This window comes from Colwellia sp. BRX8-4 (assembly GCF_014077345.1).
Taxonomy (GTDB): Bacteria; Pseudomonadota; Gammaproteobacteria; order Enterobacterales; family Alteromonadaceae; genus Colwellia_A.
This window is the reverse complement of the sequence record NZ_JACGVS010000015.1, coordinates 57,672-115,342: the sequence shown is the minus strand read 5'-3', so window position 1 is coordinate 115,342 and position 57,671 is coordinate 57,672. Positions and strand designations below refer to the sequence as shown.

Genomic DNA, 57,671 nt, shown 5'->3' with positions numbered 1-57,671 from the left:
TAAGTAACCCGTTGTTCCACTTCAAGCGGTGTATATCCTGGGGCTTCTGTGTTGATCATTACCTGAATGTTGGTGATATCAGGGACGGCATCGATCGGTAGCTTGGTAAAATTCCAAAGACCCAATCCTGCGAAGGCGAGTACCGCCAACATAATAATTGAGTTTCTACGAATAGAAAATCTGAGTAAATATTCGAGCATTATTTTTCCTTTAAAAGTAAGTCTTTTAGGCGTAAACTTTTTTTACTAACCGTTGTAATTAAAAGGGAAACCTTTAGTGGTCATGTGATGCGCCAGATTTTTCAACATCGGCTTTGAGAATATAACTATTCTCAGTGACATATTCAGTGCCTAGGGATATACCGCCTAAGACTTCAATTTCATCCCCCACTATGCGGCCTAATTCAAGCATTCTTACTTCATATTCATTGCCAACTTTGGCATAAACCACGGTAAAATCACGAAAGCTCTGCAATGCGTTACGCTTTACCGCCATCGCTACCTCAAATGAGCCAATTTCAATTCTTGCACTTACAAAAGAGCCTTCAGATAATAAGGAATCACTATTGTTTACTAAGACACGAAATAGCTTCGCCTGATCATTCCTAACTTTTAATACTCGGCTATCAATTTTACTTGTGTACTGTTCTTCAACACCATTAATGTTAAGCGTTGTTTTTGCGCCAATATTAATTTTGGCTAAATCCAAAGGAAAAACAGCTAGCTCCGCAACTAAGGTTTCATCATTAGTCACCGTAAGTAATATTCGGCCTTTAGATTGCTCACCAGAAGTAACGTTAACCGCACTCACAATGCCTTTTTGAGTTGATATCACCTGATAAGATTGCAAACTTTCATTACTTTCCAGAGTGAGTAACAATTGACCTTTCTTAATTGCATCACCTAGCTTGACGTGAACTTTTTTAACCAGTCCATCGAATCGAGCGTAAACATTACTGCTAGCATCGGCTGGTAATGTTAAGTTTCCAAACACCTCAATGCTTTCATGGAATGTTGATGGCCCGACAACTTCAGTACTAATTTCCATTGCCTCTGCAATTTTGTCATCAATACTTGTTCGACCTTCAAAATTATCATATTGCCAACTGTAAGTTTTTCCCTGATATTTAGCCGTTAGAGAGACAATAAATGAGTGAGGTTCGTAGATAACCATATCACCACGAAGATACTGGCCTTCTTGAAAAAAATTAATGTTATCGACACCATCACCTAATCGGGTCAATTTTACATTTAGCTCTACTTTCGCAGGGTCGATAGTTTTTCCATTCTCAGTTGCCCACACACGAAACTCAGGGGGCACTCCCGTTTCAAAAATGGATAGTTCAATGGCAAAATTATCTTTTTTCAACAGTCGTCCACGATTCGGCCCTTTCTCTGGCTCCGCTTCTTCTACCTTTTGCTCTGAAACGGCAAGGCTAGAGAAACTTGTACTTAAGCTAACAAAGCACAGTGTGCTGATTAGAGTTAATATTTTAAATGTTGATTTCATGATTATTTCTCGTTATTTTTTTCAATAGATTGAGCGTTAAAAGGTGCATTAGCGTTTTTATTAATGGCAATTAGAGACGTACCCGTTAATCGCTCTATTTCAATATTGTTTAAATGTGCATTTTGATAAGCAGCAATCAAGTCTGACTGCGCATCTAATAATTCTTTTTGAGTATTCGTCCACTCGGTATAGCTATATCGGCCAATTTTGTAAGCTTTTTCAGCTTCAACAAAAGCTTGTTCAAGCACAGGTATAAGGTTTTCAGTCATAGCATGAATGACATGTTGGCTGTGTTTCATTTGTTCAATAAGCACAAACAACTGGGTATTCAATTGATGAACGAGTGCTTGTGACGCTGTTTCTAATTCAGTTTTAGACGCGTGTAACGCATTTATTTTCCCTTGATTTTGATTGCTATCACCAAAAGGAATTGAAATTCCAGCGACTAAACCAAAATCATCGGTTGTTTCGTAACGTCTTAATCCTGTTGTAAATTTCCATAGTGGTTTAGTTTCAATACGAGCAAGTTCAATCTCAGACTGTGCAATTCGCTGTTTTGTAGCGAAAAGACTGACCGAAGGCAATTGTTTTAGATGAGTAAATAGTGAATCAACATCGGTGCTATTGGTTAAAGGTAAGTGGGGTAACGATAATAATGACCCAATGATGTTAGTTTCTTTATGTTGCTCGCTTTGCCCCTGTCCTTGCCACTGAGCCAATAACTGATATTTACTGGCATCTACTTCATGAGTTAAGTCTTCAACAACTAATTCTCGTTTAGCGACTTCAGCTTGTGATTTTAGTTTATCAACTAAAGAAGACTTTCCTGTATTTACACGTTTAGTCACTGCTTCAAATGATTTAACCGCTTGCTTCAAGCTCATTTTTGACAGTTTTAATCGCTCTTCATTGACCAATACTTGGATAAAATATTTTGCTGTTTGTGCGGCTAAATCTAGCGCTTTAATTTCTCGCGCGAATGCAACGGTTGATCCCTGAATCTTAGCATTTGCCACTCTGTTTTTTACTAGAGCGTTATCTAAAATCCATGAGATAGATAGTGTGGATTGCGCACTTTTAAAGCCACTATGATCACCCGTACCCATTGCATCCTCAATGGTAAGTCCAATTTCTGGTCTAACCTGAATACCAGCTTGTTGAGCATACCCCTTATAAATATCAGCTTGATTAGCAAATACTTTTAGCTCTGGGTGCATATGCATTGTTTGAGATATTGCCGTAGATAAGTCAACCGATTTCAGGGGGCTGTCTTCTGAGTATGCATAACCTGAGTATGTATAAGCTGAAAGTGTTGAAGTGATCATCAGTACCACAGCGCTAAATTTTACATAATGCCTTGACAAAAACCGATTGGCGGTCGGTTTTTTATTTGTGAATGATTGAGTAAATAGTTTCATTTTTAATACCTTAGAGTGAGCCTTGGAGTAAGCCTTAAATTATTATTTTAATGATCGAATAGCGTTTCAATAGCGTGATGGAGGCTATCTACTGATGTCATTGATATGACGGCTAATAGTATTATTGTGAGTAAAACCACTTTCATTGGAAAAGGTTTGAGTTGAGTATCATTGAGCAATTCTAATACTCTTTGCTCAATGGATTGACGACAAAAGTGAACGAGTAATTCGCTTTTGAACTGTTCATGTATGGAATATTTAGCCGCTAACTTAGTAAATCTCACTAACGTACTAGCAACATTGTGCGCCTGTTGTTGAGTTTTTACGAAGAAAGAATCAGCCGCTTGCTCCATGGTAATTGCCATCATCGATTTCAATATTTTCTTAACATTAGGTGAAAAATAAGAAGACAATAATGAAAATACCCACTTTTGTAGCGGGTCAGCATAGTGTAAATGAGCAAGTTCATGTTGAATGATGATTTCAATGTCATCTGAATCTAGTTGCTCCATCAAGCCTGTAGATATAAAGCACGATGGTTTAATTAACCCACCTGTGAATGCTGTCGGGATCGATGAATTGATTATAAAGACGTTCTCACTCTTCTTTGTCGCTAAAGTGCGCAACAAAATTATCTGATAGTGATTTTTGTAGGCTACAACTAGACTTCGAACAGCAATAGTGAGACTGAAGCCGATGAAGAGAATTAAACTAATACTATGCCAGCTTAAAAAATAATAAATATTAGGATGATGCCAGTGAGCTAATTCAGTTAACCATACAAACATTGCCCCTGATTGAAAAAGAGGGCTAAATAACAGCGTTACAAATAATGCAATAATCCAAGGTGAAAGCACACATAACCAGAGTAACGATTTACGGGTAGGCACAGTGTAACTTTGAATTTTATTTTTTACCGACCAATATGCAAGCGAAATAAAGCCATTGGCAACGATAAAAGCTAATACGGCAATCGTGAGTAAATTAAATGCTAACGCCCAATGACCATAAATCATTTTTCGGCCTTTGTTTTTAATTTTTTGCGCTGTTGCTCAATCATAGCTTCAAGTTTATCCAACTGATCCTCATCTAGATCAGATGAAATTGAAGAAAAAGCCGCAACAACGCTATTTTCATCTTTAACAACAAAATCATGAGTAACACTTTTAATGAGTTGGCCTATCAATTCTTGACGAGCAACTTTAGGGAAGTATAGATATGCGTGGCCGTTCTTTACCCGACTTAATAGATCTTTTTTAAATAAGCGATCTAACGTGCTTTGAATGGTATTAAGAGAGCCGCCTCGATTTTTCTCGAAATAGCTATGTACCTGCTTAGCGTCAGCAGGCTGTGCCTTCCAAAGGTATTCCAATACTTGTTTTTCTAGTTCACCGAGTTGCATAGACTTTTCACTACCCTATTTAAGTATTGTGATATTGTCACATTAAAAACCGAGTGGCAATCGGTTTTTAGATTTATTCCACTAAATCTTCTACTTTAGATAATGATTACTCATTACAGCATAGGCACACACGTCAATCGCAAAGACTTCGATAAGAAAGTGTAACTTCTCTTCTACCCACTCTCTGCGGTGATCAAAGCTTTGACCTGACAAGGCATCTTCGCCACATAAAAAAGCGCCTCGAACACAACGCACAACACAATGATAATAAGGGGTATCTACTAAACTGATTTGTTGTTTCCTTGGCGTAGCCATAAATCACCTGTGATTATGTCGCTTGGTTATTTCAGTGTAGTGCATCAGTAGGGATGATCAATTCTATTAAAATTACTAGGCTGGGTGTCCTATTAATATTCCTGGGTGTCATATTAATATCCCCCTGTTAATATCTTATTAAAATTACTAGGCTGGGTGTCCTGTTAATATCTTTTGCTGTTAATATATTAAAGTCGCATAAGTCTATTTGTTTTTCTATGTTGGCCAAACGAAGGGAGCGGGCTTGTTGGAAGTCGTTTTTGCTACTGCTGTATTTTGGGCGAGTATCCCCCTTATTAATTTCCCCGTTTCTTTATGCTTACTACAAAATGTTTTCAAGTATAAAATTTCAACTCTACTGCGTGCCCAAGGGGTTGTACGCAGAAATTTCAAACTTGATTTGAGGCGCGGTTTATTGGTGAAACAACGAATATTAAGTAACTCACCCATCTTATCCCAGCCAATTTTCTTCTCTAGATCGGTTAGGATTTGTTCAAGTTTCACGCCGTGGAGTGGATCATTACTTTTATTCATAGTCTACTTAAATTTAAAAATAGCATTGTAACAAGTTTACTAAATATTGACAGAATTATGCGCTTAACTCAGGTAAAAGTGCAGAAAGAACTTTAAGGAAAAGTTAATATTGTCAATGAGCAGACATAGATATTATTCACGACCTAAGTCACCACCCCTTCAAATTAACGCGTTTAGTAATTCAGTTATTTAGCGCAATAAAAAAGGCTTACATTGCTGTAAGCCTTTTCTATAGTATTGGTGCAGATGGAGAGACTCGAACTCTCACGACCTAAGTCACCACCTCCTTCAAATTAACGCGTCTAGTAATTCAGATATTTAGCGCAATAAAAAAGGCTTACATTGCTGTAAGCCTTTTTCATAGTATTGGTGCAGATGGAGAGACTCGAACTCTCACGACCTAAGTCACCACCCCTTCAAATTAACGCTTCTAGTAATTCAGTTATTTAGCGCAATAAAAAAGGCTTACATTGCTGTAAGCCTTTTTTATAGTATTGGTGCAGATGGAGAGACTCGAACTCTCACGACCTAAGTCACCACCCCCTCAAGGTGGCGCGTCTACCAATTCCGCCACATCTGCATTTTTAAAACTTTACTTTGGAATGTCGTTATCACTCGCTTTTTTAGTCGCTGCAGGAATATCGCTATTCTCTGATGACTGACCTGGCTCTACACTTTCGCTAGGGATTGATGAATCGCCTGGTATAGTTTGCTCTACAGGAGTGTTTAAGTTGTTCCACTCATCGGTAGATTTAATTCTATTTGCCGTCAAGTTACCTAACACTAAGCTGATAACAAAGAACGCGATAGCTAACCATGTAGTCGCTTTAGTTAAAAAGTTACCTGAGCCACTTGAACCAAATATTGTTGCTGAAGAGCCGGCACCAAAAGATGCGCCCATATCTGCGCCTTTACCTTGTTGGATTAGAACTAAACCAATTAAACAAATTGAAACAATTAAATAAGCAATAATTAACGATTGATACAACATTTTAAGATCCTTTGGCTGACGAGCAAATTATTTTGAATTCGTCGACTTTTAAACTAGCACCACCAATAAGACCACCGTCAATATCAGTTTGTGCAAATAATTCTTCACAGTTAGCAGCATTTACGCTACCACCGTATAATAATGGCACTTTATTCGCGATAGTATCATCAGCATTAGCTAAAAATTGACGAATAAATAAGTGTGTTGCTTGTGCCATTTCTGGAGATGCTGTTTTGCCAGTACCAATAGCCCAAACAGGCTCGTAAGCAATAACAACATCTGTAAATTTTTCTATACCTATTTCGTCAATTACTGGCTGTAATTGTGAAGCGAGTACTGTCTCTGTTTGTTCAGCAGTTCGTTCATCTTCACTTTCACCAATACACAATATAGGTGTTAAACCAGCATTCAATGTTGCTTTAACTTTATGAGCAACTTGTGTACTTGTTTCTTTGTAAATGCATCTTCGTTCAGAGTGCCCTACAATAACATAATTTACAGAAACTTCCTTGAGCATATCAGTGGATATTTCACCGGTATATGCTCCACTTTGATGCTCGCTTACATTTTGCGCACCTAAATGGATGTTTGCTTGTAAATTTTCACTTTTAGCACTTATTGTAAATGCTGATAGAAAAGGAGCAGGAGGACAAACAACAACGTCGACATTTTTAGCTAGCTTGACACTATTTAATCCTGAAATCATTTCTTTTATCAGCGAGAAACTTCCATTCATTTTCCAGTTTGCGGCTACTATTGCTTGTCTTTTCATTTATCTTTCCTAATTAAAGCGGCGAGATATTAACTAACCTACGAACAAGATACAAGTGTTTAACTTAATATCTTGTTCATTTGCTTATTATTCAACCGTCTGACGTCTATTTTGTTAACAAGCGGCTTTAACAGCATCAGCAATTACATTTGCTAGCTCAGTAACTTCTATTAATTCTGGTCCTTCAACCATAACGCGTATTAAAGGCTCAGTACCTGATTTACGTAATAACACGCGACCACGCCCTGAGAGTTGCTCATTGACCGTATGTACAGCAGCGACGACATTCTGCGCCGTTAACGGGTCATTGTCACCGGTAAACCTAACATTAACTAACACTTGTGGTAATTTAGTCATTCCTTGGCGGAGTTCATGTAAGGTTTTATCACCACTGCAAACAGCGGTTAATACATTTAACGCGGCGATAATACCATCACCCGTAGAAGTATTTTTTAAATTGATCACATGGCCAGAGTTTTCAGCGCCCAACTGCCAACCTTTTTTGTTGAGCATTTCGGTAACATATCGATCGCCTACTTTGCTGCGAGCAAAAGGTATACCCATATCTGCAAGCGCAATTTCAAGACCCATATTACTCATCAGTGTACCAACAACACCACCACTAATAACGCCGCTTTGTAAATCGTTTGAAGCGATAACGTAGACACATTCATCACCATCAAGCACATAGCCGGTATGATCAACCATCATCAAGCGATCGCCATCACCATCGAGTGCAATACCTAAATCAGCCTGATGTTCAACAACAGCCTTACTGATAGCGTCCATTGATGTTGCACCACATTGGTCGTTAATATTGGTACCATTAGGCGATGTACCAATTTCAATCACTTGTGCACCTAATTCACGAAACACGTTAGGTGCAATGTGGTAAGTTGCACCGTGTGCGCAATCAACAACAATTTTAAAATCTTTTAAGGAATATTGGCTAGGGAAATTACTTTTACAAAACTCAATATAGCGCCCAGCAGCGTCTTCAATTCTTGTTGCTTTACCTAATTTAGCCGATTCAACACAGCCCATTTCTTTATCTAATTGAGCTTCAATAGCCAGTTCTACATCATCGGGTAACTTCTCACCATTTTGTGAGAAAAACTTAATGCCGTTGTCATAAAATGGGTTATGTGATGCACTAATAACGATACCCGCTTCAGCGCGAAAAGTTTTAGTAAGGTAAGCAATTCCTGGCGTCGGCATTGGTCCCAATAAGCCAATATCGATACCTGCAGCAGAAAAACCAGCTTCCAGGGCTGACTCAAGCATGTAGCCTGAAATTCGGGTATCTTTACCGATAAGTACTTTTTTTGTGCCTTGGGCAGCTAGTACGCGGCCAGCGGCATAACCTAATTTCATCACAAACTCAGCGGTGATTGGGTATTGTCCTACTAGGCCTCTTATGCCATCGGTTCCAAAATATCTTCTTTCTGACATTTTATTTGTCCTTTATATTTACTTTTTTAGTATATTTAATGATGAGTTATTTATTTATGGTGGTAGCTTGTAAAACTTTTAAAGCATCGACTGTTTCTTTTACATCGTGAACACGAATAATTTTTGCCCCTTGCTGAGCGGCTATAATGGCTGTTGCTAAGCTACCCGCTAAGCGTTCATTAACCTCTCGATTAAGAAGATTACCGATCATCGATTTTCTCGACAGTCCTGCCAATATAGGCAAATCTAGGCATTGAAATTTAGCCATATTCGACAATAAACTATAATTTTGTTCTAACGATTTACCAAAGCCAAAGCCAGGGTCTAAAATAAGACGCGAAGTATTAATACCCGCTTGTGCACAGGCTAAAATTCTTTCGTGAAAGAAAGTGGTAATGTCGTCTATTAAATTAACGTAGTGAGGATTATGCTGCATGGTTCGAGGTAAACCTTGCATATGCATTAAACAAATACCAACACGTTGATCTTGTGCTAATACCGGTAAGCAACCTTCATTTTGCAGGGCTCGAACATCATTGATGATACCTGCCCCATGAGTGATGCCCTCAGACATTACCGCGGCTTTACTGGTATCAATAGAGACAATGATATTAAAACGCGCATTAATGGCTTTTAATACGGGAATAACACGCGCTAACTCATCTTTAACAGAAACGTCTTTAGCGCCTGGACGCGTTGATTCGCCCCCGATATCAATAATGGTGGCGCCATCGGCTATCATCTGTTCAGCTTGTCTTAACGCAGAGTCAATACGAGAGAATTGTCCGCCGTCAGAAAATGAGTCTGGGGTTACATTTAAAATCCCCATCACCTGCGGGGTTTCAATATTAAGAAAATGTGTACCGCAAGGTAGATTTTTCAACAAAACTTATGCTCTTTGTGATTATTCTGTATAGAAATTTATTTTATAAAAAACAACTTACTGTCAGTAAAGTAAATTAACTTTTATAAAATAAAGCCTCGTTAATCGAGGCTATATTTAAAGGCTATTAATCAGCAGAGGCGTCACTAGGTTTATCTAGATCTGGCGCTACTTCTTTTTTCTCAGCTTTATCTTCTTTAGTATCAGAAGAGGCATTGTCATCAGCTTTAGGTGGCTTCTTTGAATCAGAGTGATTATCCCACTCAGCCATTGGCGGACGAACTTCTCTGCGTTCCATTAAGTCATCGATTTGTCTAGCATCGATAGTTTCGTAATGCATTAACGCATCTTTCATTGTCTCTAAAATATCACGGTTCTCGTTCAATATCTTTTCTGCACGTTGATAATTACGGTCAACAAATGCTTTGATTTCAATATCAATCGCTTGTGCAGTTTCGTCAGACATGTTCAACGATTTAGATGATGAACGACCTAAAAACACTTCACCTTCTTCTTCAGCAAATAACATTGGACCCAATTTTTGTGAGAAGCCCCACTGAGTAACCATTTTACGAGCAAGTTGAGTCGCACGTTCAATATCGTTAGATGCACCGGTAGAAACTTTCTCAAAACCGTAAATCATTTCTTCAGCGATACGACCACCGTAAAGTGACGAAATATTACTTTCTAAATGCTGTTTACTATGACTAAACCTGTCTTGTTCTGGTAAATACATAGTGACACCTAAAGCGCGGCCACGAGGAATAATACTTACCTTGTAAACGGGGTCATGATCTGGCACTAAACGACCAACAATCGCGTGCCCTGCTTCATGATAAGCTGTCATGGCTTTTTCTTCTTCGCTCATAACCATCGAACGACGTTCAGCACCCATTAATATTTTGTCTTTCGCTTTTTCAAATTCATCCATCGATACAGTGCGGCGAGCCGAACGTGCAGCGAATAATGCGGCTTCATTAACTAAGTTAGCTAAATCTGCACCTGACATGCCCGGTGTACCACGTGCAATAACTGATGCTTTAACATCGTCACCCAAAGGTACTTTGCGCATATGCACTTTAAGAATTTGTTCGCGACCACGAATATCTGGTAGACCAACCGTAACTTGACGGTCAAAACGACCAGGACGAAGTAGTGCTGGATCTAAAACGTCTGGACGGTTAGTTGCGGCAATAACGATAACGCCTTCATTACCTTCAAAACCATCCATTTCAACCAACATTTGGTTAAGTGTTTGTTCACGTTCGTCGTGTCCACCCCCCATACCTGCGCCACGTTGGCGACCTACCGCATCGATTTCATCGATGAAGATGATACAAGGGGCTGATTTTTTAGCTTGCTCAAACATGTCACGCACACGAGATGCACCAACACCAACAAACATTTCAACAAAGTCAGAACCTGATATAGTGAAAAATGGTACTTTAGCTTCACCAGCAATAGCTTTTGCCAGCAAGGTTTTACCTGTACCCGGTTGTCCTACAAGTAAGACACCTGAAGGAATACGGCCACCAAGTTTTTGGAATTTAGTTGGCTCTTTTAAGTAATCAACAAGCTCAGAAACTTCTTCTTTCGCTTCGTCGCAACCAGCAACATCAGCAAAAGTTGTTTTTATCTGATCTTCACTTAAAAGTTTCGCTTTAGACTTACCAAAAGACATCGCTCCTTTTCCACCACCGCCTTGCATCTGACGCATGAAGAATATCCATACACCTATCAACAAAATCATTGGGAACCAAGAGATAAAAATAGTGGTTAGAAAGCTAGTTTCTTCCGGCAATTCACCAGAAGCATTAACGCCTTGTTTAACTAAATCGTTAATTAAATCACGATCGAAACCACCAGGAATAACAGTAACAAAGGCTTCACCACTACGTTTTGTGCCTTTGATAACACCATTACGATCAACATTTGCGTCACGGATCTGTCCTTGACGGACATCTTTAATGAAACGCGTGTAATCAACTTGTTGTTCAGTAGTGGTGCTCGGAGTGAACCCTTGGAATACCGACATTAAAACAACCGCTATTACCAACCATAAAATAAGATTTTTTGCCATATCGCTCAACTTAATGACCTCTTGTACTTTGAATGAACTTTTACTTAACCGTCAACTAGCACAGATAAACGGCTAGTTCTGAAATCAACCTAAACTTTTAAGTTGATGAGTCGTAATTTACTATAATTTAACGCTCGGAGCTATTTAAATCCGGTAGCAACCAAATATACTTCGCGTGAACGTGCACGTGACGAATCTGGTTTACGGGTTTTTACTGTTTTAAATGCTCCTCTTAAGTCTTGCATAAATTGCTCAAATCCTGCTCCTTGAAAGACTTTAACAACAAATGCGCCATTTTTCTTTAATACCTGATTACACATGTCTAATGCTAATTCAACAAGATACATACTTCTTGCGGCATCGGCACCGTCATTACCGGTAAAATTAGCGGCCATGTCAGACATAACAACATCGATATCTTTGCCGCCAATACGGTTTAGTAATGCATTAAGTACCGGTTCTTCTCTGAAGTCGCCTTGTAAAAAGTCAACACCAGCAATAGGGTCCATTGCCAGGATATCACAAGCAATAATTTGCCCGCCACTTCCAACGGCTTTGACCGCATATTCTGACCAACCTCCTGGTGCAGCACCTAGGTCGACCACTTTCATGCCTTTTTTAATCAGCTTATCTTTAACGTTTATTTCTTCAATTTTAAAGTATGCTCTAGAACGCACACCGAGTTTCTGAGCTTTTTTTACATACTCATCATCAAAGTGTTCTTGCATCCAACGGGTACTACTATTACTTAATTTCTTTTTACTCATTAATTTAACTTAATTAATTTGTTAATAATGCAAAACGATTTAACGTTTTATTAGTATTACAGAGTAGATGGAGGTAAAATAGTATTAATTCAAGCTAACTTGTAACGAAAATTGTTAATGAGCCTAAATAAAAAACAAATACAGTATTTAAAAGGTCTTGCGCACCCATTGAAACCAGTGGTTTTATTGGGTAACAACGGCTTAACAGAGGCAGTAGTTGCCGAAATTGATTATTCATTAAATCATCATGAATTAATTAAAATTAAAATCCCAACCGATGATCGTGACAGTAAAGCATTAATTGTTGAAGCTATTTGCCGTGAAACAGCGTCAATTAAAGTTCAAGTAATTGGTAAAACATTAATTATTTATCGTCAGTCACCAGAAAAGAAAATAAGAATTCCAAAAATTTAATTTTTACATTCTTATCTAAAAGAGCTTCGGCTCTTTTTTTATGTCTAAAATTTATGACTACACGCAGACTGACATTTAAAGATTACATTATTGACAACTATATTAGGATATCCTAATGTAGCTGTAATAGAGAAACAATATTGACTCTTTTTAATCATTAAATATTAAGGCCTTTATAAATGTTGAAAACTATCCCGACACTGATAGCTGAAATTAGAAAAAACATTCAAACTACATCGGCTCATGATGCTTACCTAAGTGCGAAAAAAGAGAAAAGCCTCTTTATTGACGTGCGTGAAGCGCAAGAAGTTGTCACTAGCCCAGTGATAAATTCAGTTAATATTCCACGTGGTGTTTTAGAGATGAATATTGGTAGCTGCACGACTGATGAAGACCAGCGTATATATCTTCATTGTGCAACCGGCGGCCGGGCGAGTCTTGCTGCTGAACAATTAAACCGTTTAGGCTATAAAAATGTTTGGGCTATTATATGTCAGCATAATGATGTTTGTTCTGCACAAGAAAAAAGTTAGCATCGCGACAATAACCCTACATTTTACTTAAGAGTAAAATTGAAAAGGCTACACAATTGATTTGTTTAGCCTTTTTTATCTCTTCAAGGAATACTAGATCGTTAGTTTTGATTTATTTAACGCTAATATTTGCCCGCCAATACCTTTAACATTCAACAAGTCTTCGACCGAGATAAACTTACCGTTTTCATTTCGGTATTTGACAATGGCTGCCGCTTTTTTCATGCCTATGCCTTTTAATAAGGATAAGGTCTTAATATCAGCATGGTTTATATCAATACGCTCGTCAATTTGATTAACATTGGCATTGGGCTCATTACCACCGACACTTTCAGCAAAGCTTAATGACGAAAAAGTAAAGGTCAGGCAAATAAGTAAGATTTTTGAAAAATTAATCATGATTATATCCTTTTATTGTAAATTCCATTACGCCTCACAAACAACAAACTGTTAATTTATTATTAATAAGACGTTAATAGGTTTAGGATAAAATTTTACTTTTGTCAATTTATAGCCATTAATAAAATTATGCTAATTGACCTTAATTAAGCGATAAATTAATCGACTGCAAAACTTGCTGTGGGTTTTCAGCTTGAGTAATAGGTCTGCCAATAACTAAATAATCAACACCAACGGCCATTGCCTGCTCTGGCGTCATAATACGTTTTTGATCATCACTGGCGGCACCTGCAGGTCTAATACCTGGCGTGATAAGCTTAAAGTCTTTACCTAAAGCGCTTTTCAGGCTTTGAGCTTCCTGTGCTGAACAAACAACACCATCAAGGCCAGCTTCTTTTGTCAACTTTGCTAGCAGCATCACTTGCTCGGCTGGCGTTCGCGTAATACCTAAGCCCAGTAAATCTTCTTCACTCATACTGGTTAAAACAGTGACGGCAATAAGTAATGGGGCGTTATCACCGTATTTTTCTAATGCCTGTTTAGCTTTAACCATCATTTCATGTCCACCACTGGCATGAACATTAACCATCCACACCCCCATCTCTGCAGCAGCGGTTACCGCTTTTGCTACGGTGTTAGGAATATCGTGGAACTTTAAATCTAAAAAGACATCGAAGCCGCGACCCGTCAATTCTTTAACAAACGCAGGTCCAAAATGAGTAAACATTTCTTTACCCACTTTTAAACGACAATCCTTTGGTTGAATCTTATCAACGAATGCAAGCGCATCCGCTTTTTTATCGAAATCTAGGGCAACAACTACTTTTGCATCATTCATACTCAATCCTCAATTCTTAATTCTTAATTCTTAATTCTTTAATAATTTTTGAGTTCAAAGTCCTAAGGTTCAAGAGCAAAGAAAAAGCACGGAGCTGACGAAAGTCAATGAGTACTTTTGAAGACGCTATTGAGTCTTAGGGCGAAGAAATCGGTAATTATTCTCCTTCAAGGCCCCGCACTGGTTTCAATTGTTCCCAGTCATGGCATGAAGGACACGCCCAATAATGTTTACTGCTATTAAAACCACAGGTTCGACAACTATAACGCGGTTTTAGATTCAAATAAGCGCCAATCAATTCTTTGATCATATCTAAATTTTCGGTGTTGTCATGCTCGGTAGAGTTAACCATTTGCATCTTAATAAAATGCTTAAAGCCTTTAATGGTTGGACGCTTTTTCAAAGCAAGTAAAATAAATTCTTTCGCTTTTTCGTTGCCATATTTAGCTTCAAGGTGACTTAAGTATTTTATCAGTGCGCTCGAACCACCGGTTTCATCATAAACTTTTCTAATAAATTTAAAATATTCATCGTCGGCATCTAACTGATGATAACAATTTTGCATTTCATCAATAACATCAGGAAAGAATTCTTTATCCTGAAGATAGATGTCTTGATAGCATCCGCAGGCTTCATTGAACTGTTGATGCTTTTCATAAATTTGAGCTAATAACCAATTAGCACGACAAGAATTAGCATCATAAATCAACGCCAACTCTAATAACTCTATGACTTCAATAAAGTTATCTTCTGCTAAGGCTGTTGTCGCTAATTCACAATAAAAATTAGCTAAGTTATGAAGAAGTTTTTTATCTTTAGTTTTAACAATGGCTTTTTTATGACTGATGCCTTTTGACCAATCTTTAGTAGACTGGTAAATACGCATTAAATAATCAAGGGATTTTAAGCCATAGTGTTTTGATTTAAGTAGCTTTTCAAACATGGTTTCAGCGCGGTCGTATAAGCCGGCACTAAAAAAATCTTTACCTAGCTCAAAAGCAGCTTGTTGCTTATCTTTAGCGGGTAGATGTTTCTGTCTAACTAAGTGCTCATGCACTTTTAATGCGCGGTCGAGCTCACCACGGCGACGAAATAAATTAGCCATGGCAAAATGTGCTTCAACAGTATCATCTTCAACTTTAAGGGCTTCTAGTAAGTAGTCGATCGCTTTATCTTGTTGATTTGATAGGAGGTAATTTAAGCCTGTTGAATATTTTATCGACAAGGCTTGTTTAGCTGAGTGATCATTTTGTTTAACACTATTACGACCCATGAACCAGCCATAGCCCATTGCAACAGGGAGTAATAAGAACAATAGTTCTAACATATAATTTACACTGATTCTTTAGAGGATGATTTTTTAGGTTTTATCATTCGAACAAACTTCCACAATAATGCAAAGAGTAAGCCCAGTACAAAGCCCAAAGTGGTAAATAAACTGACAGCCGCAGCAACTGATAATTCAGTTCGGGCGATGAGATAATTCAATGTTAAGGTCTGCTCATTTTGACTACCAAAAATAAAAGCGATGACTAGTAAGCTGAACAGGAAAAACGCTGTAATATAAATACGCAAAATAAGTTACCTATGATGAAAATTAAGTTAAAAAAAACGGCATACCATTATAGCATGCCGTTTTATTGATAATTTATCAATTACGCTATTGAAAGATTTACTCTTTCACGTAACTCTTTTCCAGGTTTAAAATGAGGAACGTATTTACCTGCCAACTCAACGGATTCGCCAGTCTTAGGGTTACGTCCAACACGAGGAGCACGAAAATGTAATGAAAAACTACCAAAACCACGAATTTCAATACGCTCACCTTTTGACAAGGTTTGTGCCATCATTTCTAAGATTTCTTTAATAGACTGTTCAACATCTCTCGCTGATAAATGACTTAATTTATCGGCTAATCTTTCAATAAGTTCAGATTTGGTCATTTGACCTCCTGTGTTCACTAGTTTGAAGTTAATAGTACCTTCTCGCCAATGGATTTTAAACGAAGAGAAGCGTTATATTTCAAACACTTCTCACCTTCAAGTGTCTAAATTAGTTTTTAGCGTTTTTAAACGCTGCAGCCATTGCACTTAAACCAGTTTCTTCAACTTGGTTTAGGTTATCCATAGCTTCACGTTCTTCAGCTTGGTCTTTAGCTTTGATTGATAAGCTGATAGCACGGTTCTTACGATCCACACCCATAAACTTAGTCTCAACACTATCACCAACAGATAATTCAGTTGACGCATCTTCGATACGCTCACTAGAAATATCAGATACGCGTAGGTATCCTTCAACGCCTTCGGCTAATTCAATTTTAGCGCCTTTAGCATCTACTTCGATAACCTTACCTGTAACAATAGCACCTTTCTTAGTATCTGCAAGGTACTGATTAAACGGATCATCTTCAGTTTGCTTAACACCTAAAGAAATACGTTCGCGCTCAGGGTCAACTTGTAGAACTACAGCTGATATTTCATCACCTTTCTTGTATTCACGAACAGCTTCTTCACCGCCAGCCCATGAAATATCAGATAAGTGAACAAGACCATCAATGCCGCCGTCAAGACCAATAAAGATACCAAAGTCAGTAATTGACTTGATCTTACCTGATACTTTGTCGCCTTTGTTGAAGTTCTTAGCGAACTCTTCCCAAGGGTTAGCGATACACTGTTTAAGGCCTAAAGAAATACGACGACGTTCTTCGTCAATTTCTAATACCATAACTTCAACCGTGTCACCTAAGTTAACAACTTTAGACGGGTGGATGTTCTTGTTAGTCCAATCCATTTCAGAAACGTGAACTAAACCTTCAACGCCTTCTTGGATTTCAACAAAACAACCGTAGTCAGTTAAGTTAGTTACACGACCAGTAAGTTTAGCGCCTTCAGGGTAACGCTTAGCAATTGCTACCCATGGATCTTCACCTAACTGCTTCATACCTAGAGATACACGAGTGCGCTCACGGTCAAACTTCAATACTTTAACTTGTATTTCGTCACCAACATTTACGATTTCACTTGGGTGCTTAACGCGCTTCCAAGCCATATCTGTAATGTGTAGTAAGCCGTCAATGCCGCCTAAGTCTACGAATGCGCCGTAGTCAGTAAGGTTCTTAACGATACCTTTAACTTCTAGGCCTTCTGCTAATGACTCTAACAATGCATCACGTTCTACGCTGCTTTCAGATTCGATAACGGCACGACGAGAAACAACAACGTTATTACGCTTTTGATCAAGCTTAATAACTTTAAATTCTAATTCTTTGCCTTCAAGGTGAGTTGTATCGCGAATTGGGCGAACATCTACTAATGAACCCGGTAAGAAAGCACGAATATCGCTAACTTCAACCGTGAAACCACCTTTAACTTTACCGTTGATAACACCGATAACAGTTTCTTTTTCTTCATATGCTTTCTCAAGCACTTGCCACGCTTCATGACGTTTAGCGTCATCACGTGAAAGAATAGTTTCACCAAAACCGTCATCTGTAGCTTTAAGAGATACGTCGACTTCATCGCCAACGCTTACATCAACTTCACCAGCGTTGTTTTTAAACTGGTTAATGTCAATAACACTTTCAGATTTAAGGCCAGCATCAACGATAACATTGTCTTTAGTAATAGCGACAATCGTACCTTTGATAATTGAACCAGGGCGTGTTTCGATTTCTTTTAAACTTTCTTCAAATAGTTGTGCGAAATTTTCAGTCATAACTTGCATATAAACTCAGTTATTAATCCAGTCAACATCAATGTTTCATGGGGTTATTTAATAGTGCCCAGTGCATCCGTACAGTAGGCTATAGGTTGATTTTTGAAGCTATATAGCTTCGTTTACGTTAACTTGCCATTGGCAAATGTTAAAATCTTAGCGACCACTTCATCAATAGAAAGATCAGTAGAATCAACAATTAACGCACCTTCTGCTGGGATAAGGGGAGCGACCGTACGGGTCTGATCTCGCTCATCTCGCTGACGTATGTCATCCAAAAGGCGCCCGATTTTAACATCAAAACCTTTCTCTTTCAACTGATTAAATCGACGTTGTGCTCGTTCTTCTGCAGAAGCGGTTAAAAATACTTTAACCGGTGCGTTACTAAAAACGATTGTTCCCATGTCTCTTCCATCAGCGACAAGCCCAGGAGCGACTTTAAAAGCACGTTGGCGACGTAAAAGCGCTTCACGCACTCGAGGGAAGGCTGCTATTTTAGAAGCGATAGCACCGACTTCTTCTGTGCGTATGCTATTACTAACATCTTCGCCTTCTAAAATAACTTTTCCTTCACCTTGACTGGTTATTTCAAATTGCACGTCTAAATGAGCAGCAATGGGGATCAAGGATTCTTCATCTTCGATAGTTAAATGGTGATGCAATGTCGCCACTGCAAGCACACGATAAATAGCTCCGCTGTCAAGCAAGTGCCAGCCAAGTTGCTCTGCAACTAAACGTGCGGCTGTGCCCTTACCTGCTCCACTAGGTCCATCTATAGTTATTACCGGTATTTGTTCTATCATATTTTTATCTACACTAAAGCTAGTTAAACTAAGTTAGTCACTTAATTTAAGCTTGATTGAGTGTTAGTCCCACTTGGTTTGCTAAGGTGACAAAATTAGGGAACGAAGTCGCTACATTGTCACACTCTAAAATTTGAATTTCGCCAGTAGCTCGTAATGAGCTAATCGCAAAAGACATGGCAATACGGTGGTCATCATGACTATGAATAGTCCCTGATGTTAATTGCCCACCAACAATATCTATACCGTCATCATAAACAGTACAGTCAATATCTAATTCTTTTAAGCCATCAGCCATTGCTTGGATGCGATCGCTTTCTTTCACTCTTAATTCTTCTGCACCACGTAACCGTGTTGTACCTTCAGCACAAGCAGCCGCAATAAATATCGCCGGGAACTCATCAATGGCAAGCGGTACATCACGTTCGTTAATATCAATACCTTTTAATGGTGATGATTTAACCACAACATCAGCAACAGGCTCTCCGCCCGCCATACGCTCGTTAATGATGCTCAAATCGCCATTCATCTGCTGTAAAATATTAATAGCGCCAATACGCGTTGGGTTCATACCCACATTACGAATAGTCAACTGCCCTTCTTTAGCAATTAAACCCGCAACCATAAAAAATGTTGCTGATGAAATATCGCCAGGTACTTGAATGTCGCAAGCCGTTAATTGATGGCCGCCTTCAATGGAAACCTTTTTACCCATCGGGGTATCTTCAACCTTTACCGGATAACCAAAAGCGGTCAACATGCGTTCAGTGTGATCGCGAGTAATACCGGGTTCGGTTACCGAGGTAATGCCGTCGGCATAAATTCCCGCAAGTAATACACAAGATTTTACTTGCGCACTGGCCATTGGCAAGTCGTAATGAATCGCGGTTAAGGTTTGACCTTCATCAATACCTTGTGAAATAACCGGTGGCGTACCGTTTTCGGCAGCAGAGATATTTGCACCCATTAATTTTAATGGGTCAACAACGCGTGCCATAGGACGTTTATTTAAAGAACTGTCACCAGCCATTTGCCAAGCAAAATTTTGTCCGGCGAGTAATCCCGACATTAATCGGATAGTTGTTCCTGAATTACCAATATTTAAAGCTTCTTGAGGTGCGGTCAAACCACGCAAACCTTTGCCATGAATAACAACATTTTGTTGCTTGTCAGGGCCTTCTATTTTTATGCCCATCGCCTTAAATGCATTCATTGTTGCTAAACAATCGTCTCCAGGTAAGAAACCCGAAACATGCGTGGTACCTTCAGCTAAAGAGCCAAACATAATAGAGCGATGCGAACATGACTTGTCACCTGGTACAATGATATCTCCGGATACTTTTCCGGCAAGGCCTGTGGTGATAGTTAATGTTTTATTTACTTGAGACATTTTTTTTCCATTAAATTAATGTTGTTTTATGACAATTTTTCAATCACTTTTACTAAATATAATTACTTATGTTGCTCGCCAGCACTATAAACGAGCGATGAAACAAAGATAAAACGATTACTTTGCCTGTTATTACTTGCTGTTATTACTTGCTGTTTTTAGCGGAAAATTCTTTCATAAAAGCAACCAACGCAGTTATACCTGCTAATGGCATAGCATTATAGATACTGGCACGCATACCACCCACCATACGATGACCCTTTAAAGCCATTAATCCCTGCGCTTCTGCTTGTTTTAAAAACTCATCATTCAAGCTTTCATCTGTTAACCAAAAGGGAACATTCATTAGACTACGATACTTTGCTTCAATATGATTTTGATAAAACGCGCTTTCATCAATATAACCATATAAAACCTCAGCTTTTTGTTTGTTTATCTTTGAAATTTCTTTAACACCGCCACGCTCTTTTAACCATTCAAACACTAAGCCGGCTAAATACCATGCATAGGTTGGCGGCGTATTGTACATTGAATCGTTCTTTGCTAACACCTGATAATTCATGATTGACGGGGTTGTTAATTGAGCATTGCCTAATAAGTCATTACGTACAATAACAATAGTTAGACCAGAGGGACCAATATTTTTTTGCGCACCGGCATAGATAAGACCGAATTTTTTAACATCAATTTCATGAGACAAAATGGTTGACGACATATCAGCAACCAGTGGCACCCCATGAGTTTCTGGAATATCAAACATCTCGATACCGTCAACGGTCTCATTCGGGCAGTAATGTACAAAGGCAGCGTTAGGGTTTAAGCCCCACTCGTTACTTGATAATACGTGAGTTTCGCCTTCAACCTTACTGACAACATTGATCGCCTTTATTTCACCATAATGCTCAGCTTCTGCAGCGGCAGCTTTTGACCAAGAGCCAGAAATAATATAATCGGCTGATTTGCCTTTTGGTAGTAAATTTAAAGGGACCGCAGAAAATTGACCTCGACCACCACCATGACAAAACAAGACACTGTAATTTTCTGGTATTGCCATCAAATCACGTAAATCCGCTTCGGCTTTTGCTGCTACTACCAAAAACTCTTTACTGCGGTGACTCAGCTCCATCACTGAACTACCGGTATCTTGCCAATTGACAAATTCCACTTGTGCTTTTTTCATTACCTCTACAGGTAACATCGCAGGACCGGCACAAAAGTTAAATACTTGAGACATATAACACAACACCTTCTATAAAGTTTTAAATACGTTTGTCGATGCACTTGGTCAAACTGTTTTAATTATTTTTATTATAAACATCAATTTGGTCAACATTCTCTTGGGTAAAATAAGACTGCTCATCAAATGGAGATATGCTCCTGCATTTGCTTAATACCGTTCGTCCTGAACATCGTCACTCATTCACATCCATGTGATCGTGACATACCGTTCGTCCTGAACATAAAAAGGGCGGTGATTAGCCGCCCTTTAAACTGAATTTTTAGCGGTAACTATTCGTTATCACTTTCGATGAGTTGTTCTTCATCACTATCAGCTTCTGGCAATACCTCTGTTGAAGTACTGTCAGTTGTCGAATCTATTAACTGCTCAGAAGTTTCTTCCGCTCCTTCGAGAACGTCTTCTTCTTCTATTTCGTCAATACGTTGCAATGCAACAACATGTTCGCCTTCAACCGTTCTAATAATACGAACACCTTGAGTATTACGACCAATAACACTGACTTCATTAACACGAGTACGCACTAAAGTACCGTTATCAGTGATAAGCATTATTTCATCTAAATCTTCAACCTGAACAGCGCCAACTACTGGGCCATTTCGGTCGCTGACTTTAATAGAAACAACACCTTTAGTCGCACGACTTTTCGCTGGGTATTCCGTTAACGCGGTACGTTTACCAAAGCCATTTTCGGTTATTGTTAATATTGGGCCATCATTAACTGGCACAATAAGTGACACAACCTTTTGATCACCTTCTAACTTAATACCACGAACACCAGTGCCGGTTCGTCCGATAGGTTTTAATGCCCAGCGTTCTTCACCTGTTTCTGCGTCTAATTTAATTTCACCCGTTTCACTGTCACGAAGTTTCTCATTAAAACGAACAACTTTACCCGCATCCGAGAACAACATAATATCGTTGTAACCGTCGGTAATAGCAACGCCAATTAAGGTGTCATCATCACGTAAGTTAAGGGCTATAATACCGTTAGCACGTTGGTTTTTGTAAGCGGTAAGTGCTGTTTTCTTAACAGTACCTGAAGCCGTTGCCATGATAATAAACTTGTCTTCTGCATATTCACGAACCGGTAATATTGCGGTAATACGTTCACCTGCATCAAGCGGTAAAATATTAACAATAGGTCGGCCACGAGCAGTACGACTCGCTAAAGGTAATTGGAATACTTTCAACCAGTAGAGTTTTCCGCGATCTGAGAAACACAAAATAGTATCGTGGGTATTGGCAATGAGTAAACGTTCAATGAAATCTTCTTCTTTCATCTTAGTCGCTGCTTTACCTTTACCGCCACGGCGTTGTGCTTGATAGTCACTTAACACTTGGTATTTAACATAACCTTCATGCGATAACGTAACCACAACATCTTCTTCTGTGATCAAGTCTTCCATCGATAAGTCATGCGAAGCATTAGTAATTTCAGTACGACGTTCATCACCAAAATCATTACGGATAGTTTCTAGCTCTTCACGAATAATTTCCATTAAACGTTCAGGCGAACCTAATATATGTAATAACTCAGCGATAATATCGAGTAATGCTTTGTATTCAGATAAGATTTTTTCGTGTTCTAAACCAGTCAACTTATGTAAGCGAAGATCTAATATCGCTTGTGCTTGTTGCATAGTTAAGAAGTATTGACCGTCTTGAATACCGAAACCTTCTTCAACCCATTCAGGACGTGCTGCGTCATCACCAGCGGCGCTGAGCATATCGGCAACATTACCTAAATCCCAACCACGAGCCAGCAGTTTTTCTTTTGCTTCACTTGGCGTTGGTGAATTTTTAATTAATTCAATAATCGGGTCAATGTTCGCTAATGCAATCGACAAACCTTCTAGTAAATGCGCGCGTTCACGTGCTTTACGTAATTCAAAGATAGTACGACGAGTAACAACTTCACGGCGATGAAGGATAAACTCTTCAAGCATTTCTTTGATATTAAATAATTTAGGTTGGCCGTTAGTTAACGCCACCATATTTAAACCAAAAGAAACTTGCATTTGGGTAAGTTTGTACAAGTTATTTAAAACAACTTCACCGACTTCTCCACGTTTAATTTCAATAACCATGCGCATGCCGTCTTTATCAGACTCATCGCGTAGCGCTGAAATACCTTCAAGGCGTTTTTCTTTTACCAGCTCCGCCATCTTTTCGATAAGGCGCGCTTTGTTTACTTGATAAGGTAACTCATGAACAACAATCGTTTCTTTACCGGTTGTTTCATGAACTTCGATATCGGCACGGGCGCGAATTTTAATTTTGCCACGACCAGTACGGTAAGCTTCTTCGATACCGGCACGACCACTGATAATACCGGCTGTCGGAAAATCAGGACCAGGTATATGTTCTAATATCTCTTCAAAGGTCAAATCACTATTTTCAATCAGTGCTAAACAACCGTTTATCACTTCTGTTAAATTGTGAGGAGGTATATTGGTTGCCATACCTACCGCGATACCTGAGGTACCATTCACTAATAAATTAGGAATACGCGTTGGCATAACAACAGGTATATATTCAGTACCGTCATAGTTAGGTACAAAATCTACCGTTTCTTTATCAAGATCGGCTAAAATAGAATGTGCTATTTTTGACATTCTGATTTCGGTATAACGCATTGCTGCTGCAGAGTCACCGTCAACCGAACCAAAGTTACCTTGACCATCTACTAGCATGTAGCGTAATGAAAATGGTTGCGCCATACGTACTATTGTATCGTAAACGGCAGTGTCGCCATGTGGGTGGTATTTACCTATTACATCACCAACAACACGTGCTGATTTTTTGTAAGGTTTATTGAAGTCATTACCAAGTACATTCATCGCGAATAATACGCGGCGATGAACAGGTTTTAAGCCGTCTCGTACATCTGGTAATGCACGACCTACAATTACGCTCATAGCGTAATCTAGATAAGAATTTTTTAGCTCATCTTCAATATTGACAGGTACAACATTGTTTGACAAATCGGTCATAAGTCGATGGTATCCCTTAACTTAGCAAGAATTTTGAAAGTTTTTTCGAAATTATAATTATTAATTAACACAGCATACTAGCATAGTTTTAATGAGATGCCATACCGCTTTATTATCTAAAAAGCACTAAAAATGGCCGTGCTGAAAAGTCACAAATCCCCAAGTGGTTATTTATTGTTCAGCATTTTATCTGCCTCAATATTGTTAAGATTTTTGTTGTTCAAAAACACGGCGTTTTGCAATCGCTTTTTCAGTAATAGTTTTATCTAAAACTTTACCCAAGCCAAGTAAAAAATAAACTTCAGCGATAACAAACAATGGACCAATAAGTAATTGATTAATATCATCGAGAAAAGCAGGTTTTGCTTTTTCATAGTGATGACCAATAAATTGGATAACCCAACCAATAACGAAAACGCCGATAGCAATTAGAATATGATGTTCTGCTGTCACAACTTCATGAACACTCCACATTAAAGGGCCAAATAAAATAAACGCGAATAGTGCCAGTGGCAACGATAACAATAGATAATAAAACAGCACAATAACCGGTACTATGCCTGCCAAAGTAAAGTTAACCTGTTCAATACCTAAGTAATTATTAATAAATGTTGATTCAATTTCAAAGGAAACACTGGCCAGTAATAAGGCAATTGACCAAATAATCATCGGCACACCAATAAAGTGGCTGTTAATGTTTTTTCTATTTAAATGGACACTTTTATAAGTGGATAGTTGTTCTACTACTGATTTCATTATGACCTCTTAGGGTTTATCTCATCTTACTTGTTAAGCAATAATTTATCGCTATAGCTACTCAACATCAAGATACAATTACAATGCATTTTACGCCAAGTCGCTATATTGTTCTATTGATTCGGTTGCTCATAATAAAAAACCCTGCCGAAGCAGGGTTTTATTTATCAACATAAAGTGAACGGGTTGCCCCTTTCTTTAGGTTATTTGGGTGTAGCTTGTAGATTTAATGTCATCCCTGAAGCTGCTGAATAACCGTAGATATCCACATACCATACACCTTTAGCTGGGTCGGTAAAGTTACAAGCTTCATTGTTACCATTTTTATAAGGACGACAATCATAAACAGACGTTGTTGACTGTTTACCTTGTGTTACATATAAATCTGCATCACCTGAACCACCTGAAAGTGTAACCGTTAAATCGGCATAACCATCGGCTAAGTCAAGGGTGTAACGTTTCCATGTTCTTCTTGCAACAGTAACATTATTAATTGTGCTATCAATCGGATTAATCGTATTACCACCACCCGTAGTAGGTTCAGTGTAACTCCCCGTTAAACTAACACCAGCAAAATCACTATAGGCTTTAAGTCTTACGTAGTAAGTGCCACCGGCTTGCGTACTTGCACACGATTCAACATTACCTGATTTATAAGGGCGACAATCGTAAACACTGTCGGTTGGCTCAGCACCAAACTTCACATATAAATCTGCATCACCACTACCACCTGTCATAGCAAAATTAATATCTGTTGCGCCAGCAGGTACTTCCATGGTGAAAACTAAATCATTACCCGTTGCAGCCGTTAACTCAGTTTTAACCTGACCATTTTCAAGGACAGTATCTGGTATTGTTCCACCACCACCGCCAGTGTCACCGCCAGAGCCATCACATCCATTCGCGGTAATGTAATCGATCGCATCTTTAGTTTGGGCTAAACCATAACCAAATTTGACATCGCGACCCGCAGCACCTAAATCTTGTGCACTACTATTTAATACGTTACGAATTTCAACGTTAGTACAGCTTGGGTGATGACTCCACACCAAGGCAGCAACACCAGCAACATGAGGAGATGCCATTGAAGTACCACTCATTTTGCCATAATTACCCGCGCCAATATTTATACTGGCGCTTAAGCCAATATTATTTTTCATCGCTGCGCCGTCCGTATCAGATACGGTAACACTTGGGATAGAGGTTGCGTTTGCGTCACCTAATGTGCCACCAAAGCTTCCCGGTGCATTGTTATAAAGAATTGCGCCTACACCCCCGCTGTCTTGACAAGCTTTAACTTTATCGTAAAACGAAATATTGCCACGTTGAATTAAACAAACACTACCTGCAGCGCCTGTATCTATAGTTTCGCCCGTGGCAAAATCATAGAGAGAACCCGTTGCTTGACCTTGGTTTTCCATCGCATTAGCGGTATAACCGACATTAGCGACAGATACTTCAACGACTGAACCTGAACCTTCAGGATAAATAGAATAAACATCAACACCTGGACCAGATATCTCTACTTGGCTATTTTTTTGTGAAAAGTCAGCTAAGGCTTTATTACTGTCAACAGCAGCAACTGACATCACTGCATCGTAAGAAGCAGGAAAGCTTTCTAAATCAGTAGTTGCTGTAGCAACACCATCATTACCGGCTGCAGCTATAAGTAAAACGCCTGCATCATAGGCCGCTTGAATACCATTTTGTTCGCTGGTACTTGAACCAGAACCACCTAAGCTCATATTAATAACGTCTGCGCCGTTACTGACACAATCATTAATAGCACTAACAAGTGTTGAAGAATATCCCCAGCCCGCGGCATTAAATACTTTTATAATGTGCAAATTAGGATCGGTGCCAATAACACCGCGAACACCAATACCATTGTTAAGCGCGGCAATTGTTCCTGCTACGTGAGTACCGTGTGGACCACCTTGATCATACCAGTTACCTGTACCACTATTGCTTGTGCCAGTTATTGTGCCTCCTTGTGCCCCCATGTCTTCATGAGGTAGGTCTAAACCTGAATCAATAATACATATTTTCTTACCGCCAGCATTGGCAGAAGCAATCATATCGTCAACTTGATCGGCTTGAACCATACCAATACCATAAGGCACCGTTTGTGCCATAAAGCGACGTGGTAGATCTTCTTCTACGTATTCGACATTATCGTCCATCGCTAAATTCATCGCTTGTGATGAAGATAGCTCAGCACTGATCATATTTACATCTGGAAATTCGGCTTTAACATTGACCCGCAATTTCTTTAATTTTTCCTTAACAGCGGCAAGACGAACAAAGGCGTTTTGGCTACCAATGAAACTCGTTGCTTGATTGCTGGCTGCTTGGTTATTAGCTGCTTGCTTGTATTTGATAATAAAGCGTTTGGGTAAAGGTGAACTGGTCACTTCAGATAATACATTATCTGCGTTTTGTACGCTAAGCGGTTGGGCAGCGTAAAGTGCTGTCGATATTGATACCGACAATATACTAGCAGTGGTCAATATTAATGATTTCTTTGTTATCTTATTCGACATCTATATTCCTACCTATTAAGTTAATTTTAATTATTATTTTTTTGCTGGGGGAATTTCAAATGAGAGTGATACATCATTATCGAAGCAGCAATGACCATAACATCAAGGTTTAATATATTACAAGCATGTTATTTAAATGTTAAATAAAAGAAACAACAATAAGAGTGATAATTACATAAAAAGCAACGAGTTATAATATTAAACTTTCTTTTTACTGCTCGATGTTAGTGGATAAAGGCTTAAATCAAGGGTATTTATAGCCGATAAAAATCAGTAGTGAGTAAGATAGTAGCGATAAAAAGTCTTAATGTGCCCTACTTTTCTCAGCCTTGGCTCGTCTGCATTAGCATATGACTTATCCACTTTTAACGAGGATAACAAACTCAACGTTCAGTACTAGGCGAACCATTTACTTTAGTTTAGAATTACTGACAATAATTGATTAAAATAATGAAAATGTAATGTCGACAACTAACAACACTAAAGCTGTTAACGTAAATGAAGAAGAAATTGCCAAATTTGAAAAGGTTGCAAGCCAGTGGTGGGACCTTGATGGTGATTTTAAACCATTGCATCAAATAAACCCTATTCGACGACAATTTATTTGTCAGCATGTCGGCGACATTTATGGTAAAAAAATTATTGATGTTGGCTGTGGTGGGGGTATTTTAGCTGAGAGTTTAGCCAAACTTGGTGGCGATGTTACTGGGATTGACCTCGGCGAAGAACCATTAAATGTAGCAAGATTACATGCGCTGGAGAGTGGATTAACGGTCAATTATCAAAAAATACCTGCCGAAGACAAAGCGATTGAGCAACCCGAAAAATTTGATGTAGTCACTTGTATGGAAATGCTTGAGCACGTACCCGATCCCGCTTCAATTATAGAAGCTTGCGCTCAAATGGTAAAACCCGGCGGTTATGTCTTCTTTTCAACCTTAAACAAATCAATAAAGTCATATTTATTGGCTATTGTTGCCGCCGAAAAAGTCCTTAAAATAGTCCCTGACGGTACACACGACCACAAAAGTTTTATTCGTCCATCGACCTTAATTGGCTGGGCTGAATCATTTGATCTCAAATGCATTGATGCCGCAGGCATTCATTACAACCCGCTGACAGAGAATCACAAACTTATTTCATCACTAGATGTGAATTATATTCTTTGTTGTCAAAAAATATAAATAAGGGAAAGTACATTGCAAAATACTAAAATTTCAGGGGTATTATTTGATCTTGACGGTACCTTATTAGATACCGCCAATGATTTAGGTGCTGCACTTAACTACGTTTTACGAAAATATAACTTAGCAGAAGTAGCCCGTGAAGATTATCGTCCAATCGCTTCTGATGGCGCATTAGGGTTATTAACACTGGGTTTTGCACAAGCTTTGAAAAACTATGATTACGAAGTGTTACGTGCGGAATTTCTCGCTTATTACCAAGAAAATATTGCGGTACATACCTGTCTTTATCCTGGCGTAGCTCAATTACTGTTGACGTTGAATGAACGAAACATTCCTTGGGGTGTTGTCACGAATAAGCCAGAAGGTTTAACAAGACTATTATTGCCTTATTATAGTGAATTCGAAAAATGTTTATCACTGGTTGGTGGTGATACTTTCACCAACCGAAAACCACACCCAGAGCCTATCCTCAAAGCTTGTGAACAAATATCAGTGCCAAGTGAGCTATGTTTGTATGTCGGAGACGCTTTGCGTGATATTGAAGCCGGCAATAGTGCTCAAGCAACTACCGTCATTGCAAAGTGGGGCTATATTATCGCTGGTGAAGATTGTAAAAACTGGCAAGCGGACTATCACGCTGAAACCCCCTTAGATATCTTATCATTACTGTAATAATGTTAAGCCAAACGCGAATAAAGTAACGGTTTAAATCCAGTGATATAGGTCCTTAACTTGCTATAACCAACACAGAAAAAAGCCACTCAACAGTGGCTTCTTTCTTAATAAAACACCCATAATAAAGTAGAGCTTGGTTAACTGTTAGTCAATATTGTCAGGGCCTACTCGCACAATTAACTTACCAAAATTCTCACCTTCTAATAAACCAATAAAAGCATTTACTGTATTTTCTAGCCCGGCAATTAAATGCTCTTTATAGTTAATCTCACCTGCTATTAACCATTTTACCATTTGCTCGCTAAACTCGTTATAACGATGACCATAATCATCAAAGACAATAAAGCCTTGCATTTTTATACGCTTAACAAGTAATGTTCCCATCAATGAAGAAAGTCTGTCAGGCCCACTAGGTAATTCTGTCGCATTGTACTGAGAAATTAAGCCACACAAAGGAATACGGGCACAGCTATTTAATAGTGGCATAACAGCGTCAAAGACTTTACCGCCAACGTTTTCAAAATAGACATCAATCCCTGATGAACAAACGGCCGCTAATTGCTCAGCTAAATCATCACTTTTATGATCAAGACAATGATCAAACCCTAAACTGTCAACTGCATAGGTACATTTAGTCTCACCGCCAGCAATACCGATCACTTTACAGCCTTTTAATTTAGCTATTTGACCCACTAAACTTCCAACCGCTCCTGTTGCCGCAGCAACGACTACCGTTTCACCTGCTTTTGGTTGACCGATATCCAATAAACCCATGTAAGCCGTTAGCCCAGGCATACCCAAAACACCTAAGGCATGAGACGGGTTAACCATATCATTATCAAGCTTGAGCAATTCACTACCATGAATAACGCTATAATCCTGCCAGCCACCAAAAGCGACAACCCAATCACCTTTTGTGTAATCATTGTGATTTGACTCTTCTACTCGACAAACACTTCCACCCACCATCACTGCATTTAAAGCGACGGGATCGGCATAAGACTTAGCATCATTCATTCGCCCTCGCATATAAGGGTCGAGTGAAAGAAAAACCGTACGAAGTAATACTTCGTTAGCTTGAGGGATGGGTTTATTACTAGTAACGAGATTGAAGTTTTCTGCTTTTGGCGCGCCAACGGGTCTTGATGCTAGCACCATTTGGCGATTGATATCTGTTGTTTGAGTCATAAGAGTTACTCCTGTAAAGAGCCAGTAAAAGCGCTAAGTGTGTTGGGATTAAAAAAGGCCAATATAAGAGAAATATATCGACCTTTTATGAATAAGGGCAGCGTGTCAATTAAACAAGCCACTCATTTTTATTTTATCTTTACAAAGCTTGCGTTAAAATCTCTCGGCTTATTGCTAGAGTAATATCACTGTTTTCACCTAGTGCTGTCATGCCATGTTGCTCTAATCGTTCGACAAGGGAATCAATATCAGCGCTACCAAGATCAACGTGAGATAAGCGCGTTGGTACCTGCATCTTTTCAAAAAACTCTTCTGTTAAACGGATAGCTTGATCAATACGTGCATTATCATCACCTTCAGTTATCTGCCAAACACGTGTTGCATATTGAAGTAATTTTTCACGCTTTTGCTCACGACGTACTTTCATCACGGCAGGTAACACAATAGATAAGGTTCGAGCGTGGTCAATACCAAAGGCACCTGTTAATTCATGGCCTATCATATGTGTTGACCAATCTTGTGGTACTCCAGCACCAATAAGACCGTTTAGTGCCATAGTGGCCGACCACATAATATTTGCTCTAACGTCTAAATCATCTTTAGTTGCCGGGGCTAAGGCTTTAGGTCCTTCTTCAATTAAGGTTTGTAATAAACCTTCACTGAACCTGTCTTGTACTTTGCCATTAACGCTGTAAGTTAAGTACTGTTCAATGGTATGAATAAAAGCATCAACAACACCATTACCAATTTGACGATCTGATAATGAGAAGGTCACACTTGGGTCTAACACCGCAAATAATGGACGCACTAAAGGACTAGAAAAAGGGAGCTTATTACCGTCTCGTGTTACCACGGAATTACCATTACTTTCTGAGCCAGTGGCAGGTAAAGTTAACACCGCGCCAATGGGTAAAGCTTTAGTGAACGCTTGCTGTTTGGCAAGAATATCCCAAGGGTCATCACCTTCAAATAATGCCGCAGCGGCAATAAATTTAGCGCCATCAACAACAGAGCCACCGCCAACAGCAAGTAAATAATCAATATTTTCAGCTTTGATGATCGTTTGCGCTTTCATTAAAGTGTCGTAAGTTGGGTTAGGTTCAATGCCTGAAAATTCAAAGTAAGTGTGCTCTTTAAGCGCATCAATAACTTGCTTATAAACACCATTACCTTTGATTGAACCTCCACCGTAAACAATGAGTACTCTTGCATCTAATGGTATTTCTTTTGAAATGGTTTGAATTTCTCCCGGCCCAAAATTAATTTTAGTTGGGTTTTGAAAATTAAAATTTAACATTTATATGTCCTTAAAGGTAAAGCGTTAAATCGATTAGCTAAACAGGTTAGCTAATCGAGTTGTCTGTTCTAAGTAACTATGCTGAAAGGTGAGTTAATAATTTTTCAGCGGCTAATGCCGAGCTAGCTGGGTTTTGACCGGTAATAATGAGGCCATCTTGAATTGCAAAGGCATGCCAATCTTGAGCCTTTTGGTATTCGCCGCCACGTTTAATCAATTCATCTTCTACTAAAAATGGCACAACTTCAGTTAGTTGAACCGCTTCTTCTTCACTGTTAGTAAAACCGGTTACGGCTTTGCCTTTAACAGCAAAATCACCAGAAGGTTGTTTTACATTTAACAAGGCAGCGCTTGCATGACAAACTGTTGCAACAGCTTTTCCGGCGTTAAGAAAGTTTTCAATCAAGGTAATTGAGTCAGTATTGTCGGTAAGATCCCATAATGGACCATGACCACCAGGATAAAATACTGCATCAAAGTCAGCTTCATTAACAGAAGCTAATATTAGCGTATTAGCGATTTTAGCTTGTGCTTCGCTATCTGCATCGTAACGGTCTGTCGCAGCTGTTTGAAAGTCTTCAAGTGTGCTGGTTGGGTCTATTGGTGCTTGTCCACCCTTAGGTGTTGCTAAAGTAACTTCGACACCAGCATCGATAAAAGCATAATAAGGGGCGGCAAATTCTTCAACCCAAAAACCGGTTTTTTGGCCTGTGTTACCAAGCTCATCATGTGAAGTAAGTACCATTAATATTTGTTTAGTCATTATCATTCATCCGTTTGGTTATATAAGTGAGTTTAGGTGTTCGTTTATTCAATGTAGCTAGTATATGCCTAAGAACAAAAATGAACAATGCAGATAAAACTGACATCATTGTATCAATAATTGATACAATGATTAGCAAAGTAAATGATTAACTGGTTATTACCTCAATAGGTGCTGTTATGGATATCTCATTTGAACAACTCAAAAGTATGGTTGTATTCGCTCAAGTCATTGAACAAGGTAGCTTAAGTGCAGCCGCTAAACATTTAGGACTATCAAGAGCAGTAGTAAGTTATCATTTGAAGAAGCTTGAAGCGCAGCTCGAGGTAAAGTTACTTAATCGTTCAACACGTGCGATTAACCTGACCGAAGCGGGTCAAGCCTATTATGAACGCTGTCGAGTTATTGCTGAGCAAGCCAGTGCCGCTAATCAGCAAATTGAAAATTTCAAAAATGAACCTATCGGCTTACTTAAAATAACGTGCCCGGTAAATGTTGGTTTGCAGACCGTTGTGCCGGCGCTGAACGAATTTAAAAAAATTTACCCCAAAATAGCACTCGATGTGATGTTAACTGATGAGGTCGTTAATATTATGAAAGAAGGTATCGATTTAGCGATTCGCGGTGCCCCCTTACCTGACTCTGGTTTACAAGCAACTAAACTGGCGACGCTACAAACATGCCTTTGTGGCGCACCTGAATATTTTCTGCAATTTGGCCGCCCCACTAAACCGGCTGATTTAAGCGACCACCAATGGGTTATTTATAAATTAACCTCTGGAGTGTTAACCTTGACTAAGGGCAGTCGTTCGTTCAGTGTCACCACAAAAGGCAGTATTAGTACCAATAATGCCGCCGCACGTACTGCCTTTGTTGAAGCAGGACATGGTCTGGGCCGTATTCCTATTTACGATGCTTGGCCAAAAATAAAAGCAGGCACTTTAGAAACAGTGCTAGATGATTATGCTTTTAGCGACATTAATGTCTTTGGTGTATTCCCGCCTGGTACAGCCAATTCCAAAAAGCTGCGCTTATTACTTAACTTCTTAAAAGAGTATTTCACCAGCCAAAGTATAATAAAAAAGCAATAACCCCACTTATTAATGTATATATTTTTGTGTGGACCAACCGCTCTTATGATCTACTAATAACTAGCGGATAAACTTTATACAAGTTGTCATCGTAACGCTTAACCTAAACAGTCTATATCAGCATTATTGTTCATTTAGTGCCCTTCCTGCTTAAAAAAAAGCAACGTGTTGTTTTTATTGGAAATTAAGTTTTAGCTGACAAAAACAACCAATAAACGGGTAATTTTATTTAAAAATAAATTACCCACAAAAATTAATTAAAATAAACGTTGCGTTTTTGTAATATCAAAAATAAAAAGCACTACTAAGTTAGTCGTTACTAACTGAACTTTTACTCTAAAGAAAGTTATTAAAAACTATGCTTTTTATCACTTGCAAAAACAGCCAAACCTCATTATCTTGTGATCAGTTTTTAGAAAACCCCTATATATAGTGTATTTGTTGTTCAGATGTTTTTTTGTGCTAATTTACATTTTAGGGAAATATAATACTGATAAGTGTTCACTTAACGTTTTCTTTAGTTGACAACGTTAGGTAAATAAAGCGACCAGCATAATTAATAAATGACAGGCTCTTCATGACTAATAATCTTTTTGTAAGTAAGCGTAACGGCAAAAAAGAACTCATCGATTTAGAAAAAATTCATCAAGTTATCACTTGGGCTGCTGAAGGCCTTGATAACGTTTCGGTGTCACAAGTTGAGTTGAAATCTCATATTCAATTCTACGACGGTATCAAGACTGCTGACATTCATGAAACTATCATTAAAGCCGCCGCTGATCTTATTTCAGAAGAGACACCTGATTATCAGTATTTATCAGCACGTTTGGCTATTTTTCATCTACGTAAAAAAGCCTACGGCCAATTTGAGCCGCCTAAATTATTTACCCATGTTGTTAGTATGGTAGAAAATGGTAAATATGATGAACATCTTCTAGCTGATTACAGCGAAGCAGAGTTTGAACAAATGGAAAAATTTCTTGTTCATCCTCGCGATTTAGACTTTAGTTACGCCGCAGTCAAACAATTAGAAGGTAAATACCTTGTCCAAAACCGGGTAACGGGTGAAATTTACGAAAGTGCTCAGTTTTTATATATCTTAGTGGCCGCTTGTTTATTTGCTAAATATCCTGTTGAAACACGTTTAAAATATGTTGAAGGTTTTTATCACGCGATTTCAACCTTCAAAATATCGTTACCTACACCTATTATGGCAGGGGTACGTACGCCTACTCGTCAATTTTCATCTTGTGTATTAATTGAATGTGGTGACAGTTTAGACTCAATAAACGCGGCTTCTAGCTCTATTGTTAAATATGTTTCACAACGAGCAGGCATTGGCATCAATGCTGGCCGTATTCGCGCTTTAGGTAGTTCGATACGTAATGGTGAAGCCTTTCATACCGGTTGTATTCCGTTTTTCAAGCATTTTCAAACGGCTGTTAAAAGTTGTTCACAAGGGGGAGTTCGAGGCGGCGCAGCTACGTTATTCTACCCACTTTGGCATTTAGAAGTTGAAAGCTTACTGGTCCTTAAAAATAACCGAGGTGTTGAAGAAAATCGTGTCCGTCATTTAGATTATGGCGTGCAATTCAATAAGCTTATGTACACACGCTTAATCAAAGGAGAGTCTATTACTCTCTTTAGCCCGAGCGATGTTCCTGGCCTTTATGATGCTTTTTTTGAAGACCAAGAGAAATTTGAAGCCTTGTATGTAAAATATGAAGCTGATGATTCAATTCGTAAAAAATGCATTAAAGCTATTGAGTTATTCACCTTATTTGCTCAAGAGCGTGCCAGCACAGGTCGAATTTATTTACAGAATGTTGATCACTGTAATACGCACAGCCCATTCGATCCGAAACAAGCACCAATACGCCAAAGTAATTTGTGTTTAGAGATTGCGCTACCGACACAACCAATGAATGATATTAATGATCCAAATGGCGAAATTGCCCTTTGTACTTTGTCAGCCTTTAACTTAGGCGCAATAGAAAGCTTAGATGAATTAGAAGGTTTATCAGACCTTGCAGTTCGAGCGCTTGATAGTTTACTTGATTATCAAAACTACCCGATGCCAGCTGCTTACAATGCCACTATAGGCAGAAGAACATTAGGTATAGGCGTAATAAACTATGCTTATTACTTAGCTAAAAACGGCGTGTATTATTCAAATGGCAGTGCTAACAATTTAACTCACCGTACCTTTGAAGCCATTCAATTTAATTTATTGAAAGCATCAAATGAATTAGCAAAAGAAAAAGGCGCTTGTCCTAAATTTAATGAGACACGTTTATCACAAGGTATTTTACCGATTGATACTTATAAAAAGACCATTGACGACATTACCGGTGAACCCCTTCATCTTGACTGGGAAACTTTGCGAGAGAGTATCAAGACACATGGCGTAAGAAATTCAACGGTTTCCGCGTTAATGCCATCTGAAACTTCATCACAAATTTCAAATGCTACAAATGGAATTGAACCACCAAGAGGTTTAATCAGTATAAAGGCTAGTAAAGATGGTGTTTTAAAACAGGTTGTACCTGAATATCAAAGATTAAAGGGTAACTATGAGTTACTTTGGAATATTCCAAATAACGAAGGTTACTTGCAGCTAGTGGGTATCATGCAGAAGTTTATTGACCAAACCATCTCTGCAAATACTAACTACGACCCTGCACGCTTTGAAGGCGGAAAAGTACCGGTGAAGCAAATCTTAAAGGATATTTTAACCGCTTATAAATTAGGCGTTAAAACCATGTATTACCATAACACCCGTGATGGTGCGTCTGAGAATATGCTCGGATTAGAAGAAGAAGACTGTGAAGGCGGCGCATGTAAAATTTAATTGTGCGCACAAAAAAAAGCTTCATTGTTTTTTAACAATGGAGCTTTGAGCATAATCAGTCATACCTATAATTTTTAAAAACAAAATTTCGATAACAGGCTGTGACTTCCATGCGTGTTATCAAGGAGTAATAGATGTCCTACACCACGTTTAATCAAGTTCCTAACAATGCGCTACTCGAGCCAATGTTTTTAGGTAACAGTGTCAATGTCTCACGATATGACCAACAACGTTTTATCGCCTTTGAAAAACTTATTGAAAAACAGTTATCGTTTTTTTGGCGTCCTGAAGAAATTGATGTATCAAAAGACAGATCTGATTGGCAAAGTTTAACGCCTTCAGAAAAGCATATTTTCATTTCCAACCTAAAATATCAAACTTTGCTTGATTCTATGGCAGCACGCTCGGTGAATGCGATGTTTTTACCGCTGGTTTCATTACCAGAAGTAGAAACTTGGATAGAAACCTGGGCTTTCAGTGAAACCATTCATTCTCGCTCTTACACGCATATTTTGAGAAACTTGTTTTCAGATCCAAGTGAAATATTTGACGACATCGTTGTTAACCCAGCTATTTTAAAGCGTGCATCCAGTATTTCTAAATACTTTGATGCCGTGATCATCACCACACAACTACTCCAGTCACAAGGTGACGGTACCTATGAAGTCGATGGTGAAATGATTGAAGTATCAACTCGCAAGCTTAAAGAGCGCTTATACTTGGCTGTTTGTTCGGTCAACGCTTTAGAAGCCATTCGCTTTTATGTCAGCTTTGCCTGTTCATTTGCTTTTGCCGAGCGTGAGTTATTAGAAGGTAACGCAAAAATTATTAAGCTTATTGCTCGAGATGAAGCTTTGCATTTAACCGGTACTCAACATATTTTAAATAACTGGTTATCCGGTAGAGATGATCCTGAAATGAAAATCATTTCTCAAGAAATGAAAGAGCAAGGATTACAGATATTTCTTGATGTTGTTGAACAAGAAAAAGAATGGGCTCAGTACCTATTCAAAGACGGTTCAATGATTGGCTTGAATGCGGCAATATTAAATCAATATATTGAGTACATTAGTAATCAACGCTTAACGGCTATTGGTTTTGATGCACCCTTTGATATAAAAAGTAACCCATTACCATGGATGAATGCTTACTTAGTATCAGACAATGTTCAGGTCGCTCCACAAGAAACAGAGATATCGAGTTACTTAGTTGGTCAAGTCGACTCTTCTGTATCAAGTGATGATTTTGATGGCTTTGACCTTTAATGGTTTTAACCTCCAGATAAAGAAGCGATTATCATGCTTTCTTATCACATCATTAGCACATTTTGCGTTTAAGCCTTTTTAAATGAAAAGTGCTAATGATATGGCTATGTGCCCGCAAAAATTGTCTGAAAGTAAGAAAGCTCATCGTATTTTTGTCGATAATAAAACCATTACCTTTCAAGCCAACGATAAAAGTTTACTAGAGTGTTTAGAAAAGGCTAATGTGGAAGTGCATTATCACTGTCGTGACGGTTTTTGTGGGGCGTGTCGAGTAACCTTAGTTGAAGGCGAAATTAGCTACCCTCAAGGAGAGCCACTCGCTTTTATTGGCGATGGAGAAGTGCTCTCTTGCTGTTGTGTGCCAAAGAGTGACATCAAACTTATCGTTGAATAACTAATACTAGGATTATTAACGGGTCTTTAAAGATTGGAGAATCAACGCGTATAGATGTTGAGCGACAAATATACCCGTCACTCATCATCAACATCTATTAATCTTATACTTATACTTATAATTGCGCGCTTAACCTAACTTCTATACCGTCTAAAACCTTAGTTAACTCTGCGGCAACCGGTTGATACAATTGTTGATAACGCGCAGTATCTTCAATACTTACCGCTTCATCTAGCGCTTTAGTCAATTCAAACAGTTGCATAGCTCCTACTGAGCAAGAAACACCTTTTAAGGTATGTACTAAGTGTTTACAAGCAGTTTGATCATCAGTACTGATCGCTTGTTGAATCTTTTCACTGTCTTTTGAATGGTCTTCATAAAACATCACCAGTATTTCAGCAAAAAGGTCTTCATCTCCAAGGACATTACCAATACCTATTTCAGCATCAATACCTGGATATTCGTCTTCACTGGTCACCGGTAACTCATCGATAATACCCTCAGCGGCAACCGTATTTGATTCTTGATGCACCTTCACTTGATTTCGGCCACTGTGTTTTGCTTCATATAAGCAAAGATCAGCTTCTTTTAATAAGCCTTCTAAGTTCATCTCATCGCCCTTGCCTAATGATAAGCCGATACTGACTGTTACAGACACCTTTTCATCTTTGGTATCATCAATATATATTTTACTATGTTCTACTCTTTCTCTTAAGCGTTCGCAGGCAACAAGCGCATTCTCTGCAGAGGTATTTGCCATACATATCGCAAATTCTTCGCCACCAACTCGACCAATAATATCATTATCTCGAAAACAATCGCAGATGATATCAGCAAATTCAACTAGGACTTTATCACCGGTATCATGACCGTAATTATCGTTAACCGCTTTAAAAAAATCTATATCGAGCATTGCCACAGCAAGTGGTTTATTAGTGCGTTTTGCTTGGCTAATCGCTTTACCCGCTAAGTCTTCAAAAGCGCCTCTGTTACGAATACCGGTTAAGAAGTCTGTATTAGCTAGAGACTCTAGCTCTAAAGTTTTCTCTAAAAGCCGCAGCGAGGTTCGTATTCTAGCCAATAACACTTTCGGAATATAAGGTTTAGTTACGTAGTCATCTGCGCCAAATTCTAGAGCAGCAACAATTTGATCTTCATCATCTGAAGCCGATAACATAATGACCGGCGTATTGAAAATAATAGGGTGATTTTTTAATTTGTGTAACATCTCTAAGCCTGAGATACCCGGCATATACATATCTAATAAAATGAGGTCTATCGCTTGCTCTTCTAAAACCTCTAAGGCTTTTTCTCCAGATTCGGCGGTAAACACATTATAACCTTCTTCACCTAAATCAAACTCTAATAGCATGAGCGTATCTTTAGCGTCATCAACAGCGAGAATGTTATATTTTTTCTTTGTATTCATAGTTTATTCCCATTGGAAGGCTTATTCGTCATCTTTAGCTGTTAGGTGTTTTTGTAAGATATTAATTAACAAATCATATTCCCTTGATAAATCATTTTGAAGCGATAACAATTCAACACTATTTTTTATTCTAGCCGATTGTTCAATTTGTCGCGTTAATTTTCCAAGATTAATGCCACCTAAATTTTTTGACGAACCACTAACTTTATGTGCTAAAGCTATAATATCATCAAATAATTTATTTTCCATAGCGATAGCTAACTCATTTTTAAGCGCAGGCATATCCTCAATAAATAAACTGATAAGCTGTTTACTTAATTTGTCATTATTTCTAATACGCTTTAAAAAACCTGTTTTATCCCAAATGATATCTTCATTTGTCTTTGAATGACTACTTTTGGAGTTATCACCATGGCTAGTCTGGGTTAGGGGCTCTGCAATCTCGTTACTGTTATCATCAGACACGGTTTCAAAGCTATCTAGCCCAACCCATGCCGATATTTTTTTAAGTAAAATATCGGTATCTACCGGTTTAGTCGCGTAATCACTCATGCCTGCCGCTAAACATTTTTCTTTATCACCTTTCATCGCATTGGCAGTCATGGCAATAATTGGAATGTTACGATGAACAACACCAGCCTTTCCTGCCCTTATTGCTTTTGTTGCATCGTAGCCGTCCATTTCAGGCATTTGACAGTCCATAATAATGATTTGGTAGGGAGCATCGTCTGGTGAAGAATCTAAAGCAGCCAGGGCTTCGATACCATTACCAGCAACATCAGCTGACAAACCAATATTGGCTAGTACACCTAAAATGACCACTTGGTTAATACGGTTATCTTCAACCAATAAGATGCGGGTGTTTTTGGCAATGACGCGATTAGCATTTGAATGTTTTAACTTATGCACGTTATGTTGGGTAACAAAAGGTTTATTGACATTCAAAGTGCCTTCTTCGTCTAAAACAAGACTTAACGTAGCAAATAAATCTGCGGTGGTTGCTGGCTTGGGGAAATACGCAGAAAAGCCGAGTTGTTCAAAAAAGTTAGCATCTCCTCGATCACTCATTGACGTCATCATAATAAGTTTAGTTTTTTGTGTATGTCGATGACCCTTCAAGCGCTCACCTAAAGTAACGCCGTCCATGCCAGGCATTTGCATATCAAGAATTGCCGCATCAAAAAAATCAACCGGGTGATTATCCACCTGCTCGATAGCACAAGCGCCATCCTTTGCTTGCGTAACCTCTGCCCCCCAAATAGCTAACTGTCCTTTTAATACCGCCAAATTTGTCGCGTTATCATCAACTATTAGTATTTGCTTACCTTTTATGTCTACCTGAGGCATGACTGTTTGAGAATTATCACTTTCGTTAAGTAGTATGGTAAAAGTAAACACACTGCCCTGACCTTCGGCACTTGTTACGCTAATATCCCCTGACATCAGTTGGGCTAATTGTTTAACAATGGCCAAACCTAAGCCTGTACCTCCATATTTTCGTGTAGTAGAGGCGTCTACTTGGGTAAAAGAATCAAACAATGTAATCATTTTATTTTCAGGAATACCAATACCCGTATCTGATATGCTGCATGTTAATTGCAACTGATGTTGATGTTTCTTAATCGAGGCTTTAATGAGTACTTCACCGGTCTCGGTAAATTTTATTGAATTACTGACTAAATTTGACAGTATTTGCCGTAAACGACTAGGGTCACCCTTAACTAAAGATTGTTCAACACCGCAAACATCCAGTATCAATTCCAAGCCTTTTTCCTGCGCTTTTATCGCCATCGACTCAGCAAAGTCGCCAAGCTGACTTCGAATATCAAAATCAAGTATTTCAAGTTCTAGTTTTCCTGCCTCTATTTTTGAAAAGTCCAAAATATCATTAATCAAAGATAATAAAGATTGAGCACTTGAACTGGCTAATTGCAAATGATGAGCTTGTTGTTTATCGATATTACTTTGCTGAAGTAAACCTAACATCCCTAAGACGCCATTCATCGGGGTACGTATTTCATGACTCATACTTGCAAGAAACTGCGAGCGCAGCAACAGAGCGTGCTCTGCCATATCTAAAGCGTCCTGTTTTAAAGTACCTAAGTTTTTTTGCTCGGTTATATCACGATGAGTTCCCACCACTCTGAAGTTTTTTTGATCTTTATGATTAACCATTTGACTATGTGTTTCAATATATCGAATAGTTCCATCTGGCAAAGTGATACGATATTCAAAATTAATTACTATGCCTTTCTTAACTTCACGGATAAATTGTTCTTCCACAAATTTAAGATCGTCTATGTGTATAGCAGTTCGCCAAATTTTTTCTGTAGGTACTGTTGAATCTTTATCATAGCCAAATAATTCATACATTCGACTGTCCCAAAGACTTAGACCTGTTTGAATATCATAGTCCCAAACGCCTATTCTTGGGGCTGACAAGGCAAAATTTAAACGCCATGCCATATCTTTAGCTTCTTCAATACTGCGGATACTTTCTGCTGCCAACAACTTGTTTTCAGTGATATCACGTATTAATCCGGTAAAAACAACATCACCAGAAATATTTATTTTACTGACACTTAAATGCATAAAGAACTTTTCGCCATTTTTTCTTAATGCTGTCAGTTCAAGGGTGCGGCCTTTTACTTCACTTGAAGTATGTTGTAAAAAACGTTTAAATTCGTCCACTGGGTTAATAGTATTATCTACGGGCACTAGAAATAGTGCGTTTTTACCAAGGACCTCATTGGTTTGATAGCCAAATATTTTTTCAGCCGCATGATTAAAAGCGAGAATATTACCTTTCCCGTCAATATTTATAACACCATCAGCAATTGAGTTTAAAATAGAATAAAGCTTTGCTAACGCATCTTCTGCACGTATTGTTTCACTTTTTTGGACAATCGACTTTTGCTCTATTTGCATTAATAAATTTTTAAAACTTCTTGCTAAAGCGCCAATTTCATCATTTTCTTGCACCGGTAACTTACCGATAACACCCTGCTCTTCATATTGGGCAACACCTTTAGTCATCAACAACAAAGCACGTGTTATCCGCTTAGACGCCATAATACAAAACACTAGACTTAATATGGCTAAGATAAAGCTAAATAATATTGCCCGGTTTTTCATACTTTCTAATGATTGCAGATAAATATTACTTTTATTTTCAATAACTAAGTGTAATGGATTTTCTTGGCCAAATTCGGCAAACTGAACAGTAGAGTAATAGGCTAATTTATTATCAACATCTATTTCTTTATCTTGCACTAGCTTATCGCTAGTGAGTATTGAGGAAAAAATAACACTCAGCGACGGAAACTTTTCAATCACCTTGATATTGTTTTTATCAACTTTTTGATCGGCTGGAAAATAAATAAAATCACCCGCTGAATTAGCAAGATAAAAAGTAACTTTTTCTAAAGCATTTTCCTTAAGCCGTTCAATAAATAAAGAAAAATCAACTTCTATTGTTATTGAGCCAAAAAGTTCGTTATCAGCCGTATAAATAGGGGTAGCGATAAATAAAGAACTCTGTAAAGGCTTGCCCTGAGTATTTTTTTGATAATATATCTCTGAAAAATACACTTCACCTTTTTTGACTAATAATGCCGCTTTTAATGAATCAAGCGCTATATTTTGACTAGATTGCTCAAAAGGAGTGACCTTCACTTGGTCATCTTCATGGTCAACACTGACAATACTGCGAACATGTTTCTCTGTTGTTAAATAACTTATATTTTTATAAATAGGTTGGTTTTTGATAAATTCTTTGAATATCCCCTGTAATTTTTTCCGCCATAACAGGTTTTGTTCATCATCAGATTTGATAGACTCCATAACACCTTGTATTGACGCGGTCTTACTGAGGAAGATTGAGTCGTTGGCACTTTCTCGATAGAAATAGGCTATTAATGGTTTTACAATTTTACTTTTAATATTGAGTTCATCAAACGCCTGCTCTTTAACCAACTGCTGGCTTTCAATATAAAATACAGTGCCAACCGCAAAAGCAATAAGGAGTGATAAAGAAAAGCCAGCAAATGGAATTTTAAAAGCTAATGAGCTAAAAACTTTTCCGATAGAGAAGCTTTTACTGGCTTTAGTTAATGGCTGCGCAGTATGATGATGTTCTTTAGATGCGCCATTATTATCTTGTAAATGATTGTTTTTGATAAGTGCTACTTCTCTTTTGGTGAATCTATTCATACGCCGATAAAAATAGAGTCTGAAACAATATTTTTGAGAAAAGACTAAATATTCAATTGGCTATCAAATAACATACTAGAACCAACGCTTATATGCAATTGTGGTAGATCAACAACAATAACACTGATAACTAAACCTTAGGATATTACTGAGCATTTACCGATAAAACATCACCAAATTAGTAATAATAACTTGCTCAGCGGCTAACAATTATCATATATATTCGAGCTGTAATTTAATTATTTTCAATTAAAAAGCTGGCCAATTCTTTTGAATTAAACGGTTTTCTTAAAACGGGGTAATGCCATTGTTTATCTTCCTCAGCAATATAACCACTAATTGAAAAGATTCGAATATTAGGAAACTTTGCTTTCACTAATTCCACAGCCTCTCGACCTGAAATATCGGGTAATATCATATCGGTAATAAAAATATCAAAAGGTTGCTCAGTCGCTAAAATGTTCATTAAACCCATTTTATTGTTGGTATGTTCAGTTTTAACGCCTTCGTTTTCTAAATACAAGGAAACAAACTCAGCAATACTTATCTCATCATCTAAAATAAGTACGCGCTTTCCCTTTATATTTAATTGGCTTTTAAGCGTTAAGGGACTTTTCTTTGGGGGATTTTTTAAAATCTGGCACTTAAAGACTAAGGTAAAGTGCGCCCCACCCAAACTGCCATGTCCTGAAACTCGTATATGACCATTATGCTTATATATTGTGCTATAAACATTAGCTAATCCAATACCGTTGCCCTTATTAACTGATTTACTGCTGTAAAAGGGATCAAACACTTTAGTCAAATTACCTTGCTCAATACCCACACCACTATCTTTGACATGAATTTCTAAATTTTGCTGTTCATTAATGTTGGCTGATATTTCTATCTGTCCAATTAAGCCTCTTTCGCGGATCGCATCCTGAGAATTTAACACTAAGTTAAGCAATATATTAATAAATTCACCTTGAGGAAACTTTATTTTACAGCATAGTTCATTGGTATGAATGCTAAAGTCTATGGTAGGAAGTAACAATTGCTTAAAAAGATATTGGTTATCAATAATATCCTGTATCGGGTCAAACCGAACCACTTTGATGGTAGGTTTACGCGTAAAAGCTAATAAACGCTCGGTAACGCTTTTACCTTTATCTATCGCATTCTTGACCCGCTCAATATACCTTGAAATATCACGTTCACCTTGGGCGAACTTAATCTCTAACATTTCGGTAGCGCCTAAAGCGACGCCCAGTACATTATTGATGTCATGTGAAACATTGCCAAAAGTATTACCCAGTAAAGCGAGTCGATTACTAATAAGTTGTTGTTGGTCTTTACGAAATTGCTCAGTAACGTTTTCAACAATCCAAATAAATATTCCTTCATCGGCTTCATAGGTTACCGATAAATCAAAAACACTATTGTATTGATCAAAACTAATATGAGTTTCTTTAAGTTGACCACACTTTTTTGCTTTTCGTTTAAACGCAAGATAGTCGGTAATACTGAAATTAATATAATTAAAAAGCACGGCGCTACTGTGGGCAGTTTTTGGTGTTAGATCTTGATAAACGACATTATCTTTGTCATCAATAAAGAAAACCGGTACCTTTATTGTATAATTGACCATAGCGAGCAGTTTTAATTTTTCAAAAATAGTTTCTGATTGGCTAATATCTTTAAATACGCCGAAAACACCAACAACGTCACCCGCAGTATTGAGTTCAACCTCACCAAAACACTCCACTTTCACTTTATTGCCCTGTTTATTTCTTATAGCACTTTTAAAGTAGAAGCCTTGTTTATTAACAATGGCATTATCTAAATAATTTCGTACCTTAACCTGTTCTTCTACCAGGTAAAAGTCTAAGGCCGAAACTACCTTTGGTTGGTAATTAGTGGCGTCTACACCATGAATTTTATAAAGCTCAGTTGACCAATATAAGGTATTATCAATACAATCTAGACGCCAATGCCCTGATTTATTTAAACTTTCCGCTAGCAACAGATAATTATTTCTTTCTTTTAGCTTTTCGACTAATTGATGTTGCGCGGTGATATCTTTAACTGAGCCAAACATTTTATAAGCACGCTCTGCCCTGTATTCGATAATTTTACCAAAAACAGTTACCCACTTCGTAGCACCTTGCTCTGTAGTCATTGACAGCGTTAAATTTATACTGGGTATTTCACCAAGACAATGCGCTTTGGCTTCTTGGTTAAGGCGGGCTAAATCTTCTTCTTTTAACCATTTTTGACCAAAAGAAAGTGGGCCTAAGAATGCTTCTGCAGAATAATCCAACATAGCCATAAATTGTGCGGAATAAAGTAGCGTTCCTTCAATAATATTCCACTCCCAAAAAGCTTCTTCTATGGTGTTTAATATTTTATGGGTGTGTTTTGATAACGCTGCAGATTCTATTTTTTCTGCTAGCTTTTCCCGCTCATTAATCGTTTTATCGTCAGAGCTATCGTTTAACAATGAATCCGAAAGGTAGACGGTATAACCGCCAGCAACTTCACTTGTTTTTATTGTACAATTGAGCATCTCATCTGATTTACTCAATAAGACAACATCTCTAACACCTGATCCACGTTGGAAGTTATGACAAAACTTTAGATGCGAATTAGCAAATTCCTTGGGCAAGAGCATTTCTAGCGGTTGCCCTTTAATTTCTGCTAAACAATAACCAGAAAAACTTTCTGCCCAACGATTACAACCGGTAATAATCCCTTGATGATCTAATTGAATAACCGAAAAAGGAATACTATTGATCGATACCGTTAAATCGTTAGAGGTAGCGTTCAAAATAGTTCATCTTCATCATCAAAATCAACTACTTCCTCTTCTTGTTGTTGATTAAGGACTTCAAGTTCATCAACACTGGCTAAGGCGCCATCAAGTAAATCGGTAACTTCAAGAAAATTTATATCATCTTGTGAGTGTTTTTTTAAAGCACCATGAACCAAGTTGGTCAGATATTGTTCTTGTTCATCTGACATCTCTAGGACATGGAAGCTCATACCTATGTTAGTGACTATCTCATTCATCACTTCCTGTTGATGGTGCTTAGATATGGCAATCATATTTTTGGTAGTAGAAACAGCTTGCTGAATTTTACTTTGTACTTGCACCAGTGAATTTTTATAGGTAATAAAAGCAATACGAGCACCGATGCATTCAATAACAGAGGCGAGTGCATCAATATATATATCAGTATCAATAGCGCCATCTACTAAATTTAAAATAAGGATTGAGCACAATGGGTGGTTAAAAATAGTTCTAGAACTAAAGCGATATAAGCGAGGTTTAACCCTTAACAGTTTCATTACATCGATTTCTACCGGAGAACAAAAGCCATTTTTAGAACTAAAGAAAAGTGATTTTTCATTGATCGGGTAAAAAGCAATACAGCCATCTAAGTTCATTGTATAAAGAAATGAAAACACTTCATCTCTAATTTTTTCTAAAGTAAAACAATGATTAAGTCGAGATGTTAGCTGCATACAGCTGCCATATTTAGCCGCTTGTGCCATTGAAATATTAATAACTCGATCTTTTGAACTAATTTCTGTTTCAAAGCTATGAATTTTATCTTGATAAGAAATAAGTTTTTTTAGCTTTTTATCCAAAGCTAATAAAGAAATAGGTTTTGCAAGGAAATCATCGGCACCACACTCTAAACCTTTAAGTACAGCATCTTCGGTGGCTAGGCCAGAATACAAGACAAAAGAGGTTGCGACGGTATGTTGTTCAACGTTACGTTTTATCCATTGTGACCCTTTGTCTTCGCCAATATTTTCATCAACTAAGGCGATGTCAAAAAGTTGATTGTCGCTGACTAACTTATCCGCATCTTTAATATTAGTCGCGCACGTTACTTCAAAACTTTCGGTTAATGCTTCATGAAGCAGTTCAAGGTAATCTTTGTCATCATCAATAATTAACAAACGGGGTTTAGGCATAATAATTCCTTTTTTTATGAGATTTCAACCTTAGTAAAGGCAGTTGTTAAGCACTTTTTTGAAAAACACTAGAACGATTACGCCCTTGGTCTTTTGCTTGATATAAAGCGATATCAGCTTGTTTTATTAATTCACTTGCATTGGCTACGTGATCGGCAGCGCTTGTTGTTGCAATACCAATACTTACCGTCACATAAGGAAATATTGATGAATATTCGTGTTTTATTTTTTGGCTTAATAGCGCTAAGCTTAATTCTTTTGCTTTAAATCTAGCGCCCTCGACTGGCGTAAAAGGCAACACAACAATAAATTCCTCTCCCCCATAACGAGCTAATGAGTCAGTGGCTCGATTAAGCGTTTCATTAAGCGTATTAGCAACCTGAACTAAACACTTATCGCCTTGTGGGTGACCATAGTTATCGTTATAAGGCTTAAAAAAGTCAATATCTATCATCAATATTGATAATTCCCCTTGTTGTCGCTCATTAATTTGCCAAGCACTAGCGAGGACTTCTTCTAACCCTCTTCGGTTAAGTATCTGCGTTAGCGGGTCAATACTACTGAGTATTTCTAGTTGTTTATTGGCGCGTTCAAGCGCTCCTTTCATTTTGGTAATACGTTCCATCGCTCTTAATTTTGCGCTCAAAATCACTTGTTTTATCGGCTTTGTTAAGTAATCGTCAGCACCCGCATCAATACCTTGAGTTAAATACTCTTCGCTGTCGTTGGAGCTAAGAAAGATAATAGGGAACCATTTGGGGTATTCTTTTCTTATCATTTTTGTTAGCGCAAAACCGTCAACCTCGGGCATTTCTATATCCATAAGCACTAAATCAATGTTTTCTTTCTTTAATGCTGCCATCGCCTGCACATGACCATTAGCAACGACGGCAATATGGCCGCTGTCAATGATCATCGCACTAACAACTTCTCTGATAAACTTATTATCATCCACAACTAAAATGTTCACATTAATGCCTTATTACATGGGCCATAAATTAAAATATTGATGTTTACGATGCCCAAACATATGATGCTTCGACAACATTACCATTATCTTGGAAGTCTAAGCTGTCACACAGCTGCTCAACTAACTCAATACCACGACCGCTAAGCTCGAGTTTATTTGCTGGCTTGTTCACTCGTTGCTCATAGTATTTTTTTATATCAAATCCTTGCCCACTATCTTGTATTTTAATCATAATTCGACCGCCATTTGGAAAGGGGTAATGGCATATTTGTAATTCGATAAAGCCATGCGCTAAATTTTTCAAACGCAATTCTCGTTCTTTATAATATTGAGAGAAACCATCTGCACTGGCTTTTAACTTAGAGCTTAAGCCTAAGACACCATGGTCAAGTGAATTAATAAATAACTCAGTGAGTATGCTGTATAAACTTTGCCAATGCTCTGCATGACCTTCTATATCATTTATTTGATTCATAGCCATAGGAATTGGGTTTATAGAGGCTAAGCGCTTACCACTTAAGGTTAGTTGCCAGTGCCATGCTGGCTCTGTTGCCAAATAGATATCGTCAAGTTGCTTAGCTGAAATATTGGTAATGCCATGACTGGCGACCAGCACGTGCTCCCAACCTCCGCAAGGAATGTCAATCAATGAAATATCATCTTCTTGTGGCATAGCTTGGCAAAAGTCATTAACCGCGTTAAGCACACATTCACTAACCTTATGCGTGATTACGCCATGCTTTGCCGCCTGTTCGAATCGGTCAAAATCAAACATTTCCCCGTGTTCATTTCTCGCCTCGACAATACCATCACTGATTAAGATCATCCGATCGGTTTCTTCAATACCAAATACGGTTAATTTACTATCGGGTAAAAGCTTTGGAAGCACACCTATCGGTGGGTGACTTGACGATATTTGATGTTTTATTTTTCCTTGTTCAGAAAACAAGTAAGCATCGGGTAAGCCCGCATTAAAAACATAAACAGATTTATCATGGCTAGAGATACTGGCAAACCCCGCCGCAAGAAATAAATCTGCAGGCAGTAAATCATAAAGTTGATGATTAATTTGATTAATAATTTCAAATAACAAAAAACCTTTTTTGGTCATTGCTCTAAAGGTTTCCGCTAAGGGAATAGCACCAATAGATGAACGCAGTCCATGGCCAGTAAAATCTCCCAACATAACATTAACGTCACCATTAGGAGATAAAGCCGTTAGTTGTATATCACCACTAAATAACGCGGCGGGTTTTTTAATAATGCCAATGCGGTCAAGCGAGAAGTTTCTTGCCTCAATAACGCCCGACATTAACTGTTCAGCAAGCTCGGCATCTTTTTGTTGTTCTTGTTGTAAAATCTTAACTTGTGCGTATAAATCACTGATTCGTTGGATTGACTTTATTTTAGCTTTAAAAACTTTGGGTGAAAACGGCCTGACCAATATACCGTCACCGCCAGCATCAACACACTCAATAAAGGCTTCATCTGTATCCATACTGGTAATAAAAATCAGTGGGCACAAGCTATTATCTTGCGATAAACTTTTAATTTCTCTTGCTGCTTCATAGCCGTTCATAATGGGCATATTAATGTCCATTAACACTAAGTCAGGCTTATATTTAACATACATTGCCACGCCACGAGCACCATCATTAGCTGTAAAAACACGATAACCTTGCTCTTTTAATAAGACGCTTAAGACTTTGCATTGCATGGCAGAGTCGTCAACAACTAAAGCTAATTTAACATCATTTTTTCCAGCTAACACGGCTATAACCTATAATTCTATGGTGAGTAAACGGTGAAATTGCGCGATTTCTAAAATTTTATTCACTGAATCGCTTGGCTTACTAATCACAACTTTTCCTGAATAGTTTTCAGCATGATCTTTAAGTAATAAAATCATGCCTAAAGCAGAGCTATCCATATAAGTCGCTTTTGATAAACAGATAGTAAACATCGAGTTTTTTTCTTTACAGTTAATATAGGCATCTCGAAAGTGTTGATGCAGTGAGAAATCAAACCGACCTTCAATACTAATTTCTATATTTTTTTTATCTTCTGATACTTGCTTTATAACATTCATAGTCGTTCCTAATAATTTATAATTAAAACAACTCAACAACACCCTCATCCATAGATGACTGAGATACGCTGCGCTGCTCATTTTGATGATGAGATTGTTCGATAAGCGATTGACATTGATGCTGTAATTTTTGTAATGCTTGTGGAGTATTACTATTATTGATTTCAAATTCCATTAAAACTTGATTGAGAGCCGTAATAGTTTCAGTATTATGTTTAAGGGTTGCAAGGGCTTGACACGTTAAGTCTTCAAATTGTAGCGAGCGAATGCCTGTAGCGACTGTTTCAGCAATTTTTGGTGATAATCCAGCAAGCTCTTCAACAATGGCATTGGTTTGTGAAGAAGATTCACCCACATGCTCAACCATAAGACTGACTCGACTTTTAGCCTCAAGTGTTGCGGTCATATCAGCTGAAGCCATAACTTGAATTGAGTTTCTTAGCTTTTCAATGATAATTTGTGCCAATGATATTTCTTCACGAATATTATCATTGAGCTCGGTAGAATTAACTGATAACGCCCTGACTTCATTGGCCACTACAGCAAAACCTCTACCGGCATCTCCGGCTCTCGCTGCTTCTATAGCGGCATTAAGGGCTAATAAATTAGTTTGGCTCGCTAAACTTTCTACTTGTCCCAATAAGCTAAAAATACCGTCGAGCTGTTTACTCATTTCATCGCTAAATGACACGGCGGCTAAACTTTGCTTGCTAGTGGTCATAATCACCTGTAAAAAATCATCTAAAGTCTCACTGGAGTCGTGAACAAAAGACTCTATCGTGGTACCGTTTTCATCAACAGCACCTCGATGATTACCAATAGCAACATTAAGCATGACTTGTTGTTCATCCGTTAAGCTTTTTAAAGACTTGAAACTATCTGCAATCCCAGTCGTAGCCTCTTGAATTAAGATACTGGCCCGGTCAACTTCTGTATCAACGATGGCTATTTGCTGGCTAAGTAAGCTAACAATTTTTGTCAGGGTTATTTTTATTTCTTTTTCATTGTTGTTTACATTAAGCCCATTGCGCCCCTCAACATCACTTGCACTAGATAATGTTAGCAAAGCATGATTATTTTTATATAAGATAATCAAGACAAACGACAGTAATAATGTCAGCGTAATTGATAAGTAACTCAGTTGAAAAAATAAAAGGTCCATCAGTATTACGCCAACAATCACCAGCCCAGTCTTTAATAACAGCATGGCTTTATTTTTCATAAAACACCTCTTTTTTACTCTGTCGAGCCAGTGCAGCATGAGCTAAAATTTCCTTAGGTATATTAACTAATGAGCACTCTTTTACCTGAGCATTTAATGCATGAGCACTGCCTGGCATACCCCAAATTAAACTACTTGCCTTATCTTGGATAATAGTCATAGCGCCAGCATTTTTTAAATTTAATAAACCTTTGGCTCCATCTTGTCCCATGCCGGTTAATAATACCGCTTGAACATTGTTAGCAAGTGGTAGTAAGGAATTAAACAAAATGTCAACGGCAGGCTTGTGGCGGTTAACATCAGGTGAGTCTTCTAAAATACAAAAAAGTGCTCCACCTTTACTTTCTACTTTTAGATGAAGATTACCTGGCGCAATATAAACATTACCCGCTTTAATCTTTTGGCCATGCCTTGCTTCTTGCACATCAACGGCACAAATTTCGTTCATCCGTTGTGCATATCTCGCACTGAATGTTTTTGGAATATGTAAGGTGATAACCACAGCTGGAGAATTACTTGGCAAAGCGGTAATAATCGCTTTAATTGCTTCAGTGCCTCCTGTTGAAGCGCCAATAGCCACTAAATGATTCGAGCTCTGGCAACCTTTAAAGGGTAGTAGACCAGTCGCTAGAGGTTTTGATAACGTGCTGTTAAGTCGAAAATTTTTATTATCAACCATTGCGGCAAATTTTATTTTTCTCAATAAAGTCTCTTGAAAGGTAGACTTATTAGCAATCAAGGCTTCAAAACTAGGTTTTGCAATAAAATCAACAGCTCCTATTTCTAAAGCTTGTAGGGTGATATCAGCCCCTTTAGTCGTTAATGTTGATAGCATCACTACCGGCATAGGATGCAGTCGCATTAAGTTTTTCAAAAAGGTAATACCATCCATCTTTGGCATTTCAATATCTAAAGTCAGTACGTCAGGATTTAGCTTTTTGATTTGCTCTCGAGCGATCATAGGGTCTTTAGCTTCGCCAACTACTTCAATTTCAGGATCATCTTTTAAAACCTCATTAACAACCGCTCGAATAACCGAGGAATCGTCAATAATTAATACTTTAATTGGCTTCATATAACTAACATCCTAAGCTCGATAGTGGCTAATAAATAGCGCTAAGAAAATTCTACTTCACCTTCTACAGGTGTTTGGTCTATACGGTTTTACTATTCAACACTTTCATCGGTTGATTATTATCGCTAAAATAATTCTACATCACCCTCTACAGGTGTTTGGTCTATACGGTTTTAATATTCAACACTTTCATTGGTTAATTGTTATCAATAAAATAATTCTACGTCACAAGCTCAGCATGTGCTTGGTTTATATGGATTTTAATAATCACTAAAATAATTCTACATCACCTTCTACAGGTGTTTGGTCTATACGGTTTCTGTAAGCACTTTCACGGCGCGCAATAGTATCATTATGTAAATTATCAATCGTTTTAACAAAAGCTCGGCCACTTAGCGGTTCAAACAAAATTTTGCGAGGAAAAAAAGAACCTAAATCTGAACCTTCAACGGGTATCCCTTCATCTGCAAGATATTTCATCACAAAGCTAATATTTCTTTCGCCAATATCAGACATATGTTTTAAGACTTTACCGCCACCAAATACCTTAGCGCGTAAATTTACTTTTCGACCACCATTTTTCAATATCATATTAATGAGGTGTTCCATTGCAAAGTTGCCATAACGCGTTGCATCAGATGCCATACCACGTTGTCCCCAATCAACTTCATGGGCTTCTTTATCGGTTAGCGGCAGCATAAAATGATTCATGCCACCTATTCCGCTATGTTCATCCCAAATACAGGCTGAAATACAAGACCCTAACGTGGTCGCTATAGCAACATTTTCTCGAGTCATATAAAACTCACCCGGAAGAATTTTAGCGATAACTTGTTGTCTTTTTGCATCCCAGTAATGATTTATATGGGCAAACTCTGCTAAACATTGTTTTAAGCATTGCTTAACATAAATATTATCTTGTCGATTTAAAACCATGATTATTTGTTCACTTATTATAGAACGGCTAAAATGCTTTTCTAAAAATGGTACGTCCGACACTTTCAAAATGTTGTTGATATTGACCTAAATTTTCACTATGCCCTAAAATAAGCAAACCGCCTGGTGCTAACATTTCATAATACCGGGCAAATAATTCTTGCTGCGTTTTTTTGTCAAAATATATAATCACATTTCGACAAAAAATGATGTCAAATGGCCCTTTCATTGGCCATTCATGTAATAGATTCAATTTTTTAAAGGTAATAAGTGCTTGTAACTGTTTACCTACCTTTACTTTACTTTCGTTAATGCCAATGCCTTTGGTAAAATATTTTTCCTTAAACTTCCTGGGAACATCTTCTATGCGGCGTTCATCATAAGTCCCTTCTTTAGCAACAGCTAACACATTACTGTCAATATCTGTTGCTAATATTTTTACATCCCATTGACTTAATTGGCTTTTCATTGCTTCGAGCACCGTAATAGCAATACTGTAAGGTTCTTCTCCAGTGGAGCTTGCAGACGACCAAATTCTCAGACGTTTATCATGCGATAGGCGATTACCGAGTAATTTAGGTAGTTCATCTTGCGTCATATAATCAAAATGATGTTGCTCACGAAAAAAACTGGTTAAATTCGTGGTAATCGCATTGATAAAGTAATCTTGCTCTTTTTCTGTATCTGCCTTTAATAAGTTGCAATAAGCCGTAAAGGAGGAAAGTTTACGCTCACGAATAATACGAGTAAGACGACGGTACACCATCTCTTTTTTACTGGCATTGAGTACAATACCAGCTGTGTCATAAACAAATTGACAAAGATAATCAAAGTTATCGCCACTTAATTGAAACGCTTTATCACGCTCTGTCATTAATAGTTTGCCCTAGAACTCTTCCCACTCTTGATCAGATTCAGTTTTGGTTCTAGTCACCCTTGCTCTGGGCGCTGGTCTGGTTGGTTGTCTGCTCGCGGCTCTTGTTGGTTGTCTACTTGCAGGTTGTCTACTCGCGGGCTGTCTACTTGCTGGTCTTCTACTTGTTTGTTGTGAGCGACGAACGGGGGTTTGAATCTCTTGTTCATCATCTTCGCCATTATTAAAGAAGGCAACTTGATCAAGGAGTGCTTGTGACTGTTCTTCCATTGACTTACTCGACGCTGCCGCTTCTTCGACTAATGCAGCATTTTGTTGAGTCATTTCGTCCATTTGGCTAACGGCTGCACTGACTTCGCCAATACCGGCCGATTGCTCTTTACCCGCACTGTCAATATCGCTGATCATTTTACTGACTTCTTCAATAGCATTAACCAATTCAGTAAAAGTTTGACCGGTTTCATCAACTAACTTAGTCCCTTGACCTACCGCTTCAACACTGTCGTTTATTAAACCTTTAATCTCTTTAGCAGCACCGGCTGAACGTTGCGCTAAGTTGCGAACTTCTGCAGCAACCACCGCAAAACCACGACCTTGTTCACCCGCTCTTGCCGCTTCAACTGCAGCATTTAAGGCCAACAAGTTGGTTTGAAAGGCAATTTCATCAATAACACTAATAATGTCAGCTATTTTTTTACTCGACTTATTAATATCACTCATCGCCGTGATAGCATTTTTTACTACTGCGCCACCATTAGTTGCTTTGTCCATGACCGAAGCTGACAACTTACTCGCTTCAGATGCATTCTCTGCATTTTGCTGCACAGTACTGGTTAGTTCTTCCATAGCAGAAGCTGTTTCTTCAAGGCTAGAGGCTTGAGATTCTGTTCTGTGGCTAAGTTCATTGTTTCCTTCAGCAAGTTCACGAGCCGAATCAAAAACATTGGTTGACGCGCTGCGAATATCACCAACCATATTACTCAATACATCAATAAATTCATTAATAGAAGTGCCAATAATATTAAATTCACCTACCAACTCTGTTTCAATGTATTGCGTTAAATCACCGTCGGATAAGGTCATTAACGTTTCTTTAATTTGAGCAATAGCTTGCTTTCTTCCGGTGATATCTGCGGCATATTTAACGACTTTCATGGTCTTGCCATTTAAATCTAAAATAGGGTTGTAAGACGCTTGAATCCAAACTTCTTTTCCGCCTTTGCCTATGCGTAAATATTCGCCACTGTCGAATTCACCGCGATTCAGTTTTTGCCAAAATTGTTGATATTCAATAGTCGACTTATGAGCAGGCTCAACAAATAAGCTATGGTGTTGCCCCTGTATTTCACTAAGTGTATAACCTAACGCCGATAAAAAATTGTCATTGGCGGTAATAATAGTACCGTCCATATTAAATTCAATCACCGCTTGAGATTTGCTTATCGCGGCAATTTGTCCAGAATAATCAGCACTTATTAATTTTTGTTTGGTGACATCTGAGGCGAATTTCACCACTTTAAAAGGTTTATCATTTAAGTCTAATATAGGATTGTAAGAAGCTTGTATCCAAACTTCTTTACCACCTTTACCGATGCGTTTATATTCTTTTGAGTCGTATTCACCGCGATTTAAGCTTTCCCAAAAGAGTTTATATTCAACACTCCCTTTGAGCTCTGGCTCAATAAACATGCTGTGATGCTGGCCTTTTACTTCTTCTAGGGTATAGCCGAGCGTTGATAAAAAGTTTTCATTCGCGGTGATAATTGTGCCGTCCATATTAAATTCAATCACAGCTTGCGCTTTACTTATCGCTTCGATCTGACCTAAAAAGTTTGCGTTGGCTAATTTTTGTTCAGTAATGTCCGTTGCAAATTTCATCACTTTATAAGGAACACCCTCTGTATTAAGAATAGGGGTATAAGACGCCTGTATCCAAACTTCTCTGCCGCCTTTAGCAATGCGTTTATAAGTTTTTGATTCAAACTCACCACGATTCAAGCTTTCCCAAAAATTTTGATATTCTTCACTTATTTTAAAACTATGTTCGACAAACATACTGTGATGCTTACCTTGCACTTCTTCTAAGCTATAACCTAAGGTCGATAAGAAGTTTTCATTGGCGGTAATAATAGTACCGTCCATATTAAACTCAATTAGCGCTTGAACTTTATTCAGCGCTTCTATCTGAGCTAACATGTCTGCAAATTGCAATTCTTTAGCCTGCTCAACTGAAATTTCGGTATCTTTACCCATGGTAGTATTCTTCCCTATCGATTGAATGTTATCTTTTATTTTTATAGAATTAAGCACTAACTCAATAACAATGCTTCCTACTAAACGTTTAATTGTCGAGATCCAAGCTCTTTTGAGCGCAATTTTTAACTCTTTATCTAGTATCATTGTTAATGCTAGCAACAAGGCATTTTCAACATCTGCTTGAT

47 protein-coding genes, 1 tRNA gene and 1 pseudogene (1 of these 49 only partly in view) are annotated in these 57,671 nt (G+C 38.1%); 8 read left to right on the top strand and 41 right to left on the bottom strand.

What is annotated here, in order from left to right:
- The 14 genes and pseudogenes from H4J56_RS13600 to rlmE all read right to left on the bottom strand — a co-directional run.
- Positions 1-200 carry the beginning of an efflux RND transporter permease subunit gene (locus H4J56_RS13600; protein ID WP_182259468.1) on the bottom strand. 2,944 nt of this gene lie to the left of the window's left edge, so the window shows 200 of its 3,144 coding nt (coding positions 1-200); its start codon is at positions 198-200; its stop codon lies beyond the left edge, outside the window.
- Between the two features lie 73 nt (positions 201-273).
- Positions 274-1,509, bottom strand: coding sequence for an efflux RND transporter periplasmic adaptor subunit (locus H4J56_RS13595; RefSeq protein ID WP_182259467.1), 1,236 nt, complete (start codon positions 1,507-1,509; stop codon positions 274-276).
- 2 nt (positions 1,510-1,511) lie between these two features.
- Positions 1,512-2,927 (bottom strand): TolC family protein, encoded by a 1,416-nt coding sequence (locus H4J56_RS13590; protein WP_259368197.1) that lies wholly within the window; start codon positions 2,925-2,927, stop codon positions 1,512-1,514.
- A gap of 47 nt (positions 2,928-2,974) precedes the next feature.
- Entirely contained in the window at positions 2,975-3,943 is a 969-nt protein-coding gene (locus H4J56_RS13585) for a M56 family metallopeptidase (RefSeq protein WP_182251301.1), read from the bottom strand.
- Positions 3,940-4,329: a BlaI/MecI/CopY family transcriptional regulator gene (locus tag H4J56_RS13580; protein WP_182215851.1), complete on the bottom strand. Its 390-nt coding sequence runs from the start codon at positions 4,327-4,329 to the stop codon at positions 3,940-3,942. Before H4J56_RS13580 ends, H4J56_RS13585 begins: the two co-directional genes overlap by 4 nt.
- A 102-nt stretch (positions 4,330-4,431) precedes the next feature.
- A pseudogene (locus H4J56_RS13575) lies at positions 4,432-4,644 on the bottom strand (transposase); the annotation flags it as partial.
- A 216-nt stretch (positions 4,645-4,860) separates the two neighbouring features.
- A complete protein-coding gene (locus H4J56_RS13570) occupies positions 4,861-5,178 on the bottom strand; it encodes a VF530 family DNA-binding protein (protein ID WP_182215849.1) in 318 nt (105 codons plus the stop codon).
- A gap of 495 nt (positions 5,179-5,673) precedes the next feature.
- Positions 5,674-5,758 (bottom strand) — tRNA-Leu (locus H4J56_RS13565).
- 12 nt (positions 5,759-5,770) lie between these two features.
- Positions 5,771-6,166 (bottom strand): preprotein translocase subunit SecG, encoded by a 396-nt coding sequence (gene secG, locus H4J56_RS13560; RefSeq protein WP_182215881.1) that lies wholly within the window; start codon positions 6,164-6,166, stop codon positions 5,771-5,773.
- Between the two features lie 4 nt (positions 6,167-6,170).
- Entirely contained in the window at positions 6,171-6,941 is a 771-nt protein-coding gene (tpiA, locus tag H4J56_RS13555) for a triose-phosphate isomerase (protein ID WP_182215847.1), read from the bottom strand.
- 114 nt (positions 6,942-7,055) lie between these two features.
- Positions 7,056-8,393, bottom strand: coding sequence for a phosphoglucosamine mutase (gene glmM / locus H4J56_RS13550; protein ID WP_182215846.1), 1,338 nt, complete (start codon positions 8,391-8,393; stop codon positions 7,056-7,058).
- A 46-nt stretch (positions 8,394-8,439) separates the two neighbouring features.
- Positions 8,440-9,222 (bottom strand): dihydropteroate synthase, encoded by a 783-nt coding sequence (folP, locus tag H4J56_RS13545; RefSeq protein WP_182215879.1) that lies wholly within the window; start codon positions 9,220-9,222, stop codon positions 8,440-8,442.
- 181 nt (positions 9,223-9,403) lie between these two features.
- Positions 9,404-11,365 (bottom strand): ATP-dependent zinc metalloprotease FtsH, encoded by a 1,962-nt coding sequence (gene ftsH, locus H4J56_RS13540; protein WP_070373824.1) that lies wholly within the window; start codon positions 11,363-11,365, stop codon positions 9,404-9,406.
- Between the two features lie 131 nt (positions 11,366-11,496).
- Positions 11,497-12,123, bottom strand: a complete 627-nt coding sequence (gene rlmE / locus H4J56_RS13535) for a 23S rRNA (uridine(2552)-2'-O)-methyltransferase RlmE (protein ID WP_182215844.1) — start codon at positions 12,121-12,123, stop codon at positions 11,497-11,499.
- Positions 12,124-12,240: 117 nt separating this feature from the next.
- Between rlmE and yhbY the strand changes: the two genes are divergently transcribed.
- Together yhbY and H4J56_RS13525 are read left to right on the top strand one after the other, a co-directional pair.
- The gene (gene yhbY, locus H4J56_RS13530; RefSeq protein WP_070373826.1) at positions 12,241-12,537 is read left to right on the top strand and encodes a ribosome assembly RNA-binding protein YhbY; all 297 of its coding nucleotides are present in this window, start codon (positions 12,241-12,243) and stop codon (positions 12,535-12,537) included.
- A 179-nt stretch (positions 12,538-12,716) separates the two neighbouring features.
- Positions 12,717-13,070 (top strand): rhodanese-like domain-containing protein, encoded by a 354-nt coding sequence (locus H4J56_RS13525; RefSeq protein WP_182259466.1) that lies wholly within the window; start codon positions 12,717-12,719, stop codon positions 13,068-13,070.
- A 93-nt stretch (positions 13,071-13,163) separates the two neighbouring features.
- Here the strand turns inward: H4J56_RS13525 and H4J56_RS13520 are convergent, their stop codons facing one another.
- The 12 genes from H4J56_RS13520 to H4J56_RS13465 all read right to left on the bottom strand — a co-directional run bounded on the left by H4J56_RS13520 (position 13,164) and on the right by H4J56_RS13465 (position 27,746).
- Positions 13,164-13,469 carry a helix-hairpin-helix domain-containing protein gene (locus tag H4J56_RS13520; protein WP_182215842.1) on the bottom strand — a complete coding sequence of 102 codons (306 nt, stop codon included), beginning with the start codon at positions 13,467-13,469 and terminating at the stop codon, positions 13,164-13,166.
- Positions 13,470-13,611: 142 nt separating this feature from the next.
- Complete coding sequence (pyrF, locus tag H4J56_RS13515) at positions 13,612-14,307, bottom strand: orotidine-5'-phosphate decarboxylase (protein ID WP_182215840.1); 696 nt, start codon at positions 14,305-14,307, stop codon at positions 13,612-13,614.
- Between the two features lie 157 nt (positions 14,308-14,464).
- A complete protein-coding gene (gene lapB, locus H4J56_RS13510) occupies positions 14,465-15,634 on the bottom strand; it encodes a lipopolysaccharide assembly protein LapB (RefSeq protein WP_182244948.1) in 1,170 nt (389 codons plus the stop codon).
- Between the two features lie 5 nt (positions 15,635-15,639).
- Entirely contained in the window at positions 15,640-15,882 is a 243-nt protein-coding gene (locus tag H4J56_RS13505) for a lipopolysaccharide assembly protein LapA domain-containing protein (protein WP_182215837.1), read from the bottom strand.
- A gap of 80 nt (positions 15,883-15,962) precedes the next feature.
- Positions 15,963-16,250, bottom strand: coding sequence for an integration host factor subunit beta (ihfB, locus tag H4J56_RS13500; protein ID WP_070373831.1), 288 nt, complete (start codon positions 16,248-16,250; stop codon positions 15,963-15,965).
- A 109-nt stretch (positions 16,251-16,359) separates the two neighbouring features.
- Positions 16,360-18,021: a 30S ribosomal protein S1 gene (gene rpsA, locus H4J56_RS13495; protein WP_070376968.1), complete on the bottom strand. Its 1,662-nt coding sequence runs from the start codon at positions 18,019-18,021 to the stop codon at positions 16,360-16,362.
- Between the two features lie 122 nt (positions 18,022-18,143).
- On the bottom strand, positions 18,144-18,824 hold the full coding sequence (gene cmk / locus H4J56_RS13490; protein ID WP_182215835.1) for a (d)CMP kinase: 681 nt from the start codon (positions 18,822-18,824) through the stop codon (positions 18,144-18,146).
- Positions 18,825-18,870: 46 nt separating this feature from the next.
- Entirely contained in the window at positions 18,871-20,214 is a 1,344-nt protein-coding gene (gene aroA / locus H4J56_RS13485; protein ID WP_182215833.1) for a 3-phosphoshikimate 1-carboxyvinyltransferase, read from the bottom strand.
- A 145-nt stretch (positions 20,215-20,359) separates the two neighbouring features.
- Positions 20,360-21,448 carry a 3-phosphoserine/phosphohydroxythreonine transaminase gene (serC, locus tag H4J56_RS13480; protein ID WP_182215832.1) on the bottom strand — a complete coding sequence of 363 codons (1,089 nt, stop codon included), beginning with the start codon at positions 21,446-21,448 and terminating at the stop codon, positions 20,360-20,362.
- A 275-nt stretch (positions 21,449-21,723) separates the two neighbouring features.
- Positions 21,724-24,447 (bottom strand): DNA topoisomerase (ATP-hydrolyzing) subunit A, encoded by a 2,724-nt coding sequence (gyrA, locus tag H4J56_RS13475; protein ID WP_182215830.1) that lies wholly within the window; start codon positions 24,445-24,447, stop codon positions 21,724-21,726.
- Positions 24,448-24,651: 204 nt separating this feature from the next.
- Positions 24,652-25,203 carry a DUF962 domain-containing protein gene (locus H4J56_RS13470; protein ID WP_182215829.1) on the bottom strand — a complete coding sequence of 184 codons (552 nt, stop codon included), beginning with the start codon at positions 25,201-25,203 and terminating at the stop codon, positions 24,652-24,654.
- A 203-nt stretch (positions 25,204-25,406) separates the two neighbouring features.
- A complete protein-coding gene (locus H4J56_RS13465; RefSeq protein WP_182251302.1) occupies positions 25,407-27,746 on the bottom strand; it encodes a S8 family serine peptidase in 2,340 nt (779 codons plus the stop codon).
- A 461-nt stretch (positions 27,747-28,207) separates the two neighbouring features.
- On the opposite strand from H4J56_RS13465, the gene ubiG reads away from it, so the two are divergent.
- Together ubiG and H4J56_RS13455 are read left to right on the top strand one after the other, a co-directional pair.
- Entirely contained in the window at positions 28,208-28,930 is a 723-nt protein-coding gene (ubiG, locus tag H4J56_RS13460; RefSeq protein ID WP_182259465.1) for a bifunctional 2-polyprenyl-6-hydroxyphenol methylase/3-demethylubiquinol 3-O-methyltransferase UbiG, read from the top strand.
- 15 nt (positions 28,931-28,945) lie between these two features.
- Positions 28,946-29,605 (top strand): HAD family hydrolase, encoded by a 660-nt coding sequence (locus H4J56_RS13455; protein WP_220465306.1) that lies wholly within the window; start codon positions 28,946-28,948, stop codon positions 29,603-29,605.
- Positions 29,606-29,752: 147 nt separating this feature from the next.
- Here the strand turns inward: H4J56_RS13455 and H4J56_RS13450 are convergent, their stop codons facing one another.
- From H4J56_RS13450 to H4J56_RS13440, 3 genes are all read right to left on the bottom strand, one after another.
- Positions 29,753-30,796: an NADP-dependent oxidoreductase gene (locus H4J56_RS13450; RefSeq protein ID WP_182222261.1), complete on the bottom strand. Its 1,044-nt coding sequence runs from the start codon at positions 30,794-30,796 to the stop codon at positions 29,753-29,755.
- 139 nt (positions 30,797-30,935) lie between these two features.
- A complete protein-coding gene (locus H4J56_RS13445; protein ID WP_182215821.1) occupies positions 30,936-32,093 on the bottom strand; it encodes an iron-containing alcohol dehydrogenase in 1,158 nt (385 codons plus the stop codon).
- Between the two features lie 76 nt (positions 32,094-32,169).
- A complete protein-coding gene (locus tag H4J56_RS13440; protein ID WP_070373842.1) occupies positions 32,170-32,856 on the bottom strand; it encodes a type 1 glutamine amidotransferase domain-containing protein in 687 nt (228 codons plus the stop codon).
- A 179-nt stretch (positions 32,857-33,035) separates the two neighbouring features.
- On the opposite strand from H4J56_RS13440, the gene H4J56_RS13435 reads away from it, so the two are divergent.
- The 4 genes from H4J56_RS13435 to yfaE all read left to right on the top strand — a co-directional run bounded on the left by H4J56_RS13435 (position 33,036) and on the right by yfaE (position 38,457).
- Positions 33,036-33,947 (top strand): LysR family transcriptional regulator, encoded by a 912-nt coding sequence (locus H4J56_RS13435; protein ID WP_070373843.1) that lies wholly within the window; start codon positions 33,036-33,038, stop codon positions 33,945-33,947.
- 577 nt (positions 33,948-34,524) lie between these two features.
- Positions 34,525-36,798: a class 1a ribonucleoside-diphosphate reductase subunit alpha gene (gene nrdA, locus H4J56_RS13430; RefSeq protein WP_182215820.1), complete on the top strand. Its 2,274-nt coding sequence runs from the start codon at positions 34,525-34,527 to the stop codon at positions 36,796-36,798.
- Positions 36,799-36,932: 134 nt separating this feature from the next.
- The gene (gene nrdB, locus H4J56_RS13425) at positions 36,933-38,063 is read left to right on the top strand and encodes a class Ia ribonucleoside-diphosphate reductase subunit beta (RefSeq protein WP_182215818.1); all 1,131 of its coding nucleotides are present in this window, start codon (positions 36,933-36,935) and stop codon (positions 38,061-38,063) included.
- Positions 38,064-38,145: 82 nt separating this feature from the next.
- Positions 38,146-38,457 carry a class I ribonucleotide reductase maintenance protein YfaE gene (yfaE, locus tag H4J56_RS13420; RefSeq protein WP_259364623.1) on the top strand — a complete coding sequence of 104 codons (312 nt, stop codon included), beginning with the start codon at positions 38,146-38,148 and terminating at the stop codon, positions 38,455-38,457.
- 115 nt (positions 38,458-38,572) lie between these two features.
- On the opposite strand, the gene H4J56_RS13415 is transcribed toward yfaE, so the two are convergent.
- The 12 genes from H4J56_RS13415 to H4J56_RS19925 form a co-directional block, all read right to left on the bottom strand.
- Complete coding sequence (locus H4J56_RS13415) at positions 38,573-39,886, bottom strand: diguanylate cyclase (RefSeq protein WP_182222260.1); 1,314 nt, start codon at positions 39,884-39,886, stop codon at positions 38,573-38,575.
- Between the two features lie 21 nt (positions 39,887-39,907).
- The gene (locus H4J56_RS13410; RefSeq protein ID WP_182259464.1) at positions 39,908-44,098 is read right to left on the bottom strand and encodes a response regulator; all 4,191 of its coding nucleotides are present in this window, start codon (positions 44,096-44,098) and stop codon (positions 39,908-39,910) included.
- 235 nt (positions 44,099-44,333) lie between these two features.
- Positions 44,334-46,907, bottom strand: a complete 2,574-nt coding sequence (locus tag H4J56_RS13405; protein WP_182222258.1) for an ATP-binding protein — start codon at positions 46,905-46,907, stop codon at positions 44,334-44,336.
- Positions 46,904-48,064: a response regulator gene (locus tag H4J56_RS13400; protein ID WP_182215810.1), complete on the bottom strand. Its 1,161-nt coding sequence runs from the start codon at positions 48,062-48,064 to the stop codon at positions 46,904-46,906. The genes H4J56_RS13405 and H4J56_RS13400 overlap by 4 nt, the downstream gene beginning before the upstream one ends.
- Positions 48,065-48,110: 46 nt before the next feature.
- A complete protein-coding gene (locus H4J56_RS19940) occupies positions 48,111-49,034 on the bottom strand; it encodes a diguanylate cyclase (RefSeq protein ID WP_182222257.1) in 924 nt (307 codons plus the stop codon).
- Between the two features lie 43 nt (positions 49,035-49,077).
- Entirely contained in the window at positions 49,078-50,805 is a 1,728-nt protein-coding gene (locus tag H4J56_RS19935) for a SpoIIE family protein phosphatase (protein ID WP_310733516.1), read from the bottom strand.
- A 9-nt stretch (positions 50,806-50,814) separates the two neighbouring features.
- Positions 50,815-51,123 (bottom strand): STAS domain-containing protein, encoded by a 309-nt coding sequence (locus H4J56_RS13385; protein WP_182215806.1) that lies wholly within the window; start codon positions 51,121-51,123, stop codon positions 50,815-50,817.
- 22 nt (positions 51,124-51,145) lie between these two features.
- Entirely contained in the window at positions 51,146-52,345 is a 1,200-nt protein-coding gene (locus tag H4J56_RS19930; protein WP_182215804.1) for a methyl-accepting chemotaxis protein, read from the bottom strand.
- Positions 52,335-53,420 carry a chemotaxis response regulator protein-glutamate methylesterase gene (locus H4J56_RS13375; RefSeq protein ID WP_182259463.1) on the bottom strand — a complete coding sequence of 362 codons (1,086 nt, stop codon included), beginning with the start codon at positions 53,418-53,420 and terminating at the stop codon, positions 52,335-52,337. Before H4J56_RS13375 ends, H4J56_RS19930 begins: the two co-directional genes overlap by 11 nt.
- A 270-nt stretch (positions 53,421-53,690) precedes the next feature.
- Positions 53,691-54,356: a chemoreceptor glutamine deamidase CheD gene (gene cheD, locus H4J56_RS13370; protein WP_182215800.1), complete on the bottom strand. Its 666-nt coding sequence runs from the start codon at positions 54,354-54,356 to the stop codon at positions 53,691-53,693.
- 28 nt (positions 54,357-54,384) lie between these two features.
- Positions 54,385-55,230 carry a protein-glutamate O-methyltransferase CheR gene (locus H4J56_RS13365; RefSeq protein ID WP_182259462.1) on the bottom strand — a complete coding sequence of 282 codons (846 nt, stop codon included), beginning with the start codon at positions 55,228-55,230 and terminating at the stop codon, positions 54,385-54,387.
- Positions 55,231-55,242: 12 nt separating this feature from the next.
- Complete coding sequence (locus H4J56_RS19925; RefSeq protein WP_404842643.1) at positions 55,243-57,426, bottom strand: methyl-accepting chemotaxis protein; 2,184 nt, start codon at positions 57,424-57,426, stop codon at positions 55,243-55,245.
- Positions 57,427-57,671: the final 245 nt, after the last annotated feature.

What these genes read in the sequence shown, in the direction of transcription:
- H4J56_RS13595 (WP_182259467.1), bottom strand. Translation starts at nt 1,509, where the DNA reads ATGAAATCAACATTTAAAATATTAACTCTAATCAGCACACTGTGCTTT.
- H4J56_RS13590 (WP_259368197.1), bottom strand. Translation starts at nt 2,927, where the DNA reads ATGAAACTATTTACTCAATCATTCACAAATAAAAAACCGACCGCCAAT.
- H4J56_RS13585 (WP_182251301.1), bottom strand. Translation starts at nt 3,943, where the DNA reads ATGATTTATGGTCATTGGGCGTTAGCATTTAATTTACTCACGATTGCC.
- H4J56_RS13580 (WP_182215851.1), bottom strand. Translation starts at nt 4,329, where the DNA reads ATGCAACTCGGTGAACTAGAAAAACAAGTATTGGAATACCTTTGGAAG.
- H4J56_RS13570 (WP_182215849.1), bottom strand. Translation starts at nt 5,178, where the DNA reads ATGAATAAAAGTAATGATCCACTCCACGGCGTGAAACTTGAACAAATC.
- tpiA (WP_182215847.1), bottom strand. Translation starts at nt 6,941, where the DNA reads ATGAAAAGACAAGCAATAGTAGCCGCAAACTGGAAAATGAATGGAAGT.
- glmM (WP_182215846.1), bottom strand. Translation starts at nt 8,393, where the DNA reads ATGTCAGAAAGAAGATATTTTGGAACCGATGGCATAAGAGGCCTAGTA.
- folP (WP_182215879.1), bottom strand. Translation starts at nt 9,222, where the DNA reads ATGGGGATTTTAAATGTAACCCCAGACTCATTTTCTGACGGCGGACAA.
- rlmE (WP_182215844.1), bottom strand. Translation starts at nt 12,123, where the DNA reads ATGAGTAAAAAGAAATTAAGTAATAGTAGTACCCGTTGGATGCAAGAA.
- yhbY (WP_070373826.1), top strand. Translation starts at nt 12,241, where the DNA reads ATGAGCCTAAATAAAAAACAAATACAGTATTTAAAAGGTCTTGCGCAC.
- H4J56_RS13525 (WP_182259466.1), top strand. Translation starts at nt 12,717, where the DNA reads ATGTTGAAAACTATCCCGACACTGATAGCTGAAATTAGAAAAAACATT.
- H4J56_RS13520 (WP_182215842.1), bottom strand. Translation starts at nt 13,469, where the DNA reads ATGATTAATTTTTCAAAAATCTTACTTATTTGCCTGACCTTTACTTTT.
- pyrF (WP_182215840.1), bottom strand. Translation starts at nt 14,307, where the DNA reads ATGAATGATGCAAAAGTAGTTGTTGCCCTAGATTTCGATAAAAAAGCG.
- lapB (WP_182244948.1), bottom strand. Translation starts at nt 15,634, where the DNA reads ATGTTAGAACTATTGTTCTTATTACTCCCTGTTGCAATGGGCTATGGC.
- ihfB (WP_070373831.1), bottom strand. Translation starts at nt 16,250, where the DNA reads ATGACCAAATCTGAACTTATTGAAAGATTAGCCGATAAATTAAGTCAT.
- rpsA (WP_070376968.1), bottom strand. Translation starts at nt 18,021, where the DNA reads ATGACTGAAAATTTCGCACAACTATTTGAAGAAAGTTTAAAAGAAATC.
- cmk (WP_182215835.1), bottom strand. Translation starts at nt 18,824, where the DNA reads ATGATAGAACAAATACCGGTAATAACTATAGATGGACCTAGTGGAGCA.
- aroA (WP_182215833.1), bottom strand. Translation starts at nt 20,214, where the DNA reads ATGTCTCAAGTAAATAAAACATTAACTATCACCACAGGCCTTGCCGGA.
- serC (WP_182215832.1), bottom strand. Translation starts at nt 21,448, where the DNA reads ATGTCTCAAGTATTTAACTTTTGTGCCGGTCCTGCGATGTTACCTGTA.
- gyrA (WP_182215830.1), bottom strand. Translation starts at nt 24,447, where the DNA reads ATGACCGATTTGTCAAACAATGTTGTACCTGTCAATATTGAAGATGAG.
- H4J56_RS13470 (WP_182215829.1), bottom strand. Translation starts at nt 25,203, where the DNA reads ATGAAATCAGTAGTAGAACAACTATCCACTTATAAAAGTGTCCATTTA.
- H4J56_RS13465 (WP_182251302.1), bottom strand. Translation starts at nt 27,746, where the DNA reads ATGTCGAATAAGATAACAAAGAAATCATTAATATTGACCACTGCTAGT.
- ubiG (WP_182259465.1), top strand. Translation starts at nt 28,208, where the DNA reads ATGTCGACAACTAACAACACTAAAGCTGTTAACGTAAATGAAGAAGAA.
- H4J56_RS13450 (WP_182222261.1), bottom strand. Translation starts at nt 30,796, where the DNA reads ATGACTCAAACAACAGATATCAATCGCCAAATGGTGCTAGCATCAAGA.
- H4J56_RS13445 (WP_182215821.1), bottom strand. Translation starts at nt 32,093, where the DNA reads ATGTTAAATTTTAATTTTCAAAACCCAACTAAAATTAATTTTGGGCCG.
- H4J56_RS13440 (WP_070373842.1), bottom strand. Translation starts at nt 32,856, where the DNA reads ATGACTAAACAAATATTAATGGTACTTACTTCACATGATGAGCTTGGT.
- H4J56_RS13435 (WP_070373843.1), top strand. Translation starts at nt 33,036, where the DNA reads ATGGATATCTCATTTGAACAACTCAAAAGTATGGTTGTATTCGCTCAA.
- nrdA (WP_182215820.1), top strand. Translation starts at nt 34,525, where the DNA reads ATGACTAATAATCTTTTTGTAAGTAAGCGTAACGGCAAAAAAGAACTC.
- nrdB (WP_182215818.1), top strand. Translation starts at nt 36,933, where the DNA reads ATGTCCTACACCACGTTTAATCAAGTTCCTAACAATGCGCTACTCGAG.
- yfaE (WP_259364623.1), top strand. Translation starts at nt 38,146, where the DNA reads ATGAAAAGTGCTAATGATATGGCTATGTGCCCGCAAAAATTGTCTGAA.
- H4J56_RS13415 (WP_182222260.1), bottom strand. Translation starts at nt 39,886, where the DNA reads ATGAATACAAAGAAAAAATATAACATTCTCGCTGTTGATGACGCTAAA.
- H4J56_RS13410 (WP_182259464.1), bottom strand. Translation starts at nt 44,098, where the DNA reads ATGAATAGATTCACCAAAAGAGAAGTAGCACTTATCAAAAACAATCAT.
- H4J56_RS13400 (WP_182215810.1), bottom strand. Translation starts at nt 48,064, where the DNA reads ATGCCTAAACCCCGTTTGTTAATTATTGATGATGACAAAGATTACCTT.
- H4J56_RS13385 (WP_182215806.1), bottom strand. Translation starts at nt 51,123, where the DNA reads ATGAATGTTATAAAGCAAGTATCAGAAGATAAAAAAAATATAGAAATT.
- H4J56_RS19930 (WP_182215804.1), bottom strand. Translation starts at nt 52,345, where the DNA reads ATGAAAAATAAAGCCATGCTGTTATTAAAGACTGGGCTGGTGATTGTT.
- H4J56_RS13375 (WP_182259463.1), bottom strand. Translation starts at nt 53,420, where the DNA reads ATGAAGCCAATTAAAGTATTAATTATTGACGATTCCTCGGTTATTCGA.
- cheD (WP_182215800.1), bottom strand. Translation starts at nt 54,356, where the DNA reads ATGGTTTTAAATCGACAAGATAATATTTATGTTAAGCAATGCTTAAAA.
- H4J56_RS13365 (WP_182259462.1), bottom strand. Translation starts at nt 55,230, where the DNA reads ATGACAGAGCGTGATAAAGCGTTTCAATTAAGTGGCGATAACTTTGAT.
- H4J56_RS19925 (WP_404842643.1), bottom strand. Translation starts at nt 57,426, where the DNA reads ATGTTAGCTCAGATAGAAGCGCTGAATAAAGTTCAAGCGCTAATTGAG.